Below are 57,450 nucleotides of genomic sequence, written 5' to 3'. Positions count from 1 at the left end.
CCAGCACCGAAGTCTTCTTGAAGGCCGGCAGGCCGCGGAAATCCTCGATCACCCGGTGCAGGTCCACCGCGGCGGGGCAGTGGCTGCACTGCCTGGTGCTCAGCGGACAGTTGCTGCACTGGTTGTAGTCCAGCCGCGTCCAGCGGGGCGCCTGGGCGGCGGCATCGGGGTCGTAGTGGCGTTCCAGTTCGATGTGGTAGCTGAATTCGTGTTCATCATCCAGGGTGATGCGGTATTCGATTGCCATTCGGCCATCCCTAACAGTCTTTGATCAGCGATACGCACAGGCACATCGCCGGACCGAACGGATCACTCCTCCAGTTCGGCCCAGCGCTCGATCAGCCGGTCCAGCTCTTCCTGCAGGGAACTCAGGCGCGCCAGGGCAACCTGGGTTTCGCCCTGCGGACGCAGGTAGAAGTCCGGCGACGCAGTTTCTTCCTGCAGCGCGGCCAGTTCCGCCTCCAGGGCGTCGATCTGCCCGGGGATGGCTTCCAGCTCGCGTTGCAGCTTATAGCTGAGTTTCTTCTTCGGCGCGGCGGCTTCCGCCGGTGCGCCGGGTGCCGCCGCCGGCTGCGCGGGGGCTGGCTCGGCGGCGGGCTTGTCGGCCTTCTCCTCGCCCACGCCCAGCAGCTTGGGCGAGCCGCCCTGGCGCAGCCAGTCCTGGTAGCCGCCGACGAATTCGCGCACGCGCCCTTCGCCTTCGAACACCAGGGTGCTGGTCACCACGTTGTCGAGGAAGGCGCGGTCGTGGCTGACCATCAGCACGGTGCCGTCGAAGCTCAGCAGCACTTCTTCGAGCAGCTCCAGGGTTTCCACGTCCAGGTCGTTGGTCGGTTCGTCCAGCACCAGCAGGTTGGCGGGCTTGCTGAACAGCTTCGCCAGCAACAGGCGTGCCCGTTCGCCGCCGGAGAGCGCCTTCACCGGGGTGCGGGCGCGCTGCGGGGAGAACAGGAAGTCGCCCAGGTAGCTGAGCACGTGGCGGTTCTGGCCGTTGATGGTGATGAATTCGCGACCTTCGGAAATATTGTCGATGACGGTCTTTTCCGGCTCCAGCTGGTGACGCAACTGGTCGAAATAGGCCACTTCCAGTCGGGTGCCTTCCTTGATCGAGCCGGAAGTCGGCTGCAGGTCGCCCAGCAGCAGCTTGAGCAGGGTGGTCTTGCCGGTGCCGTTGGCGCCCAGCAGGCCGATGCGGTCGCCGCGCTGCAGCACCACGGAGAAATCGCGGATCAGCGCCGGGCCGCCCGGATGGGCGAAGCCGACCTTTTCGGCGACGATCACCTGCTTGCCGGACTTCTCCGCCGTTTCCAGCTGGAAGCTGGCCTTGCCCTGGCGCTCGCGGCGCTCGGCGCGCTCGTTGCGCATCGCCTTGAGGGCGCGTACCCGGCCTTCGTTGCGGGTGCGGCGGGCCTTGATGCCCTGGCGGATCCACACTTCTTCCTGGGCCAGGCGCTTGTCGAACAGCGCGTTGGCCGCCTCTTCCGCCGCCAGTTCCTGCTCTTTGTGCACCAGGAAGCTGGCGTAGTCGCCGTTCCAGTCGATCAGGTGGCCGCGGTCCAGTTCGAGGATGCGGGTGGCCACGGCCTGCAGGAAGGCGCGGTCGTGGGTGATGAACAGCACAGCGCCGGGGTAGTCGGCCAGGGCCGCTTCCAGCCAGGCGATGGCGCCGATGTCCAGGTGGTTGGTCGGCTCGTCCAGCAGCAGCAGGTCGGGCTCGGCGACCAGCGCCTGGGCCAGCAGCACGCGGCGGCGCCAGCCCCCGGAGAGCTCGGCGAGGGTCTTGTCGGCCGGCAGTTGCAGGCGGCTCAGGGTGGTGTCCACCAGTTGCCCCAGGCGCCAGCCGTCACGGGCTTCCAGATCCTGCTGGACGCGCGCCAGCTGGGTCAGGTCGTCCTCGTTCTCGATGTGCTGGCTCAGGTGGTGGTAACGCGCCAGCAGCTCGCCGACTTCGGCCAGGCCTTCGGCGACCACGTCATACACGGTGCGCTCGTCGGCGCGCGGCAGTTCCTGGGGCAGTTCGCCGATCTTCAGCGCCGGGGCGCGCCAGATGTCGCCGTCGTCGGGCTTCTGCTCGCCCTTGACCAGCTTGAGCATGCTCGACTTGCCGGTGCCGTTGCGGCCGATGACGCAGACCCGCTCGCCCCGGGCGATCTGCCAGGACACCTTGTCCAGCAGCGGCGTGGTGCCAAAGGCAAGGGACACATCGGTGAACTTCAGCAGGGTCATGGGGCATCTCCACAAGCAGGGCGCGCAGTTTACGGGAAAGCGCGGAAAAGTCAGAGGGTTGCAGACAATCGTCGACTGCCGCGCAGCCGCCACGGGCGGCGCTTTCACCACCCTGCCGCAACGGCTAAGCTACCGACAGCGGCGCGAGCCATCGCCCGTCCTCGATCATCATCCCGGAAGTGCCATGCGCGGTCGCCTTTTCACACTGTTTTCCTGCCTGTTCCTCAGCCTGTCCGCCCAGACGGCCAGCGCAGCATCCTTGCCCCAGCAACGCCAGATGTACGACGAGGCGCAGAAAGCCCTCGCCCGCAACGACAGCGGCCCCTATTTCCGCTACCAGTCGGCGCTCGCCGACTATCCGCTGGAGCCCTACCTGGCCTATGACGAGCTGACCAATCGTCTGAAAAGCGCCGGCAACGACGAGATCGAACGCTTCATCACCGAGCACGGCGACCTGCCGCAGATCAACTGGCTGAAGCTGCGCTGGCTGCGCCAGCTGGCCGACGCCGGCGACTGGAATACCTTCGTCAACTATTACGACCCGAAGATGAACTTCACCGAGCTGGACTGCCTCTACGGCCAGTACCAGCTCGGCCACGGCAAGAAGGCCGAGGGTTACGCCACCACCGAGAAGCTCTGGCTGGTAGGCAAGTCCCAGCCGGACGCCTGCGACACCCTGTTCTCGATCTGGCAGGCCGACGGCCAGCTCACCGAGGAAAAGGTCTGGAAGCGCCTGAAGCTGGCCGCCGAGGCCCGCAACTACGGCCTGGCCACCACCTTGTCGAAACGCCTGCCGACCCTCGGCAACCAGGGCGCGCTGATGGTCAACGTGGCGCAGAACCCCGCGCAGCTGAGCCAGACCGGCCGTTTCGGCGCCCGCGACCATGCCACCGCCGACGTGGTCGGCCTGGGCCTGCGCCGCCTGGCCAGACAGGACCCGGAGAAAGCCATCGGCCTGCTCGACTATTACCAGTCGGTGCTGCCCTTCTCCAGCGACGAGAAGGTCTCCATCGCCCGCGAGATCGGCCTGAGCCTGGCGCGCCGCTACGATCCGCGCGCCCTGCCGATGATGGAGAAGTACGACCCGCAACTGCGCGACAACACCGTCACCGAATGGCGCCTGCGCCTGCTGCTGCGCCTGGGCCGCTGGCAGGAGGCCTACCAGCTGACCCGCGCCCTGCCCCCGGAGCTGGCGGAAACCAGCCGCTGGAAATACTGGCAGGCGCGCGCCCTGCAACTGGCCGAGCCGCAGAGCCAGCAGGCGATCAGCCTGTACCAGCCGGTCGCCCGCGAGCGTGACTTCTACGGCTTCCTCGCCGCCGACCGGATCAACGCTCCCTATCAGCTGAACAACCGCCCGGTGGCCCCGGACGCGCGCACCCTGCAGCGCGTGCGCAACGCCGCCAGCACCCGCCGCGCCCTGGAGTTCTACGCCCGTGGCGAGATCATCAACGCCCGCCGCGAGTGGTACCACGCCGCCCGCCTGCTCAGCCACGACGAGCTGCTGGCCCAGGCGAAGATCGCCTACGACATGCAGTGGTACTTCCCGGCCATCCGCGCGATCAGCCAGGCCAAGTACTGGGACGACCTGGACATCCGCTTCCCCATGGCACACCGCAACACCCTGGTGCGCGAGGCGCGCAATCGCGGCCTGCACTCCAGCTGGGTGTTCGCCATCACCCGCCAGGAGAGCGCCTTCATGTCCGATGCGCGCTCGGGCGTCGGCGCCGCCGGCCTGATGCAGCTGATGCCGGGCACCGCCAAGGAAACCGCGAAGAAGTTCGGCATCCCGCTGGCCTCGCCGCAGCAGCTGATCGTGCCGGACCTGAACATCCAGCTCGGCGCCGCCTACCTCAGCCAGGTGCACGCCCAGTTCAACGGCAACCGCGTGCTCGCCACCGCCGCCTACAACGCCGGCCCGGGGCGCGTGCGCCAGTGGCTGAAGGATGCGCGCCACCTGGCCTTCGACGTCTGGGTGGAGACCATCCCGTTCGACGAGACCCGCACCTACGTGCAGAACGTGCTGTCCTACGCGGTGATCTACGGGCAGAAGCTCAACGCCCCGCAACCCATCGTCGACTGGCACGAACGCTTCTTCGACGAACTCTGATCCACTCCCCGCCCGGCACCCGCCGGGCGGTTTTCATCCCCTCAAGGAAACGGAAATTCCCATGCGCAAGACCCTGTTCTGCCTCACCGCCCTGACCGCCGGCCTGCTCAGCACCGACCTGGCCCTGGCCGCCTGCGAGAAGCCACGCAACGCCTTCGACAGCGTGTACTGCCTGAGCACCGAATACGCCCAGGTCGACCGCGAGCTGAACCAGGCCTTCGGCACCCTGCGCAAGCAGCTCAACGACGGCCAGAAGGCCGCGCTGAAGAAGAGCCAGCTCGCCTGGATCAAGGACCGCGACACCCAGTGCAGCTACGAGCGCGACGACGGCTACTTCGTCAACCTGCAGTGCGCGGTGGACAAGACCCAGGAGCGCCTGGGCGTGCTGCGCGAACGGGAGCGCGAGTGCCAGAGCACCGGCTGCGTCGACGCCAAGCTGTAAGACGGGAACCGCCGGCCACGCCTGACCATGGCGTTGGCGACGGCATCGGCGTAACGGCGTGCAACCGCGAGCGGTTGCACGCCCTGCGCCAGGGCTGACCTCCGCGTGATACGCCGGTCAGCCGTGGTCGCGCCCTACTCCAGCACTTCCACGTCCATCCCCAGGCGCAGCTCGCCGCCGCCAAGGGCGATCAGGTTCTGCCCGAACTGCGCCTCGCCGTTGACGTTGCGGTACTGCAGCAGGGTCGCCAGCGGCTGGCGCTCCGGGTCGCGCTCGCCGGTGTGCGGGTCGATGGTGGTGAGGATGCAGCGCGAACAGGGCTTGGCCACCTTGAAGGTGACGTCGCCGATGCGGATGCGCTTCCAGCCGTCCTCGGCGAAGGGCTCGGCGCCCGCCACCACCAGGTTCGGACGAAAGCGCAGCATCTCCAGCGGGCGGCCGACCTTCGCGCAAAGATCGTCCAGGGAGCCCTGGCCGATCAGCAGCAGCGGGAAGCCATCGGCGAAATGCACCCGCTCGCCCGGTTCGGCGTAGGCGGTATCCACCTGCCGCGCGCGCTGCTCGGGCATCTGCACCAGGCGCACGTCGCGGTCGAGGAAGGTGCTCAGCCACAGCGCGGCGGCGTCGCCGGCATCCGGCACCTGCAGCATGTCGCGCCAGATGAGCACGCCACGCAGGCTGTCGTCGCGGCCCGGCACCTTCACCAGCAGATCGTCCATGCCCGGCGCGCGCAGGCGCAGGGTCTGGAAACCGTCCTGCCAGCGCGCCTCGATGCGGCCCAACTGCGGCAGCAGGCGCTGGGTCAGGAAGCGGCCATTGGCGGCTTCGACCACCATCCAGCGGCGATCGCCCTCCAGGCCCAGGGCGTCCAGGCGGATCGACTGCAGGGGCTCGCCGGCGGTGGACTTGACCGGGTAGCGGTAGAGCTCGCTGAGGCTGTACATCGGAGGCTTCCTTTCATGCGGCGAAAGCGACCTTATACGGGGTGGGACGGGCGCCTCGCAATCCGTAGGAGCGCGCTTGCCCGCGAAACGCGGCGATCAGGTGCGTAGCTGAGGCGATGGAGGCCTCTGTGAGGGATTTCGCGGAGAAGCTCCGCTCCTACGAAAGCAGCGTGGAGCAGGAACCGAACGCTCTTGATCCTGTAGGAGCGGAGCTTCTCCGCGAGCCGGCGGCAAGACAGGTTCGCGAGCAAGCTCGCTCCTACGAAAAGCCCTTAGGCGGGGACTTTCTGCAGGCGCCGGCGAATCACTTCCACCAGTTGGTCGGGCTGGAACTTGGAAAGGAAATCGTCGCAACCGACCTTCTTCACCATCGCATCGTTGAAGCTGCCCGACAGCGAGGTGTGCAGCACCACGTAGAGGTCGCGCAGGCGCGGGTCGCTGCGGATCTCGGTGGTCAGCCGGTAGCCGTCCATCTCCGGCATCTCGGCGTCGGTGAAGATCATCAGCAGCTTCTCGTCCAGGTCGAGCCCCTGGTCCGCCCAGCGCTGGAGCTGCTGCAACGCGCGCAGGCCGTCGGTGGCCACGTGCATCTTCAGGCCGAGCTGGGTCAGGGTGTCGCGCAGTTGCGCGATGGCCACGCTGGAGTCGTCCACCACCAGCACTTCGCGGCCACGGGTGCGCGCGAGCAGCTCGTCGTCCAGCCGATCGGCCGAGACGCGGGTGTTCATCGGCACGATCTCGGCCAGCACCTTCTCCACGTCGATGATTTCCACCAGGCGGTCGTCCACCCGGGTGATGGCGGTCAGGTAGTGCTGGCGACCGGCGCCGCCGGGCGGCGGCTGCACGGCTTCCCAGTTGAGGTTGAGGATGCGCTCCACCCCGCCGACCAAGAAGGCCTGCACCGAGCGGTTGTATTCGGTGACGATGATGGTGCTGTTCTCGTCCGGCGTCAGCGCGCGCATGCCGATGGCGCGCGACAGGTCGATCACCGGCAGGGTCTGGCCGCGCAGGTTGATCACCCCGCAGATCATCGGGTGGCGCTGCGGGATCAGGGTCAGGCGCGGCAGTTGCACGACTTCCTGCACCTTGAACACGTTGATCGCGAACTGCTGCCGTCCGGCCAGGCGGAAGACGAGGATCTCCAGGCGGTTCTGTCCCACCAGTTGGGTGCGTGAGTCGACGCTGTCGAGAATACCGGCCATGCCTGCTCCAGGTGCGAAATGAGTCGTGCGGGAATGCTATCGGCCGGTTGTCCCGATTCAGGATAATGGCCTCGCGCCATCATGCCCGACTCTCCGGCGGGCCACCAGTGCGCCTCAGCGGCTCGGGGCCGCCGCCAGTAGCGGCGAATCCTCCGGCAGGTGCATGGACAGCGCCGCCGGCCGCACCGCGAAACGCAGGTGCCGCCCTGCCAGGGGCTCGCCGTCGAGGTTCACGTCCAGCCCTTCGGCCGCGTCCACCTCCAGCCAGGGCAGGCGTGCGCGGACGAACACTTCCTGGCCGCCCAGCCCGCTGCCGAGCAGGGCGCCCAGCGCGTCGACCATGTCCTGCGGCGCGGGCAGGATGCCCACGTCCAGCAGGCCGTCGTCCACCCGCGCGTCCGGGCAGAGCGCATGGCCGCCGCCGGCCTGCCGGCCATTGCCGATGCCCACGGCGAGAAACTCGCCCTCCCAGTGGAAGCCCGGTCCGCGGAAGCGCCCACGGGCGCTGTGCACCTCGGAGAAGCGTGTCAGGCCGGTCAGCAGGTAGGCGGCGCCGCCCAGCAGTTTCTTCAGCTCCTCGGGGGTGTTGGCGGTGACTTTCGAGCCGAAGCCGCCGGTGGCCATGTTGAGGAACAGCTGACCAGCCACCTCGCCGATATCCACCGGGCGCGGCGGAGTCTCCAGCAGCGCCAGGGCGGCCATCGGCTCCAGCGGCACGCCGGCGGCGCGGGCGAAGTCGTTCGCGGTGCCCAGCGGCAGGACCGCCAGGCTGGCCGTCCCGCCGCACTGGACCAGCGCTTCGGCCACGTCGCGCACGGTGCCGTCGCCACCGCCGGCGACGAGGGTCGTGTATCCGGCCGCCAGCGCTTCCTCGACCAGCCGCCGGGCGTCCCCGCCTTCCCAGGTCACCCGCACGTCCAGCACCCGGCCGGCCTGGCGCACGGCCAGCACCGCCTCGCGCACCGCGTCGTTGGCGGCCTGCTTGCCGTGCAGAATCAACATGGCCCTGTATTGCCTCATGGCCGGCCTCCTCCCGCTCGATCCATTGGCTATGGCTTCAGATTAACGGACAGGAATTGCGCCAGACACAATCCGCCGGCTCATGCCGGATAACCGGTGATCTCGCGGATGCTCCGGTACAACGGTTTCAGTTGCCGGTACATGCGCTGGTAGACCTCGCGGTACAGCCGCTCGTAGGTGCGCTGCGCCTCCGGACGCGGCTGGAAGACCTCGCCGACGCGGGTCATGGCGGCGATGGCGCTGGCGAAGTCCGGGTAGAGCTTCAGGCCCACCGCGCAGTCGATGGCCGCGCCCAGGCCGGACGCCTCGTAGACGTGCGGGCGCTCCGCCGGCAGGCCGAAGATGTCGGCGGTGAGCTGCATCGCCGCGTCGCTCTGCGAGCCGCCGCCGGCCACGCGCAGGCGCTCGATGCGCGTGCCGGAGCGCTTCTCGATGCGCTCCTTGCCCTGCCGCAGCGCATAGGCCAGGCCCTCGAGGATGGCGCGGTAGAGGTGCGCGCGGGTGTGCACGTCGCCGAAGCCGATGATCGAGCCCTTGGCCTCCAGCCCCGGCTCGCGGATGCCGGGCGTCCAGTAGGGTTGCAGCATCAGGCCCATGGAGCCGGCGGGCACGCTGTTGACCAGTTCGTCGAAGAGCTTTTCCGGCTCGATGCCCAGCTCGGCGGCGCGCTGCATCTCGCGCAGGCCGAACTCGCGCTTGAACCAGCTGACCATCCAGAAGCCGCGGTAGATCATCACCTCGGTGTTGAAGTGATCGGGGATCGCCGCCGGGTACGGCGGGATCAGCGGGATGGTTTCCAGGTAGCGCGCGCGGGTGGTGTTGATGGTCGCGGTGGTGCCGTAGGACAGGCAGGCCACGCGCGGGTCGATGGCGCCCGCGCCGAGCACCTCGCAGGCCTTGTCGGCGCCGGCGGCGATCAGCGGCAGGCCCTCGGGAATGCCGGTGTGGCGGCTGGCCTCGGCAGTGATCCCACCCAGCCGCGCGCCGGGCTTGAACAGTTCCGGCAGCTGCTCGCGGCGCACGTTCACGGCCTGCCATTTCCAGTCGCGCGGCGCGGCCCATTGCAGTTTCCTGTAGTCGAACGGCAGGTAGGCGACGCTGCAGGCCACCGAGTCGACGAAGCGGCCGCACAGGCGCTGGGTGAGGAAGCCCGAGAGCAGCAGCACCTTGTGCGTGCGCCGGTGGATGTCCGGCTGCTGCTGGGCGACCCAGTTCACTTCGGCCTGGGTGCGGAAGTAGTCCACCGCGCCCTGCGCGCCCACCAGTTTGAACAGCCAGCCCCAGGGGCCCTTGATCGGCTCGCCCGGCGCGGCGCGGCGCTGGTCCAGCCAGATGATCGCCGGGCGCAGGGCCTGGCCGGCTTCGTCGACGTGGATGACCGTGCCGCGCTGGGTCGTCAGCGATACGCCACGGATGCGGCTGCGGTCGATCTCGACGCTCGCCCACAGGCGCTTGCAGGCCTCGCCCAGCTGTTCCCAGTAATACTCCGGGTGCTGCTCCGCCCAGCCGGGGTTGTCGGAGAAATAGGCTTCCAGCTCCACCTTGCCCTTGCCGACCAGGTTGCCCTGCAGGTCGAAAAGCAGCGCGCGCACGCTCTGGGTGCCGTTGTCGATGGCCAGCAGATAGTTGTTGTCATCCATTGCGCATTCTCGTCTTTTGCAGCTTGCGGCTTGTCGCTTCTGGCTTCCCGCTTACGCGGGCAGGCTGTAGCTGCGCCGCCAGAGCGCCAGGTAATCCTGTTCTTCACGCTTCCAGCGCGCATCGTTCCAGCCCAGGCGTAGCTGGCACAGCGCGCGGATCCTCGGCAGTTCGGCGGCGGCGCCGGCCTCCAGCAGCAGGCCGATGCGGGTGCGGCGCAGCAGCAGGTCGTCCAGGTGCAGCACCAGCTCGCCCTCCGCCGCCCAGGCCAGTTCGGCCCAGAGGCAATCGGTGTCGCCGATGCGGCCCGCGCCCACGCTTTTCAGCAGACGCGCAAGCTCCGGCAGCGCGCGTCCGTGGCGGCCGCCCAGGCGGCGCTGCTGGGTCGGTGTGAGGCCCGGCAGGGCGACGTCTTCGCAGGAGCTGAAGACGCGCTCCCCCGTGGTTTCCAGCGGCCGTTCCAGCATCGGCGCGCAGGCCGCCAGCACTTCAAGCGCCAACAGGCGGAAGGTGGTGAGCTTGCCGCCGGCCAGGGTCACGCAGCCGGGCTCGACCCACAGCGCGTGCTCGCGCTTCTCGTCCGAGGGCTTGAGCATCGGAGCGCCGTCGCTGACCACCGGGCGCACGCCGGCCCAGGTGGAACGCACGTCGGCGGCGCCGATCCGCGCGGAGGGAAACTGCTGCGCACAGGCGCCCAGCAGGTAGTCCAGTTCCTCGCGGCTGATGGCGGCGTCATCGTCCAGCGTCTCGCGGTGATCCAGGTCGGTGGTGCCGACCACGGTCGCGCCTTCCCAGGGGAAGACGAACACCGGGCGCTGGTCCTCGCCATGCATGAAGCTGAAGGCGTGGGCCACCGGCAGGCGCCAGGCCGGCAGCAGCAAATGGCTGCCGCGCAACGGGCGGATGTGTTCGCTGCCGTGCTTCTGCCGCAGCGCATCGGCCCAGGCGCCGGTGGCCAGCGCCACGGCGCGGCTGCGGAAGGTGAAGCGCCCGCCGCTTTCGCGGTCCTCGGCGACCAGCCCGCGCACGCAGCCGTCGCGGCGATCCAGTTCGATCACCTTCAGACCGTTCAGCGCCTCGCCGCCGTCGGCCCGCGCTTCGCCGAGCACGCGCATCACCAGCCGTGCGTCGTCGGTCACCGCGTCCTGGAAGCGGGTGCCGCCCAGCAGGCGCGCTTCCTGCAGGCCCGGCGCCAGGTAGCGCAGTTCTTCCAGGCGGTAGAACAGGTGGTTGCGCCGTCCGGCGAGGGCGTCGTACAGCGACAGCAGCGTGCCGAACACCCGCGGGCCGGGGAAGCCGCCCTGGTAGTGCGGCATGATGAAGCTCAGCGGATCGACCAGCCCCGGCGCCTCGCCGAGCAGGCGCTGGCGTTCGCGCACCGAGTCGCGGGTCAGGCCGAACTGGCCCTTGGCGATGTAGCGCAGGCCGCCGTGGACCATCTTCGACGAGCGGCTGGAGGTGCCCCAGGCGAAGTCGCGCTGCTCGATCAGCAGGCAGCGCCAGCCGCGCCGCGCGGCCTCGCGGAGGATGCCGGCGCCGCTGATGCCGCCGCCGACCACGATCAGGTCCCAGTCCTGCGCGGCCAGCTCCGGCAGCGCCGTGGCGCGCCATGCTGCGTTCCAGGCGGGCATCGGGTCAGTCCTGCAGCAGGGTGCCGGGGTTCAGCCGGCCGGCCGGATCGAAATGCCCGGCCAGCGCCCTGATCGCTGCGATGCCCAGCGGACCTTTCTCCACCGGCAGGTAGGGCGCGTGGTCCTTGCCCACGCCGTGCTGGTGGCTGATGGTGCCGCGGTTGTGGGCGATGACCCGGCTGGCCGCGTGCTTGAGCGTGCGCCAGCGTTCGTGGGTCTGCGCATAGCTGGCCGCCGGGCGGAACACGTAGGTGGTGTAGATGCTCGACCCTTCGCCATAGACGTGGGACAGGTGGGTGAACACGTGCACCCGCTCGCCCTCCGCGGCCAGGCCGTCGCGCAGGCTGGCTTCGATGCGGCCCAGCAGGTTGTCGACATTGGACCAGTCGGTGGCGGTTTCCAGGGTGTCGACCACGTAGCCGCTCTGCCACAGCGCCTCGCGCAGGTAGGGGAAGCGGAAGCGGTTCTGCGCCCACTTCCTGCCCAAAAGGGTGCCGGTGAAGACGCCGCCGAAACCCTTGAGCAGACGCCGCGCGGCGCGCAGCGAGGTGGCGTTCTGCGCGCGGTCGCCGGTGACGCCGAAGGTCAGCATGCACTTGCCCTCGCCCGCGCCACGCAGCTTCAGGTAGCGCTCCAGCCAGGCGATCTGCCCCGGGTGGCCGGCCAGGGCCAACTGGGTCCGGGTCTCGATGGCGTTGGACAGGCGCAGCATGGACAGCGGCACGCGCGCCTGCGCCAGGGTGCGGATGCCGTCCAGCGCCTGCTCCCAGGACGGCAGGAACACCGCGTAGAAGCGTTCGTCCTCGGCGATGCGCGTCACCCGCACCTTCACCGAGGAGAGGATGCCGAAGCGGCCTTCGGAACCCATCACCACTTCGCGCAGGTCGGGGCCGGCGGAGGATGCCGGGAAGGTCGGGATGTCCAGGCTGCCGGCGAAGGTTTCCAGGGTGCCGCCGGCGAACAGCTGCTCGATGCGCCCGTAGCGCAGCGACTGCTGGCCGCTGGAACGGCTGGCGACCCAGCCGCCGAGGGTGGACAGCTCCCAGGACTGCGGGAAGTGGCCGAGGGTGTAGCCGCGGGCGCGCAGCTGGCTCTCCACCTGCGGGCCGTTGGCGCCGGGGCCGAAGGTGGCGACCAGGCTCTGCTCGTCCAGCTCCAGCAGGCGGTTCATGTGCTCCAGGGACACGGTGAGCACCGCCTTGTCGGAGGCCGGCGGATTGATGTGCCCGGCCACCGAGGTGCCGCCGCCGTAGGGGATCACCAGGCAGTCCCAGAGCTCGGCGAAGCGCAGCAGCTCGCGGATCTGCTCGGCGGTCTGCGGGTAGGCGACGCCATCGGGGAACACGCCGAACTCACCTTCGCGCATCGCCAGCCAGTCCGGCAGGCTCTGGCCACGGGCGTGCAGCAGGCGGTCGCGGGCTTCGCGCACCACCAGCGGGTGCTCGGGCAGGCGCGAGGCCGGCACCTTGGCCAGCACCTGCTCCAGCGTGGCATCCGGCAACGGCTGGCCGGCGCCGACCAGCTCGGCAAGAAAACCACCGCCGCTCTCGGGCAGCTCCACTGTCGTCGTTTCCTCACCCCAGCCGTTCCAGCGTCGCATGCCCACTCCTTTCAATTTGGATCTGTACGAAAAGTCGTCGAGCGAAGGTCAACCGACTTCCAACGAAGCATCACCGAAGCGCAGACACTTTTCGCACAGAACCAGGCTATTTCGATGCAATGTGATGGCTGCCTATACTAGCCAGTCGCCCCACGCTGTCACTGTCGGATCAAGACAGGCGCAGTTGCCGATCGAGACACCAGAACAAGAACAAACGCCATGCATCCTCTCGGCTATACCTCCGTCCCCGCACTGCTGAAATACCTGCGCCACGCCGAGGCCCTCGGCATGGACCTGGACGCCGCCCTGCAGGCCGCCGGGCTCGAACGCTCGCAGCTCAGCGACAACAGCCAGCGCCTGCCCAGCGAGACCCACGAGCGGCTGCTGCAGCACCTCTGCGCGCACTCGGGCGACCCGCTGTTCGGCCTGCGCTCGGCACGTTTCGTCCAGCCCGGCTCCTGGAGCGTGCTCGGCTACATCACCATGAACTGCGCCAACCTCGGCGAAGCCATGGGCCGGATCATTCCGTACGAAAAGCTGGTGGGCGACATGGGCACCAGCCAGCTGGAGCCGGGCGACGACCATGTGAAGCTGATCTGGAACTGCCGCCACGACGCCGCGCCGATCCGCCGGCACATGGTGGAGAACGTGCTGGCTTCCTGGCTGCTCTATGCGCGCTGGATCGCCGACACCGATGGCTCGCCGAAGGAAGTCTGGTTCGAACACGCGCAGCCCGAGGGCACCGATATCGCCGAGTACGAGCAACTGTTCGGCTGCCCGGTGCGCTTCGAGAAGAGCTGCAGCGCGCTGCTGGTGCCGCTGCACCTACTGGCCTATCCGCTGCGCCAGGCCGACGCCAACCTGCTGCGCGCGCTGGAGGAACACGCCCTGGCGCTGATGGCCGGACTGGACGACGACGAGCCGCTGCCGCTGCGGGTGAAGAACGCGCTGCGCCTGCTGCTCAAGGACGGCCTGCCGCGCAAGGAGCGCGTCGCCGAACGCTTCGAGATGACCGTGCGCACCCTGCAGCGCCACCTGCAGCAGGCCGGCACCAGCTACCAACTGATCCTCGACGAGCTGCGCCAGGAACTGGCCGAACACTACCTGGTGCACAGCGACCTGCCGATCCAGGACATCGCGCAGTACCTGGGCTTCACCGAGTCGCGCTCCTTCCACCGCAGCTTCAAGGGCTGGACCGCGCAGACACCCGGCGAGTACCGCCAGCGGCATAAAAAAACGCCGGTCTGAAGCCTGCGCTACACAGGCCGGCACAGCACGCAGATCGAGCACATGCCCGGGGACCATCGCGGGCATGCCAAGAGGACGCCGCAGTAACAGAGCATCACGCAGGTGCGTCCCCGCAGCCGCCGCCAGTTGGCCCATCAGCAGGCATTAGAATCTGCGATGGCGGAGTTCGTGGTACTGAAAGGCCTCCCTTACCTGCTCCAGCAGCGCATCGCCATCCCAGGGTTTGAACAGGAACTTGAACAACGTTCCCTGGTTCACTGCCTCGACTACCGTCTCCAACTCCGCATACCCGGAAAGAATGATGCGGACAGTCTCCGGGTAGAGCTCCCGCACCCGGCCCAGGAATTCCGTTCCACTCATCCGCGGCATGCGCTGGTCCGACAGAATGACCTGCACCTCGTTGCGGGCGAGGAGTTCAAGCGCATCAAGGGCGCTGCTGGCGGTGAGAATATGAAAGTCCTCACCATGGAACAGACGCTGCAGCGCCGCCAGCACATGGACCTCGTCGTCGACGAGCAGTAACGTCCGGCTGCCGCCCGGAGCAGGGCCTGGAAGCGGCAGGGAGACCTTGCGTTCGAGCATGTCGGCCAATGCCGAAGCGGGCACGGGCTGGCTGAAGTAATAGCCCTGAATGTCGTCGCAATGATGCCGGCGCAGGTAACTCATCTGCCCTTCGGTCTCCACCCCCTCGGCAATGACCCGCAGCTTCAGGGCCCGGGCGAGGCCGATCACGGAAAGGCAGATCGCGGCATCCTGGGGATTGACCGTGATGTCATGGACGAAGGATTTATCGATCTTGACGTGATCGAAGGGAAAACGCTGCAAGTAGCTCAGAGAGGAATAACCGGTACCGAAATCATCCAGCGTCAGCTTCACGCCGCGGCCGTGGAGTTCGTCCAGGATCCGCGCTGCCGCGGGGATATCTTCCATCAGCGTGTTTTCGGTGACTTCAAGCTCCAGGGCCTTCGCCTCCAATCGGCTCTCGGTCAAGGCATTCCACACCACCTGGGCCAGGTTTTCCTGGTGGAACTGGCGCACCGAGAGGTTCACCGCCACCGGCGGCACATGCAGGCCGCTGTCCATCCAGGCGCGGATCTGGCGGCAGACCGCTATGATCGCCCATTCGCCCATGGGCAATATCAGGCCGGATTCCTCCGCCTCGGTGACGAAGTCCGACGGCATGACGAGGCCGCGCTGCGGATGCTGCCAGCGGATCAAGGCTTCGGCCCCCGTCAGGTTGCCACTGCGCAGACTCACCTTCGGCTGGTAGTGCATCACGAACTCGCCCTGGACCAGGGCCTTGTGTAGATCGGCCTCCAGCGCGAGGCGCGAAGCGGCACGCACTTCCATTCCCCCGGCGTAGAAACAGAACGTGTCGCGTCCATTGGACTGGGCGTGCCGCGTTGCCAGTTCGGCATTGCGGAGCAGGCGTTCGGCGGCCTCCCCGTCCCGCGGATAGAGGCTGATGCCGATGCAGGCGCGGGGATAGATGTCCTGCCCGGCCAGCCGCAGCGGTGCGCCCATTTCCTGCAGCAGCTTGCATGCGATGGGGCCTGCGTCTTCCCCCCGCGCCATATCCGCCATCACCACGGCGAACTCGCCATCCGCCAGGCGCGCTACCGTGTCGCTCTGCCGCAGACAGGCGGACAGCCGGCCGGCGATCGAGCGAACCAGCTCGTTGGCGGCCTCATAGGGAAGTGCATCTCTGACGGCCTTGAACCGGCGAAGGCTGACCATCAGTACCGCGACTTCGCGTTTCACCCGGGCCGCGTGGATGACCACCTGCTGCAGCCGATCCAGGAGCAGGCTGCGATTGGGCAGCCCCGTGAGGGTGTCGTGGTTCGCCAGATAGGCCAGCTCCTGCTCCGCCAGCCTGCGACTGGCCGTTTCCCGCAGGCTGCCAATGCCATAGGCGAGACCGTCCGCCAGCCCCTGCAGCAGTTTGGTTTCAGCCTCGTCGAAGGCTCCGGGCCTGTCCGAGTATATGCACAGGCAGCCCATGCTCTGCGCCCTGGTGCGGAGCGGCAGCGCCAGGGTCGAAGCGAAGCCGAAGCGCAACAGCCCGTCGCGGCAGCGGGCGCAGGCCTGCTCAGTATCGATGTAGCGCGAGACAAGCGGCTCTGCCTCGCTCACGGCATCCAGCGCCGGGCAATGGTTGTGCATGGCCTCGGCCCAGGACGCTTCGAAAGAGTCGGGACATCGGCCGTCTTTCCCCGCAAAGGCAGCCAGTTCCATCGGCTGGTTATCGCCCTGCGTGGCAAAACCGACCCAGGCCAAGGCATAGCCGCCTTCGTCAACGAAACAACGGCATATCATGTCCAGCAGTTCCCGCTCGCTGTCCATCCGCATCAGCAGGTCGTTGCAGTGGGAGATCATCTGGAGGGTGCGGTCTGCGCGGTGCAGTTCGGCGCCCTGCGCTTCCACCTGCTGCTCCAGTGCCCGGACACGGAGCGCCTGCTCCCGCTGCAGCCGTCCCTTCTCCGCAAGGGACCAGGCCAGTTGGAGGACCTGCGCCGCCTCGAAAGGCGTCTGCAGGATCAACCAACGATCCGGGTTTCCCAGGCGGTTGGCGACCGCCTCCCAGGCGTAATCGCCCGAGGGCGTGCAGATGACGACCTGGATGTCGGGATCAACCTGCCACAGGGCCTCAACCGTAGCCAGGCCATCCCAATGCGGCATACGCGCGCCGACGAAGGCGACGGCACAGGGGTATCCCTCTGCACGAGTGGCGGCCGCGCGATCACGTCCCGCCTCCCCGTCCGAGACCAGTTCCACCAGGAATTCAGGGCGCCGTAGATTTCGGGCGGGCCGGCCCGGAAAGGAGCCCCCGGGATCGGCCAGTTCAGCGGCCAAGTCCGTGTCCCGGGCGCAGAGCATCGGCTGAAGGCTGTCCAGTACCGATCGGTCATCGTCGATGACGAGAAGTCGCGGGACCCGATCGACTGCCTTGAGCGCCTCGCTGCGAATGGCATCGGAAGGGGATGTACTCATGACGGCACCCTTTTTACATCCTGCCCTGCACCGATGTCGGTGACAGGACCATCGCATGGTTCAGAGGCGGACAAAGCCATTCAAGGGGTGAATCCCCGTCGCTATTGCAATCGGGGGCTCCCGAGCTCTCGGCTCCAGATGGCACACATGTGTAGACCGCGCCTCCAGCACATCCCGGACATTGGCAGCAGCGCCACCGTCTCGCCCAGGCCCAGCGGAAGTGCTTCCGGGGAGAACTGGAGCATACCCTCCTCGGGCATCTCATCATTCCCTCGCATCGCCATCTTCCCATCTCGGGCATTCGAGCATTGCCGGCATGTCCGGACCTGCATGCCTTACCGGTATAGAGCAATAGATAGCATTAGGCCAGCCGCCTGGCCTTCCAGCACGCACGGTTCCATCAAGTCGCTCGAAGTCAGCGGAGCCACCTGACTCGATCCGCGTCTGGGCATCCGGCAACGGCTGCACGCCAGCCAGCGTCGGCCACACCGCAGAACGCTCTGCGGCTCGATGCGTTGCAGCAAGTAATGTATCGGGCCGGAGCGTAGGCAGTGCCCGATGCCGGCGAAGCACACATGGAAAACTAAAACGCCGGTCTGGGACCGGCGTTTTTCATGGAGGGACGTCCTGTCCCTGGATTTCACCGCAAGCGATCAGCCGAAGCGGCCGGTGATGTAGTCCTCGGTCTGCTCCTTGGCCGGCTTGGTGAACAGGGTGTCGGTGTCGCCGAACTCGATCAGGTCGCCGAGGAACATGAAGGCGGTGTAGTCCGAGCAGCGCGCCGCCTGCTGCATGTTGTGGGTCACGATGACCACGGTGAATTCCTGCTTCAGCTCGGTGATCAGCTGCTCGATGCGCCCGGTGGAGATCGGGTCCAGCGCCGAGGTCGGCTCGTCGAGCAGCAGCACCTGGGGCTTCAGCGCGATGGTGCGGGCGATGCACAGGCGCTGCTGCTGGCCGCCGGAGAGGCCCTGGGCGTTGTTGTTCAGCTTGTCCTTCACCTCGTCCCACAGGGCGGCGCCGCGCAGGGCCTGCTCGACGCGGTCGTCCATCTCGCGACGGTTGACCTTCTCGTGGTGGCGGATGGCGTAGGCGATGTTCTCGTAGATGGTCATCGGGAACGGCACCGGCTTCTGGAACACCATGCCGACCTGGCTGCGCAGGCGGTTCATGGAGTAGCCGGGAGCCAGGATGTTCTCGCCGTTGAGCATCACCTCACCGCGCGCTTCCTGCTTCGGGTAGAGCGAGTAGATGCGGTTGAAGATGCGCAGCAGGGTCGACTTGCCGCAGCCGGACGGGCCGATGATCGCGGTGATGCACTTCTCCGGGATGTCCATGTTGATGGAGTTCAGGGAGCGGTGGTCGCCGTAGAAGAACTCCAGGTCACGCACGCGGATCTTGGTGCGTTCGGCGGTGATCGGGGTGGTCATGGCAGTCATCAGGATGCCCTATTGCGCATAAGTATGAGACGGGAGGTCAGGCTGAGCACCAGTACGAACAGCGTCAGTACCAGGGCGCCGGCCCAGGCCAGGGCGTTCCAGTCGCTGAACGGGCTCATGGCGTACTGGAAGACCACGACGGGTACGCTGGCCATGGGCTTGAGCAGGTCGCTGCTCCAGAACTGGTTGCCGAAAGCGGTGAACAACAGCGGCGCGGTTTCACCGGTGATGCGTGCCAGCGCCAGCAGGATGCCGGTGATCACCCCGGCGCGAGCCGCGCGCAGGATGATCTGCAGGGTCAGCTTCCACTGCGGCACGCCCAGCGCCAGCGCGGCTTCGCGCATGGTGGTCGGCTGCAGCTGGAGCATCTCGTCGGTGGTCCGCACCACCACCGGGATCACCAGCAGGGCCAGGGCCAGGGCGCCGGCGATGGCGGAGAAGCCCACGCGGTGGTCGGTGAAGTAGTTCAGCGGGAGGATCACGCTGGTGTAGATGAACAGGCCGAGGACGATCGACGGCGCCGACAGCAGGATGTCGTTGATGAAGCGCACCGTGGTGCCCATGCGGGTGTGGCGGGCGTACTCGGCCAGCCAGATGCCCGCCATCAGGCCGATCGGGGTGCCGATCAGCAGCGCCAGCGCGCTCATCAGCACGCTGCCGTAGAAGGCGTTGGCCAGGCCGCCCTCGGCCCCCGGCGGCGGCGTCATCTTGATGAACAGGTCGAGGTTCAGCGCCTCGATGCCGTGGCTGATGGTGGTCATCAGGATCCACGCCAGCCACATCAGGCCGAACAGGGTGGCGCCGCAGCTGAGCAGCATGGCGGCGCGGTTCTTCAGTGCGCGGGCGCGATACAGGCTTTCGTTGCCGGCCATATCACTTGCCCTCCTTCTTGGCGAGGCGCAGCAGCATCAGGCGTGCCGCGGCGAGGACGACGAAGGTGACCACGAAGAGCAGGAAGCCCAGGGCGATCAGCGAGGAACGGTGCAGATCGGTGTAGGCCTCGTTGAACTCGTTGGCGATCACCGAGGCGATCGACGAGCTGGGCATCATCAGCGAGAGGGAGAACTGCTGCGAGTTGCCGAGCACGAAGGTCACCGCCATGGTCTCGCCAAGGGCACGGCCCAGGCCGAGGAAGATGCCGCCGACCACCGCCGAGCGGGTGTACGGCAGGACGATGTCCCAGACCACTTCCCAGGTGGTGTTGCCCAGGGCGTAGGCCGACTCCTTCAGGGTGGTCGGCACGCTGTGGAACACCTCGTTCATCACCGAGGTGATGAAGGGGATGATCATGATCGCCAGGACGATGCCGGCGCTGAGCATGCCGATACCCAGTGGCGCGCCCTGGAACAGGACGCCCACCAGCGGCACCGCGCCGAGGTAATCGGTGAGCCAGGGGGCGATGTGCTGGGCCATGAACGGACCGAAGACGAACAGGCCCCACATGCCGTAGATGATCGACGGGATGCCGGCCAGCAGCTCGACGGCCGCGGCCACCGGCATGCGCAGCCACGGCGGCGCCAGCTCGGTGAGGAAAATGGCGATGCCGAAGCTGACCGGTACGGCGATCAGCAGCGCCAGGAAGGAGGTGACCAGGGTTCCGTATATCGGCACCAGGGCGCCGAACTGGTTGTTCACCGCATCCCACTTGGTACTGGTGAGGAAATCCAGGCCGAAGGTGGAGAAGGCCAGGCTTCCGCCGTACAGGGTGGAGCCGGCGACGCCGGCGAGCAGCAGCAGCACCAGGATCGCGGAGCCGAACATGGCGTTACGGAACCAGCGGTCATGGCGCTGGTCGCGCAGTGCGCGGTCTTCCGCTTCGGTGGCCTTCACGTTGGACACGGCGATGGCCGGGGAGGATTCGGTAGACATTGGTTCATTCCAAGCAAGCAAACCGCCGCCCAGGAAACGATTCCCGGGCGGCGGTCCTGGTCCTTTTTACGCGATCAGCGTGCGAAGTCCGACTTCCAGTAGCCTTCGATACGCTTGACCAGCGAGTCCGGCAGCGCCACGTAGTCCAGGGAGGCAGCCTGCGGCTGACCGTTCGCCAGGGACCACTTGAAGAAGTCGAAGGCGGCCTTGGCCTGCTCGGCGTTCTTCGGCTGCTTGTACATGATGATCCAGGTGGTGGCGGTGATCGGCCACGCGCTGTCGCCCGGGGCGTTGGTCATCAGCAGGTTGAAGTCCTTGGCGTTGGCCCAGTCGGCGGTGTCAGCCGCGGCCTGGAAGCTCTTGGTGTTCGGCTGAACGAACTTGCCGGCGGCGTTCTTCAGCGAGGCGTAGGACATCTTGTTCTGCAGGGCGTAGGCGTATTCGACGTAGCCGATGGAGTTCTTGATCTGCTTGACGTAGGCGGAGACGCCTTCGTTGCCCTTGCCGCCCATGCCGACCGGCCACGGTACGGTGGTGCCGAAGCCGACCTTGTCCTTCCACTCGGCGCTGGCCTTGGACAGGAAGTTGGTGAAGTTGTAGGAGGTGCCCGAGCCATCGGAACGGCGGACCACGGTGATCTTGGTGGCCGGCAGCTTTAGGTCGGGGTTCAGGGCGGCGATGGCCGGGTCGTTCCAGTCGGAGATGGTGCCCATGAAGATCTTGGCCAGGACTTCACCGTCCAGGCGCAGTTGGCCCGGCTCCACGCCTTCCAGGTTGACCACCGGCACGATGCCGCCGATGACGCTGGGGAACTGGCCCAGGCCGGCAGCTTTCAGGTCGTCGGCCGACAGCGGGGCGTCGGAGGCGCCGAAGTCCACGGTAGCGGCCTTGATCTGGGCAATGCCGCCGCCGGAGCCGATCGACTGGTAGTTGATGCGATTGCTGGACGACTTGCTGTATTCCTGGGACCACTTGGACAGGACCGGATATACGAAGCTGGAGCCGGCGCCGGTGACATCAGTGGCATGAGCCAGGCCGGTCAGGACCATGGAAGCCAGCAGGACGGACAAGCGGGTTTTGCTGAGCAGCATCACGTCAATACCTCAATATGGGAGGAAGACCGGGAACGCCCCGGAGTTGGAAGACGTGCTGATTTAATGCCGCAAATGTGGAGGTTTTATGACAGCGAGATTAAATACTCGATATTCGGACCGTCTGTCGGGTGGCCCCGAGCTGATCACGACCCTGTCCGCAGCCGGGAAACAGGCACCACCGGAGCCTCCGGCGGCGGCTGCCGAAGCCCCCGAAATGACACATGAAAACCATATTTTTCAATTCGTTAGAAAATAAAAACGCCGGTCGAAGACCGGCGTTCCAGATCATCGGCGAGCCCGCTCCAGAAGGAAAGGCCCGCCCGGCTCCCGTAGGAGCGAGCTTGCTCGCGAACCACCCCCAGACCGCTGCATCAGATCGCCAGCAAGCCTCAGCCCCCACGAAGTCGAGTGTCACAATCGCGATCCGGCAGGGTCGTCAATCGAGCAATTCGCTGAACGGGATGAAGGCCAGCCAGTCACCCTCGGCCAGCGTCGTCCCCTCACGCACCTCCGCCAGCCCTTCGGCCCAGGCCGCGCTGCGCAGCACGCCGGAACTCTGGTTGGCGCTGGGCACCACGCGGCCGCTCTCCAGGCGCGCGCGCAGGTATTCGCGGCGGTTGCCGGGCTTGCTCCAGGTAAAGCCGGCCGGCACCTGCAGGCGCAGCGGCTCGACCTTCTGCATGCCCAGGCGGCGCATCAGGTAGGGCCGCGCCAGCAGCGCGAAGGTCACCAGGGTGGACGCCGGATTGCCCGGCAGGCCGATCACCGGCACCTGCTGGTAATGGCCGACGGTCAGCGGCTTGCCCGGCTTGATCGCCAGCTTCCACAGCGCCAGCTCGCCCGCTTCGCGCAGGGCCGCGCCGAGGAAGTCCGCCTCGCCGACCGACACGCCGCCGGTGGAGAGGATCAGGTCCACCTTCGACAGCCCGGCCAGCGCCTGGCGGGTCAGCTCGAGATCGTCCGGCAGGATGCCGGCATCCACCACCTCGCAACCGAAGCGTTGCAGCCAGATGCGCAGCAGGTGGCGGTTGCTGTTGTAGATCTGCCCCAGCGCCAGCGGCGCGCCCGGCTCGACCAGCTCATCGCCGGTGGACAGCAGCGCCACGCGCGGGCGGCGGCGCACGTTCAGCCCGGCAAGGCCAAGCGACGCGGCCAGGCCGATTTCGATCGGCCCCAGGCGCGTGCCGGCGGGCAGCACGCAGTCGCCCTTGCGGGTTTCCTGGCCCTGCGGGCGCACGTGCTGGCCGGCCTTGAGCGCCTGGAGGAAGCGCACGCGGCCATCGGCGAGCACTTCGGCGTTTTCCTGCATTTCCACGCAGTCGGCGCCTTCGGGCATCGGCGCGCCGGTGAAGATGCGGGCGCAGGTGCCCGGCTGCAGCGGCTCACCGGCCTGGCCGGCGAAGATATTCTGGCTCACCGGCAGCGCCTCGCCCTGCCAGTCGGCCTGGCGCAGCGCGTAGCCGTCCATGGCGCTGTTGGGCCACGGCGGCAGGTCCAGCCCGGCCAGCAGCGGCTCGGCCAGAACGCGGCCGTCCACCTCGGCCAGCGGCAGGGTTTCGCTCTCGGTGATCGGGGACTGCCCGGCCAGGGTCAGCAGACGCGCCAGGGCGTCCTCGACCGGCAGCAGGCCGGGCTTGTCGCAGCAGCTCATCCGCGGCTCTCGCAGGGCGCCGCCTTCTTCAGGTGCGGGACGAAGTTGCACGGACGGTGGCTGGCATCCAGCTGCTCGGCGAGGATGCCCTCCCAGGCGGTGCGGCAGGCGTTGGTGGAACCCGGCAGGCAGCAGACCAGGGTGCCGTTGGAGAGGCCGGCCAGCGCGCGGGACTGCACGGTGGAGGTGCCGATGTCGGCCACGGAAATCTGCCGGAACAGCTCGCCGAAGCCATCCACTACCTTATCCAGCAGGCAGGTCACGGCTTCCGGGGTGCTGTCGCGGCCGGTGAAGCCGGTGCCGCCGGTGACCAGCACGACCTGCACTTCATCCTCGGCGATCCAGGTCGCGACCTGGGCGCGGATGCGGTAGAGGTCGTCCTTGAGCAGGACGCGGGCGGCGAGGTTGTGCCCGGCGGCCTTCAGGCGGTCGACGAACAGCTGGCCGGAGGTGTCGGTTTCCAGGGTGCGGGTATCGCTGACGGTGAGGACGGCGATGTTCAGCGGGACGAATGGCTGCTCGGCCTTGTGGCTCATGATGAGGGCCCTTGCTTGTGAGGTAGGAATGCGCGGTGTTATATCACAGGCCCGCCCTGGAGACCCTGACATGCCACAAGCCCCGCTGCCGCCCTGTTCCGTGCTGATCCTCGCTGGAGGGCGCGGGCAACGCATGGGCGGACGGGACAAGGGCCTGTTGCCCTGGCGCGGCCGGCCGCTGGTGAGCTACGCCGCTGCCCTCACCCGCCCGCTGAGCGACGACCTGATCATTTCCTGCAATCGCCACCCGGAGGACTACGCGCCCTACGCGGACCGCCTGGTGCACGACGACAGCCCCGACTACCCCGGCCCCCTGGCCGGCATCCGCGCCGGCCTCGCCGTGGCGCGGCATGCCCACCTGCTGGTGCTGCCCTGCGACGCCCCGCTGCTCGACGCCGAACTGCTGGAGCGGCTGCTGCGCGCAGTCGCCGCATCGCCGGACGACGTACAGATGCTGCGCTGCGGCGCTCAGTGGGAGCCGCTGTTCTGTGTGATCCCCGTCGCCCTGCGGCCACAGATAGAAGCCGCCTGGCAACACGGCGACCGCAGCCCGCGCCATGTCTTCTCGCACCTGGGGCTGCAGGCCGTGGACTGCCCCGCCGATGATCCACGCCTGGCCAACCTCAATACGCCCGAGCTGCTCTACGACGCCCGATAGCGAGGCGTTCGAAAAGATTTCCGGAACTTTGACAGGAAAAAACCTGTCCGAATCGACGTACATTTTTGTTTGCTCACCAGGAGATTCACCCATGACCAACCGGATGCTTCCCGCCTTCCTGCTCGCCCTGGGCATTGGCGTGCTTGCAGGTTGCTCCACACCGTCCGTCATCACGCTGAACGACGGCCGCGAGATTCAATCCGTCGACTCGCCCAAGTACGACTCCGAATCCGGCTTCTATGAGTTCGAACAGCTGGATGGCAAGACCGCTCGCGTGAACAAGGATCAGGTTCGGACCGTCAAGGACCTCTAAGCTCCCCGCGCATGAAAACGCCCCGCAGGCCCTGGCCGGCCTGCGGGGCGTTCGCTTTTTTATGGGGTGTGGAAAAAGGATTTTGATTTTTTTTCGCTAACCCCTTGTGTATCAAAAGTTTTTCGGTAGAATTGCGCGCCATCAAACGGAGCGTAGCGCAGCTTGGTAGCGCGTCTCGTTCGGGACGAGAAGGTCGCTGGTTCGAATCCAGTCGCTCCGACCAAATTCCCGAAAAACCCGCCTCACGGCGGGTTTTTTATTGCCTGCGGTTTTTATACAAACTCGCTAACCCCTTGTGCATCAAAAGTTTTCCGGTACAATGCGCGCCATCAAACGGAGCGTAGCGCAGCTTGGTAGCGCGTCTCGTTCGGGACGAGAAGGTCGCTGGTTCGAATCCAGTCGCTCCGACCAAATTCCCGAAAACCCGCCTCACGGCGGGTTTTTTATTGCCTGCGGTTTTATACGAACCCGCGCTTCCTTCGCGCAAAGAAAAAGCCCGTCTTCGCAGACGGGCTTTTTTCATGGCCTGATCAGAGCTGCCCGGACTTGCGCATCGACACCTGCGACAGCGCGCTCCAGTCCAGTTCGCCGTCCCCCTGGGCGATGGCCTCCAGCAGGTTGTCGCGCAGCACGCTGGCGAACGGCAGCGGCACCCGCTGCGCCTGCCCGGCGGACAACGCCAGGCCAACGTCCTTCAGCCCCAGCACCAGGCGGAACGCCGCCGGGTCGAAACGCCGCTCGGCGATCAGCGCGCCATAGTTGCGGTACACCGGCGCGTTGAACAGGGTGTTGCCCATGATCTCCAGCAGATCGGCCGGTTCGACGCCGAAGCTCTTCACCAGTGCGGCGCTCTCCCCCATCGCCTCGATGGCGCTGGCGATCATGAAGTTGCCGGCGATCTTCACCACGGCGGCGCGCAGCGGGTCGTCGCCCAGCGGCCAGGTCTTCTGCCCCAGCACATCGAGCACCGGCTGCACCCTGGCGATGGCGGCCCCGGGGCCGGCCACCAGGATGTTGAGCTTGCCCGCGGCGGCCACATCGGTGCGGCCGAAGACCGGCGCGGCGATGAACTCGACGCCCTGCCGGCGATGCAGCTCGACCAGCTCGCCGACGAAGGCGGTGGACAGTGTCGCCATGCTCAGGTGGATCAGCCCGGCCTTCGCCGAGGCCAGCGCTCCGCTGTCGATCAACACGGCGCGGCTGGCATCGTCGTCGGCCAGCATCGAGATCACCAGCTCGACATCGAACGCCTCCACGGGATCGCGGGCGGCCTGCGCGCCGAGCGCCAGCAGGGGCTCCAGCGGCCCCGGCGAACGGTTCCAGGCGATGACCTGGTGGCCGGCCCGGATCAGGTTGGTGGCCATGGCGGCGCCCATGCCGCCGAGTCCGAGAAATCCGATCTTCATGAAAAGCGCCTCGCTGCGGTTGAGTCGGGAAAGGGCCGCCGAAGCGTTCAGCGGCTGAGGAAGCTGGCGACCTGTTCGGCGTCGAACGGCCAGTTGAGTTCCGCGCCGCTGTCGCAACGGCGCAGCACGGGAATGCTCAGGCCGTAGCGCTCGACCCACTCTTCACGGTCGGCGATGTCCACCAGCTCGACCAGCAGGCCGTGCTCGACGAAGGGCATCAGCACCGCTTCCGCCACTTCGCACAGATGACAACCCAGGGTGCCGAAGAGCTGGCATTCGGGGGGCATGTTCGGCTCCATCGTTCAGACTCCGGCGTGTTGCAGCAGCACATCGGCCGCGGCGCGGGCTTCCAGGGCCTGGCTCGCCGGCCCCTGCATGTGCGCCATCACCAGCACGCCTTCCAGCAGGTATTGCAGTTGACGCGCCAGGCTTTCCGGCTGGGCGATGCCCAGGCGCGCCAGCAGGGCACGGTAATAGCGCTCGATGAAGGATTTGTGCTCGGCGGCCTGGCGGTGGATCGGGTGATCGCGGTCGTGGAACTCGCCGGCGGCATGGATGAACGCACAACCGCAGAAATCCTCGGCGGTGAGGAAATCCTGCAAGGCATCGAAGGTCACCAGGATCGCCGCGCGGGGCTCCATGTTCTGCTCGGCGGCGTTCATGCGCTCGACCATCCGGGCATGGCGCTCTTCCAGCGCCGCCATGATCAGCTCGTCCTTCGACTTGAAATGCTTGTACAGGGTCATCTTCGCCACGCCCGACTCGGCGAGGATGCGGTCGATGCCGGTGGCGTGGTAACCCTCGCGGTAGAACAGGTCCTGGGCGGTGCTGAGCAGCAGTTCGCGTTTGCTGGATGCCATGGAATTACCTCCTGACCCGACATTATGCGCGAGCCGCAGGCCCGTGGCTCGACCGGCGGGCAATCTTTCCGCTTGAACTATACAGACCTGTCTGTCTAATATCTATTCCGCTATCCCATGACAACGCCCCTCAAATAACAACGCCAAGGAATTCGCCATGAAACTGCATGACTTCCCGCTCTCCGGTAACTGCTACAAGGTGCGCCTGTTCCTCGGCCTGATCGGCCAGAGCGCCGAACTGGTCCCGGTCGACCTGGTCGGTGGCGCGCACAAGCGCCCGGCCTTCCTGGCGATCAACCCGCGCGGCCAGGTGCCGGCGCTGGAGGATGGCGAGCTGCGCCTGGGCGACTCCCAGGCCATCCTCACCTACCTCGCCCGGCAATATGCCGAACCCCGCTGGAACCCGCAGGACGCCGTGACCCAGGGCCGCATCGCCAGCTGGCTGAGCTTTTCCGCCAATGAAGTCCAGCACGGCCTGGCCACGGCGCGGGTGATCCTGCTGTTCAAGCGCCCCGGCGACCTCCCGGCCGCCCAGGCCAAGGGCCGCCATGCCCTGGAACTGCTCGACGCCACCCTCGCCGAACACCGCTGGCTGGCGCAGACCGGCGAACCGACCATCGCCGACGTTGCGGTCTATCCCTATGTGGTGCTCGCGGAGGAAGGCGGCCTGGAGCTTTCCGGCTATCCCCACGTGCAGGACTGGCTCGCGCGCATCCGCGCCCTGCCCGGCTACGTACCGCAACCTCGGCTGTAAGCGCCTTTTTCAACGCAGTTGTGCCGACGCGCAGCGATCGTGAGCAGGCGCGTCGGCACGGAGGTGATCGATGGACACACCCTTCCACCCCGGTGAACTGGCGGTTCAGGAGCAGGCCGGCGTACGCGAGCAGGTCGCCGGCTTCGGCAGCCGGGCGATCCGCAGCTTCATGCCGGACCAGCACCGCGAGTTCTTCGCCCTGCTGCCGTGGCTGCTGGTCGGCAGCGTCGACCCCGACGGGCAGCCCCAGGCCTCGGTGCTCTGGGGCCCGCCGGGGTTCGCCCACTCCCCGGAGCCGGAGCGCCTGCGCATCGACGCGCTGGCCGATGCGGACGACCCGCTGCACGCCAACCTGCACGACGGCGCCCTGCTGGGCCTGCTCGGGCTCGAACTGCCGACCCGGCGGCGCAATCGCCTCAATGGCCGGGTGGAGGACATGGACGGCGGGGGCTTCAGCGTCCGCGCGCTGCAGTCCTTCGGCAATTGCCCGAAGTACATCCAGTCGCGCCACTGGCAGGCCCTGCCACGCACGCCGGGGCCGAGCCTGAACGGCATCGGCCTCGACCCGCGCTGGGTGGAACTGGCGACGCGCAGCGACACCCTGTTCATCGCCAGCCGCCATGCCGGCGAGAATGGCGGCGTCGATATCTCCCACCGCGGCGGCCCGCCGGGCTTCCTGCGGCTCGGCGAGGACGGGCTGCTCTGGCTGCCGGACTACGCCGGCAACAACCTGTTCAACACCCTCGGCAACCTGTCGCTGGAGCCGCGCTGCGCGCTGCTGCTGGTCGACTTCGACAGCGGCGACCTGCTGCACCTGCAGGCGACCGCGCGCATCCACTGGCCGCAGGACGGCGCCCCCGTCTGGGCGCCCGGCGCGCAACGCATGCTCAGCCTGCGCCCCGGCGCCTGGCGGCTGCGCCGCGGACGTTTGCCGCTGGGCTTCACCGAGCTGCAGTACTCGCCGTTCCTACCAAGCGCTGACTAAAAAGGAATTCATCCATGCGCCTGTCTTCCCTGTTGCTGGCCGGGGCGCTTGCCTTCGCCTGCCTGAACGCCCCCGCCGCCGACCTGCGCTTCGCGCTGGTGCGCACCTCCGGCATCACCACCCTGGACGCCTTCACCGTCGCCGGCGGCGACTGGACTCGCCAGGTGCCGCTCAACCACACCGCCGTGCTGATCCAGCACCACGCCGCCACCCTGCTGTTCGACACTGGGCTGGGCAGCCAGGCGGACGCGCAGTTCAAGCAGGACATGCCCTGGTGGGACAAGCCGCTGTTCCGCTATGACGGCCTGAATCCGGTACGCGATCAGCTTCGAGGCAGCGACATCCGCATCGACCGCATCCTGCTGTCCCACGCGCACTGGGACCATGCCTCCGGGCTGTCGGACTTTCCCGACGTGCCGGTCTGGGCGCCCTATGAGGAGATCAACTACGCCCATATCGCGCAGCCGCCGGCGGTATTCCCCAGCCAGTTCCGCCATCCGGTGAAGTGGCGGCCCTTCCAGTTCGAGCCGACGCCCTTCATGGGCTTCGACGAGAGCCTCGACCTGTTCGGCGACGGCAGCCTGGTGCTGGTGCCGATGCGCGGCCACACACCCGGCGCGGTCGGCCTGTTCATCACCCTGGACGACGGCCGCCGCTTCCTCTTCAGCGGCGATACCACCTGGCGCCTGTCCGGCTTCAGCGGCCCGCACGAGAAGTTCTGGATCAGCCGCAAACTGGTGGACAACGACCGCGACCGCACCCTGGCCGAAGTAACGCGCGTGCGCCTGCTGATGCGCGCGCACCCGGAGCTGACCGTGGTTCCCGCCCATGACGCCCAGGTGCAGGACCGTCTCGGCTACTACCCCCGCTGGATCCAGGCGGCTCCCAAGCACGTACCGTCCGGCGCTTCAATAGCCAGCTCACTAATCAACGACTAAGGTCTAAGAGTCGTAAACATCCGGTAATGATTAAGTAGGTAGGCTGTAACAGTTCGTCATGCCGACCCCATCCGGCATCACCGACCTGACCCAAGCGCTCGAGGAGACAATAACAATGAGCAACCCGATCGCCCGTGCCGTGGCTTTGGCCGCACTGGGCACCAGCGTTACCACCATTCCGACCATTGCCCACGCTGACTTCATCAAGGACAGTAAAGCCAGCGTCGAGATGCGCAATTTCTACTTCAACCGCGACTTCCGTCAGGACAGTCCGACCCCGGCGCAAAACAAGGCCGAGGAATGGGCACAAGGCTTCATCCTCAAGTACGAATCCGGATTCACCGAAGGCACCATCGGCGTCGGCGTCGATGCCCTGGGCACCCTCGGCCTGAAACTCGACTCGTCGCCGGACCGCAGCGGTTCCGGTCTGCTGCAGCGCTCCAGTAGCGATAAACGCGCCGAAGACAGCTATGGCGACCTCGGCGTTACCGCCAAGCTACGCGCATCCAAGAGCACCCTGAAGGCCGGCACCCTGCTGCCGAAGCTGCCGGTGGTGCAGTACAACGATTCCCGCCTGCTGCCGCAGACCTTCAGTGGCGCCGCGCTGAACTCGATGGAAATCGATGGTCTGACCGTCGACGCCGGCCGCCTGTACCAGGTGAACCAGCGCGACTCCTCCGATTACGAGGACATGACCATCACCGGTGGCGGCAAGCGCAACATCGTGCTGGGCGATACCACCAAGACCAACGAGTTCCTGTTCGGCGGTCTGACCTACAAGTGGACCGACAGCCTCAGCACCAGCTACCACTACGGCGGCCTGGACAACATCTACAAGCAGCACTACCTGGGCCTGGTCCACGTGCTGCCGATCGCCGACAAGCAATCGCTGAAGTCCGATATCCGCTGGGCACGCTCCACCGATGACGGCGGCAGCAACATCGACAACAACGCGTTCAACGCCATGTTCACCTACGCGCTGGGCTACCACGCCTTCGGCCTGGGTTACCAGAAGATGAGCGGCGACACCGGCTTCGCCTACATCAACGGTACCGACCCCTACCTGGTGAACTACGTCCAGATCGGCGACTTCGCCATGAAGGACGAGAAATCCTGGCAAGCACGCTACGACTACAACTTCGCCGGCATCGGCATTCCCGGCCTGACCTTCATGACCCGCTATGTGAACGGCGACAACATCGACCTGATCACCAGCGACGGCGAAGGCAAGGAATGGGAACGCGACACCGATATCGCTTATGTCTTCCAGGACGGCCCGCTGAAAAACCTCGGCGTGAAGTGGCGCAATGCAACCATGCGCACCAACTACACCAACGATTATGACGAAAACCGTCTGATCGTCAGCTACACCATGCCGCTCTGGTAACCCCGGAAGCGCAAAGAAGAAAGCCCGGCACATGCCGGGCTTTCTTCTTTGTGGCGCCAGTTACTCCTGGTTGATCGCACCGATCTTGTGGATCGACAGGTCGGCACCGTAGTACTCCTGCTCCTGGGTCAGGCGGATGCCCACCAGGCGCCGGATCAGGCCGTAGACCAGCAGGCCGCCAACGAACGCCAGCGCCACCCCGGCCAGCGTCCCGAGCACCTGGCTGGACAGGCTCACGCCGCCGATGCCACCCAGCGCCGACTGACCGAAGATCCCACAGGCAATGCCGCCCCAGGCGCCACACAGGCCGTGCAGGGGCCAGACACCGAGGACGTCGTCGATCTTCCAGCGCACCTGGGTCGCGGTGAAGGCCCAGACGAACAGCGCCCCCGCCAGCATGCCGGTAACCAGCGCACCGATCGGGTGCATCAGGTCGGAACCGGCGCAGACCGCCACCAAGCCGGCCAGCGGGCCGTTATGCAGGAAGCCCGGGTCGTTGCGCCCCACCAGCAGCGCCGCCACGGTGCCACCGACCATCGCCAGCAGCGAGTTGACCGCCACCAGCCCGCTGGCGCCGGCCAGGGCCTGCGCGCTCATCACGTTGAAACCGAACCAGCCGACGATCAGCACCCAGGAGCCCGCCGCCAGGAACGGGATGCTCGACGGCGCAAAGGCCACCAGCCGCCCTTCGCGGTAGCGGCCATTGCGCCGCCCCAGCAGCAGCACCGCCGCCAGCGCCAGCCAGCCACCGAAGGCGTGCACCACCACGGAACCGGCGAAATCGTGGAAAGGCGCGCCGAATCCGGCCTTCAGCCAGTCCTGGAAGCCGAAGTTGGCGTTCCACACCAGTCCCTCGAAGAACGGATAGAGGAAGGCCACGATCAGCGCCGTGGCGCACAGCTGCGGGCCGAACCTCGCGCGCTCGGCGATGCCGCCGGAAATGATCGCGGGAATCGCCGCGGCGAAGGTCAGCAGGAAGAAGAACTTCACCAGGGCATAACCGTTCTCCGCCGCCAGGCTCGCGGCCGGGTGCAGGAAGTTCACGCCATAGGCGATCCAGTAACCGATGAAGAAGTAGGCCAGGGTCGAGATGGCGAAGTCCGAGAGAATCTTCGACAGCGCATTGACCTGGTTCTTCTGGCGCACCGTACCGACTTCGAGGAACGCGAAGCCGGCGTGCATGGCCAGGACCATGACCGCGCCCATCAGGATGAACAGCGTGTTGGAACCGTGGACGAGGGTCTCCACGGCGCTATTGAGGTTTTCCATCGATACAGGCAGCCCCGAGGGTCAAGGGAAAAGCACCAAAACAGCCCACAGCCACCGCAACACGCACCACCCTGACGCAGTGACGCACCCAGCGGAGGCCAACTGCTGCCCCGGATTCGCCCACAGGCGGTTTGGACAGCACGGCGGTTTTCTGTACTTCCTTTTGTTTTTCAGTGTGTTGAGCGGATTTTCCCGGTGTTTCACGGCACTGGGCGCGCCCCGCAACGGGGCAATCCGCTCTCCTTGCGCACCAGCGAAATGCAAGCGACATACCACCCGCCCGGAAAATCAGCGACTAGGCTTTACCACGCGCCATCGGCATCGTCGCCGGCGCAACTTATGAGAAACTTCCCCCAGTCCATGGGGCTCGAAAACTAGGAACCTCAACCAATCAAGGAGCAGCACATGCCTCGCAAGACCGCAGTGAACGCCGCCAGGGAAGAACTTCTGGCCGAATTCCAGGCACTCGTCAGCGATACCGAGAAACTCCTGCAGAGCTCGGCCGGCCTGGCTGGCGCCGAAGCCGACCAGATGCGCGAGCAGATCAACTCCAGCCTCAAGCGCGCCCGCGAAGCCATCTACTCCACCAAGGACACCCTGCGCGACCAGAGCAAGGCCGCGGTGGACGCCACCGAGGAGTACGTCAACGACCACCCCTGGCAAGCCGTGGGCATCGCCGCGGGCGTCGGCTTCCTGCTCGGCCTGCTGGTGAGCCGGCGCTGATCCATGAGCGACGGAATGGATGCCGACAAGGCCAACTCCCCTTCCCTGCGACGCCTGGGTGCGGCATTCCTGGGACTGCTGCACGGGCACGTCGAGCTGCTGGGCATCGAGTTGCAGGAGCAGAAGGCACGCACCGTGCAGATCCTGCTGCTGGCAGGTCTCGCTCTGGTGTTCGCGCTGCTCCTGCTGATCGGCCTGTCGACGCTGATCCTGCTGCTGTTCTGGGACAGCTATCGGCTGCAGGCGGCCATCGGCCTGTGCCTCTTCTATATCGCCGGCAGCGCCCTGTGCGCCTGGCGCCTGTACCAGCTGCTCAGCGACGAGAGCTCACCGTTCAGCGCGACGCTCGACGAACTGGCCCGTGACCGGGAGCGCCTGCTGCCATGAATGAATTGCCGGAGTCCGCACGCCACCTGTCGCGCAACGAGTTGCGCAAGGCCATCGTCCGGCTGCGTCTGGAAATGCAGCGCCAGCAGATCAAGCGCGAGGGCGACCTGTTGCTGCAACCCCTGAAGCAGGCCCGCCACCTGGGCCAGAGCCTGCGCGGCAGCACGCCGCTGTGGGCCGGCGCCGGCGGCGCGGCGGCGCTGGTTCTGCTGTTCGGCAGGCGCCGCTGGATTCGCCTGCTGCGTATCGGCATCACCCTTGCGCCACTCTTGCTGCAACTGTGCAAACCGCGGAGCGAGACACCACCGCCGCCCTGATTGGCCACATTCTTGCTACACACAGCTGCCAGCCACCCTGCCTGCTGGCACACCACAAAGGATGTGTTCCGTGATCGAAGGACAACCGACCGCCTGCTTCCAACCCTTCATCGACACCGCGACCGGCCTGGTCGCCGGGGTCGAGGCCCTGGGACGCCTGCGCCAGGACAATGGAGAACTGCTCTCGGTCGGGCCGCTGTTCTTCAACCCGCGGACGAACCTGACCGAACTGCGCCGGCTCGACCGGCAGATCCGCGATGCGGCCCTGGCACGGATCCACGAGGCACCACCGGGCTGGTTCCTCAGCCTGAACATCTCGCCACGCTGGATCGGCCGCCTGCGCCCTGACCAGCCGCTGCCCAGCCTCAAGCAATTGCAGCAGAATGGCGTACCGCCCGAGCGCGTAGTCTTCGAAATCACCGAACTGGGCGGCGGCGGCCCGCGCCTGCTGGACGTGGTGGCGCGCTACCGCGAAGCCGGCGCACGCATTGCCATCGACGACTTCGGCGCCGGCTACTCGCAGCTCGACCGCGTACTGACGCTGCAGCCGGACATCCTCAAGCTCGACATGCGCCTGTTCCAGGCGGCCGCCCGCGGCGGGCCCAGTGGCGACGTGGTCAAGGCCCTGGCACAGATGGCCGAGAAGACCGGCTGCTGGATCATCGCCGAAGGCGTGGAAACCGAGGAGGAAATGGACTTCGCCCTGGAGTGCGGCGCGCGCTACGTGCAGGGCTATCTGTTCGCCAAGCCGGCACTGGAATTCCCGGCCAGCGACGCCTTCCGCGAAGCCTTCGCCCAGCGCCGCGATCGCTATGTGAAACACAAGCTGCAGGAACGCGCCAGCCTCATCCAGCTGCGCCAGCAACTCGCCGAACTGATGGGCATGCTGCGCCCCTGGGCCGAAAGCGGCGCCATCCTCAGCAGCCTGCCGGCGGCGCCGGAGTCCTTCCCCCGCCTGCTGCGCATCTACCAGTGCGACCGCCACGGCACCCAGACCTCGCCGAACCTGGAGTGGAACGGCCTGTTCTGGAAGGAAGACCGGCGCTACATCGGCCACAACTGGTCCTGGCGCCCGTACTTCTACCAGTTGCTGGCCGAGGGCTGGGAAGAGCGCCGCCTGACGCTGTCCAACACCTACCGCGACGCCACCACCAACCAATACTGCATGACCGCGGGGCAGTTCATCGACCAGGGCCGGCGCCTTCTCCTGATCGACATCGACGCCGAGGGCCTGTAGCCCCGCGATTGAGATTGCCGGCGCGAACGGCTAGCGTTGCCGGTAACTCTCCAAGATTGCGGAACCCCGAATGGACTGGCACACCCTGCTCCCCCGAGAACGCCTCGGCAAACCGGTACACAGCAGCGCCGAACTCGGTCGCAGCGCCTTCCACAAGGACCACGACCGCATCATCTTTTCCGGCGCCTTCCGCCGCCTGGGCCGCAAGACCCAGGTGCACCCGGTATCGAGCAACGACCACATCCACACACGCCTGACCCACTCGCTGGAAGTCGGCTGCGTCGGCCGTTCGCTGGGCATGCGCGTCGGCGAAATCCTGCGCGACCGCCTGCCGGAATGGTGCGATCCGGCCGACATGGGGGTGATCGTGCAATCCGCCTGCCTGGCCCATGACATCGGCAACCCGCCTTTCGGGCACTCCGGCGAGGACGCCATCCGTCACTGGTTCCAGCAGGCCGCCGGACGTGGCTGGCTGGACAACATGCATGAGGAGGAACGCTCCGACTTCCTCCACTTCGAAGGCAATGCCCAGGGCTTCCGCGTCCTGACCCAGTTGGAATACCACCAGTTCGACGGCGGCACGCGCCTGACCTACGCGACCCTCGGCACCTACCTGAAATACCCCTGGACCGCCCGCCACGCAGACTCCCTGGGCTACAAGAAGCACAAGTTCGGCTGCTACCGCAGCGAGCTGCCGCTGCTTGAGCAGATCACCCAGAAACTGGGCATGCCCCAACTGGAGAACGAGCGCTGGGCCCGCCACCCGCTGGTCTACCTGATGGAGGCGGCGGACGACATCTGCTACGGCCTGATCGATCTGGAGGACGGCCTGGAAATGGAGCTGCTCGACTACGCCGAAGTCGAAGCGCTGCTCCTCGACCTGGTCGACGACGATCTCCCGGAAACCTACCGCCAGCTGGGCCCCAATGACTCCCGCCGGCGCAAGCTGGCGATCCTCCGCGGCAAGGCCATCGAGCACCTGACCAATGCCGCGGCACGCGCCTTCGTCGAGCAGGAGCCAGCGCTGCTGGCGGGGCAACTGGGTGGAGACCTGGTGGAGCACATGCATGGGCCGGCCAAGCGCTGTGTGCAAAGGGCCAAGGCCATGGCGCGGGAAAAGATCTTCCAGGACAAGCGCAAGACGCTGCATGAAATCGGCGCCTACACCACGCTGGAAATCCTGCTCAACTCCTTCTGCGGCGCGGCCCTGGAGCAGCACGGCGGGCGAACTCCGTCGTTCAAGCACCGGCGCATCCTCGACCTGCTCGGGCATAACGCACCGGACCCGGACTGGCCGCTGTATCGCTCCTTCCTGCGGGTCATCGACTTCATCGCCGGCATGACGGACAGCTACGCCACGGAACTGGCCCGGGAGATGACGGGGCGCTCCAGCCCGAGCTGAGCCTCAGGCCACCCGTCCGGACTTGGCCAACTGCTCGCTGAGCCCCCGCTGCAGGTCGGCCATCGCCAAGACGACGGCCAGCGCCTTCACGCGGATTTCCGCTGCTCCCTGGTGATCCTGGCAGGCGGCCTCAAGTTCGGCACAGCCGTCCTGCAGGGCTCGCGCATTGGCCAGGCGGGCGGCGCCTTTCATGCGATGCGCCAGTTCCTCCACACCTTTCCAGTCCTGCGCTTCCAGCAAAGGCCCCAGCCGCCGGATATCGGCATCGTTGCTGTGGTACAGCTCTTCGAGCAGCCGCCGGATCAGCACGGGGTCGCTCGCCGTCATGTCTTCCAGCAACTGGATATCGATACCTTGCCCTTCGCCATGCGCTGTATCGGCCACGATGCAGCGCACGGATTCCAGGCGCCGACGCAGATTCTCCAGGCCGATGGGCTTGAACAGGCAGTCGTTCATGCCGGCGAGGCGACAGTTTTCCACTTCGTCCGGCTGGGCATTGGCGGTGAAGCCGAATATCACACAGGGCTCCACGTCCATTTCCGCTTCCAGCTCGCGAATACGGCGTGCCAGTTCATACCCGCTGAGCACCGGCATGTTGCAATCGGTAATCACCAGGTCGAAATCACCGGGGTGCCAGATCTGCAACGCCTGCGCGCCGTCGCACGCTACCTCCACGCGGTGCCCGAGGTGTTCGAGCTGCTGGGTCAGCAGCAGCCGGTTGGCTGCATGGTCATCGACCACCAGCCCCCGGAGCGACCGGTCACGGGCCAGGAGCTCCGTCCTGGGTACGGTCTTCTCCTCGGGCAACGGCTCCAGCACTTCCAGCAGCAGGCTCACGCTGACCCGCGTGCCCTGCCCTGGCTGGCTTTCCAGCCGGACACTCCCGCCCATCATCTCAGCCAGCTTGCGGCAGATGATGAGCCCCAGCCCCGTGCCGCCGCTGGATGCCGGAGTGGAGACTTGACTGAACGGTTCGAATAGCAGGGCCTGATCGTCGGCGGATATCCCGATGCCACTGTCTTCAACCGCGACATCCAGAGCCATGCGGCCCTCCGCGAGCCGCTCCCCGTATACCTGAATCCGTACCCGGCCCGTATCGGTGAACTTGATGGCATTGCTGACCAGGTTCGACAGTATCTGCTTGAAACGCAGCGGGTCGATCAGGACATCGCAGGCGGCATCGGACTCCAGCTCCACCTTGAGCTCCAGCCCCTTCTGCCGCGCCAGGCCATCGAACACCCGTGCGATGGACTCGACCAGCTCGCGCAAGCGGGCCCGCTCCGGCATCAGGGTCAGACGTCCCGACTCGATCTTGGCGACATCGAGGATATCGCCAATCAGCGTCAGCAGAGACTTGGCCGAGTCATAGGCAACCGCGACCGGCTCACGCTCCCAATACCCCTGATCGGCGCGGGTCAGGGCCAGTTCGAGCATGCCGATCACCGCATTCATCGGCGTACGGATTTCATGGCTCATGGTGGCCAGGAAGGCACTCTTGGCGCGGTTGGCTTCTTCGGCGAGATCCTTGGCAGTCTGCAGTTGATGATGCAGACGTTCACGTTCAGTGACGTCGACCCAGCCACACACCAGCCCCAATACCTCATTGTTCGCGCCCCGATATGGCGTCGCCCAGTGATACACCTCCATCCTGCTCCCACACAGCTGGAGAGTCAGGTCCGACGCCAAGGCCCGCCCCTGCGCCATGGCCCGAAGGTACTCATCATGCAGCGCCTGGGCATCGGCGGCGGGCAACCAGTCGCAATCGATGAGGCGACTACCTTGGGCGACCTCGCCAGTCATGCCCGTGACGTCGAGGAAGCTGCGATTGCAGTTGAGCAGCCTGCCCTCCCTGTCCCGCACCGCGACGGGTTGGGGAATTCCATCGATCATCACGCTCTTGAATTCGAGCCGGTGGCTGAGCGCCATCTCCGACAATTGGCGGCGACGCACCTTCAGCTGCAATCGCCAGTTCCACAGCAGTACCGCGCAGAGCAATGCCACAGCGCCCCAGACCAGTTGCAGTATCTGCGCCCGATAACCATCCCAGATGCTGTCGGGGTCCTCGGCACTCGCCGACCAGCGACCGATGATGCTGGCCATGTCATGCGGGGAAATCGCCAGTATCGCCTTGTTCAGGATGCTCAGGAGTTCCGGATCGGTCCGCGCCACGGCAATCGAGAACTGGCCGGGCTCCCGGTCCAGGGAAGCGGCCACACGCAGGTCCCGGTAGTAGCGTGAAATCAGGTAACTCGCCGAAGTCGACAGATGGATACCGGCGTCCACCTTGCCCTCGATGATCATCGGCAGGTCATCGACGTTATTTTCCACTGGCACGAGCTGCATCTCCGGATGCTGCTCGCGCAGGTCGTTCTCCAGGACAGACCCCTTGGGCACGGCCACGCGTCGACCACGAAGATCGGCCAGCGAATGGAACCAGCCGGCGTTCTTCGCCACCACGACCACGAAGGATTCCGTCATGTAGGGGCGAGTGAACGTCAGCCATCCCTCCCGCTCCACGGTCGGGGTCAGCGCCGCGATGGCCTTCACCTTGCCATTCCTGGCATCCGCCAGCATCGCGGCAACGCTCGGCGCGGGCTGCACATCGAAGCTGAGCCCCGTCCGCGCGTGAATGAGCTCCAGCAGGTCCGCCGCGATACCCCGGAAGTTCCGCTGCGAATCGAAGAAGGATATCGGTGCCAGTGCGCGATCGACCACCAGCCGCGGGTGAGGGTTGCGCTCCAGCCAGCGCTGCTCCTGGGGCGTGAGGATCAGGCGCTGGTTGGCGATGGCATAGGCCCCGCCCGGACTCCAGCGCCGCTGGATGGCACTGTCGAGCTGCTGCGGAATGGCTGCCAGCGCATGATCGAGCACTGTCAGCAAGGTATCGTTGGAGCTTCTGATGGCGAAACTGAAGCCCGTGCCGTTGAAGCCGACGAAGTTGAGCGGTTTCAGGTTGCCGAGGTATCCCTGGCTGATCAGGTACTGCGCACTGAACGCATCGCCCACATACAGGTCCACCTGCCCGAATGCCACGGCCTCGAGCGCTTGCCGAACGGACTGGAAGGAGATGAGCGTCGCCCTGGGAAAGTACCCGGTGATTTCCTCGCTGGAGAAATAGCCGCCGACCACCGAAATCCGCTTGCCGACCAACTGTTCCCCACTGTCCAGGCGCATCCCCGGGGGACCGACGACGACTGGCTGATTGGCGAAGTAGGGTTGGGAAAGAGTGATCCCGGGAGAGCTCGACTCATAGCGGGTCGCGCGACTCAACAGGTCGATCTCACCGTTCTGGAGCGCCTCGATGGCGGAGTGCCTGTCGGCATACCGACGCACTTCGACGCGGACATTGAGCGCCTCGGCGACCTCCCCCATGTAATCGGCGGTGACCCCCTCCAGATCCGTACCGCTGGCGGTGATGTCGAAAGGCGCGTAGTCCGGCGCGGCCACGCCCAGCACGAGGGTGCGCTTGCTTCGCAGCCATTGCCAGTCCACCTCGTCCAACTGGACCTTGACCGGTATGTCCGACGACCGCGCCAGCAGCTTCATGGGAGACCAGACGAGGGACTCCGCCCCCGGAGCCCCCTGGCAGCCCACCAGCAATATTGCGCCAAGCACAATGCGAAGGTGCGCGTACCAACTGGACATCACGCACCTCAAACCAAGGCGTTACGCTTGGCGAACTCGATCAGATCGACCAGGGAACGGGCGTTCAGCTTCAACAACAGTCGAGCCTTGTAGGTGCTGACCGTCTTGTTGCTGATGAACATCTGCTCGGAGATCTCCTTGTTCGAGAAGCCGTTCGCCAGGTACTGGAGCACCGCCATCTCGCGATCGGAAAGGCGCTGGATGAGTTCCTGGTCATCCATCTGCCCGCCGTTCCTGCGCGCCTGCCGGACGGCCGCGCTGGGGAAATAGTTGTATCCCGCCACCACCGCGCTGACCGCGCTGTTCAACTCGGCCAGCCCACCTTGCTTGCAAACGAACCCCGAGGCTCCGGCCTGCATGCAGCGCAGCGCGAACAGGGAGGCGCTCTGCCCGGTCAGGACCAGGATCTTCAGCGGAAGATCGAACGCGGTGATCCGGGTGATGACCTCCAGGCCATCCAGGCGTGGGATTCCGATATCCAGAACGACCAGGCCCGGAACCAGGTCCTTGACCATGGACAGCGCATCCACGCCGTTGTCCGTCTCCCCCACGACGACGTGGCCTTCCTTTTCCAGCAACAGACGCATGGCCATACGAATGACCGGATGATCATCAACAATAAGTACCTTGCTCACGGAGTCCCCCGAAAGTTCCATTTTTCCTTCCTTGGTAAGATAACTTTCAAGCCTGTCCTGTCGAGACGAAATCGCCTCGATACTCGGCAAAAAGGAACATTCTCGCGTAACATCGGATATATCTTACAAATCACATAGAAATTCCATTTTGTGTTCTCAAAAGAGCACACTTCCAGGCTCCCGCATCTGATTTCTTAATAAGAATCTTCTGATATCAGGTAGAAGAAAAACCCAAGTCGAGTCCTGAACGGATCCAGCCTCGTGGCTCCTGTAAACCCTGCGACAAGTCCGCCAAAAGAAGAAAGCCTGATCAGGGCCGGGCCACCGGTCATCAAAGTCTGACCAGAACTGCGCCGGACCACGCTGCGTCCGGCCAACTTGCACAGACCTCAAATACCAGGTGAGGCAGGAAGGCCGGTCCGCACATCGGCGCCGGCAGAACAGAGCGTTGGTTATGAATGCCCGAATGAGCCGCCAACGGTTTTATATGCCCCGTATATTTCCATCGAGGCCATTCAGCAGGATTTTACAAACCAGAGTTTCGCACAGGCGCAGATAGATTCAGCCACGGTCCGGCGTGCGATTACGAGGCACCGACATGTGGAGACCCTGCCAAACCTGAAGCACTTTCCCCACAAATTTACCAAGCTGCAAAAGAGTCACAACATGTAACTCCAATCAGGCAAGGCAACTCTGAAAGTATCACTCGCCTGCATTGCAAAAATCTAACCCGCCAGTTCGGCCGATGACCTTGTCATCGCCGATGAAATAGCCGGCCTGTAATTCTCCGACACATCGAAAACAGGATCGGAGCCAGCACGGGCGAACCAGACCATGCGCCCACCACCCGCCTGGAGAACCTGGCCCCTCTTCTGACCCGCTCGACAACCGGTACAGCCTGGATGCACCGCCGCCATCAGCAGCGAGCGCATCCCACGCACGCCATCACTCTGCCCTGGCGTTGACGGGCTGGTCCGGGTACCACGCATCCATCAACGGCCCCGCCGTGAAACCAGCCAGTTCAGGCTGCTGCCTGAGCCAGCCATCGACCGCGGTACGTTGCTCTTCGCTGACCGAGCCACGGTGAGCCAGGCAGATGAAGCCGTATTCGTCACAGCCGCCATACACCATGTCGTTGGGCTCCACCGCGTCGGATGCGAAACGCTGCATGAAGGCGGCGATCGCTGCCGCATCCAGGCCGTCCCGGTACTGGAAGCTCAATTCGAATCCCAATTCCTGAAACTCATCGACACACAACTTCTTGCGCAAACGACGGGAGCGATTGCTGGCCATCTGACGATCTCCTGCAGGTAAGGCAACTCATCCGGAGGATTCCAGCCGTCCGGCTCGATCCGGACAGGCCACTCGCCACTCTAACAGCTCCACCAGGCATCCCGTGACAACCGGCACCCGTTGTTCAGCGCAACGCGCGCCGGCTTGCGGCATAATGGCGGCAGCTCCGGGGGAACAAGGAGCTTTCATTCGTATTGTTGCGTTTCATCTTTTCATTTTTTCAAGTCAATGCCCGACCACTGGGATATCGCCCTTCCTATGTTCAAATCGCTGCGTGTTCTCGCTTTCGCCACATTGCTACCTTTCACCCTGCCGGCACTGGCCCAGATCAACACCACCCTGCCCGACCGCGTCGAAAAGGCCCTCAAGGCCAGCAAGCTGACCAACGATGCCCTGTCGCTGGTGATGATTCCCCTCGACGGCCCCGGCAACCCGACCTATTTCAACGCCGATGTCTCGGTGAACCCGGCCTCGACCATGAAGCTGTTCACCACTTACGCCGCCCTGGAAATGCTCGGCCCGACCTACCAGTGGCAGACCGAGTTCTACACCGACGGCCAGCTCAAGGATGGCGTGCTCAACGGCAACCTCTACCTCAAGGGCGGCGGCGATCCCAAGCTGAACATGGAGAAGCTCTGGCTGCTGATGCGCGACCTGCGCGCCAACGGCGTGAACAAGGTCACCGGTGACCTGGTGCTGGACCGCAGCTACTTCAACGTCCCGCAGCTGCCGGTGTTCAACGACGACGGCGGCGACGACAACAAGCCCTTCCTGGTCGGCCCCGATGCCCTGATGGTCAACCTCAAGAGCGTGCGTCTGGTAATACGTTCCGAAGGCGGGAAGGCGACCGTGATGATGGACCCGCCGCTGGCCAACGTACGCATCGACAACCAGGTCCAGGTCAGCAAGGCGGCGCCCTGCCCGGCCTGGCCGAAACTGCGCTTCAGCCCCGTCACCCAGTACGATGGCACCTCGCTGGTGGCGACCGGACAGATTCCCCTGGGCTGCAGCGCGCAGACCTACATGTCGCTGCTCGACCATCCGGGCTACAGCGCCGGCGCCGTGCGCGGCATCTGGCAGGAACTGGGCGGCTCCATCCTCGGCAAGGACCGCGAAGGCAGCGTGCCGAAGAGCGCCACCCTCGTCGCCCGCGCCAACTCGCCGGACGTGGTGGAAGTCATCCGCGACATCAACAAGTTCAGCAACAACACCATGGCGCGCCAGCTGTTCCTCTCCCTCGGCGCGCATTTCCGCAACAGCGCCGACGCCGATGACGCCCAGGCCGCACAACGGGTGGTTCGCCAATGGCTGGCCCGCAAGGGCATCACCGCCACGCACCTGGTGATGGAGAACGGCTCCGGCCTGTCCCGCGACGAGCGCGTCAGCGCCCGCGAGATGGCCGCCATGCTGCAAGCCGCGTGGCACAGCCCCTACGCCGCCGAGTACATCTCCTCGCTGCCGATCGTGGCGAAGGACGGCACCATGCGCAAACGCCTGCGCAGCACCCCGATGGCCGGCGAGGCGCACGTCAAGACCGGCACCCTGAACACGGTGCGCGCCCTGGCGGGCTTCAGCCGCGACGCCAACGGGCACAGCTGGGTAGTGGTGGCGATCCTCAACAGCAACCGGCCGTGGGGCGCTTCATCGATCCTCGACCAGGTACTGCTGGACCTCTACAGCAGCACCAAGCGCACGGGCGGCTGATACGCAAGGGCCCCGGCCAATGCCGGGGCCCTCATTCGTCATCGCGCGCCAGGCGGTCCCGCCCCAGCCGCTTCGCCCGGTAGACCGCCCGGTCCACCTTGCGCATCAGATCATCGGCCGTTTCGCCGGCACGCCAACCGGCGACCCCGAAGCTGGCGGTCACCACGCCGATCCCCTCCACGGGCTGGCTGCGCAACGCCTGCCACAGCGCTTCGGCCAGTTGCTCGGCCTGCGCCACCGAACTGCCCGGACACAGCACCACCAGCTCCTCTCCGCCCAGCCGGCAGAACACATCCACCTTGCGCAGACGCTGGGAGACCCTCTGGCACAGCGTCACCAGCACGGTATCGCCGGACTCATGGCCGAAGCGATCGTTGATGTTCTTGAAATGGTCGACATCGAACATCACCAGCGACAACGGCTCGCCGCTGCGTGAACAGCGCGCCATGCTCAGCTCCAGCTGCTCCTTGAAGTAGCGCCGGTTGTGCACGCCCGTCAGCGCGTCGGTCACCGAGAGCCGCAGCAACTCCAGCTCCGCCTCCTTGCGCCGGGTGATGTCGGTGGCGATGCCCAGGTAACCGGTCATCACCCCCGCCGCCCCTCGCACCCCGGTGATGATCAGGTTGACCTTCAACTGCCGGCCATCCCGGCGGATGCAGGTCCACTCGTGCTCCTCGTGCCCTTCGCCGACCAGCGCGCCGACCACCTCGAAGCCGCGGATCTCACGCCCCAGCGCAACCGACAGATCATGCGCCCGGCGGCGAATCTCCTCCTTGACGAAGATGTTCTCCGGCACCGGCCGGCCGAGGACCTCCCGCGCGCTGTAGCCGAACATGCGCTCGGCGCCGACGTTGAAGCTGCGCACGAAACCGCGCAGGTCGGTGGACACAATGGCCACCTGGGTCGCCGCATCGAGCAGCCCGTGCAGGCGGTTGTTGACCTCGCCCAGTTCCAGCTCCACCGCCTTGCGCGAGCTGATGTCGGTCTGCGTACCGATCATGCGCCGTGGCGAACCGTCGCCGTCGCGCTCCACCACCTGGCCGCGATCGAGCACCCACAGCCAACGGCCGTTCTTGCAGCGCAGGCGATGCTCGCTCTGGTACAGCGGCGTCTCGCCGCGCAGGTGGCGCTGCAACGCCTCGCTGCGCGCCGCCTGATCGTCCGGATGGATCCGCCGCGCGCACTCGTCGGGGCTGGAGCCGATCTGCGTCTCGCCGAAGCCCAGCATGGTCTTCCAGGCGTGGGAGTAGAACACCTTGCCCAGGTCGAGATTCCAGTCCCACACGCCGTGGCCGGCGCTGTCCATGGCGAAGTGCAGGCGCGCCTGGTTCTCCTGCAGCTCCAGCTGGTTGGCGCGCAGTTCGGCGGTGCGCTCCTCCACCAGTTGCAGCGCCCGCTGGCGCTGCCCCAGCAGCGCCAGCACGTAGCCGGCCAGCAGCAGCGAGGTCAGCAGCCCGCCCAGCAGCACCCAGAGCTGCGGATGCCCTTCGTTGCGTTGCAGAAAATCACGGGAAGGCTCGATACGGACGAGATAGTCCCGCCCGGCGAAATCCAGATGCCACTCCGCCACCAGGCCGGAATCCTGCGCGGCCGCCACCACGCTGCGGTACATCGGCAGGTCCGCGCGCTCCTCGGTGCCATCGCGCAGTGTCAGCGCCAGTTGCGCCAGGCTGGCGGCATCCATGCCCTGCTCGATCAGCAGGCGGTAGCTGATCGCCGCAACGAGAATGCCTTGCAGGCCGCCGGGGTCCTCCTCGGTGGAACCGGCCGTCACGCCGCCCCGGTAGAACGGCGTCGCCAGCAGGGCGCCGGCCGCGTTCTCCGCGGGCGCGGCAGGCAGGATCACCGGCATCGACGCCGCCAGCTGCCGTCCGGCCAGAACCCGCCGGATCAGCTCGCGCCCCGGCACGGTGGAGTTCAGATCGAGTCCGAGCGGTAGCTCCTCCAGATACTCGGAGGCCCCATAGAGGACGGGAAAGTAGCGTTCGCGGACCTGCGCGGGAACCGGGTTGCCCTGCGGGTCGAGTTCATGGATCAGGTAGTCGAGCATCCCCGTGGCCCGGACCTGCTCCTCGAACGCCGCACGCGCACCGTGCTCGACCCGCGGCAGCCAGGCATAGCCCAGGGTATCCCCCAGCAAGGGGCCGACGAAGCGCTCGAACTCCTCGCGCGATACCTCGTTGGAATTCTCGAAGAAGCGCTGGATGGACTCCAGCTCGCTGCGCTGCTGCGCCAGCCGCTCGCGCACGCGATCGGCCCGCTCGTTGGCCGCCAGGGCGAACTGCTGTTCCAGCGCCATGCGCGCGTTGCGCCAGACATTCCAGCCCAGCAACCCAGTCAGCAACACCCCCGCGGCCAGCACCAGGCCCGCCGCGCGCAACGCCTTCTTTTGCCGGGCGAGTCCCTGAGCAGCGGGCAATTGCTCACAGGCCGGCAATTGAGTCATGGGGACTCCCGCGTTCAGGGCTGCGGAAAGGGTTCCCAGTTCTTATAGCAGATGGTGGCAGATTGCCCGGAGGCCAGTCGACGCACGGCCTCCGCGGACTGTGCGCCAGTTGGCATCAGCGCACAGCGATGCGCCAGGCCCGGTGGATCTTGCCGTTGCGGGCGAAATCCTGGTCCAGCGTCTGGGCGCTGATTTCCTCGACCTGATAGCGCGCCGCCACCCCCTCGTCCAGTTCGAACTTGCGGAAGTTGTTGGAGAAATACAGCACCCCGCCCCTGGCCAGGCGCGCCATGGCCAGGTCGATCAGCTCGACATGGTCGCGCTGCACATCGAACACGCCTTCCATGCGCTTGGAGTTGGAGAAGGTCGGCGGATCGATGAAGATCAGCTCATATTCGCCGCGATCTTCCCGCAGCCACTCCATCACGTCGCTCTGCACCAGGCGCTGCTTGTCGGAGAAGCCGTTCAGCGACAGGTTGCGCCGCGCCCAGTCCAGGTAGGTCTTGGACAGGTCGACGCTGGTGGTGCTGCGCGCACCGCCCTTCGCCGCGTGCACGGTGGCGGTGGCGGTGTAGCAGAACAGGTTGAGGAAGCGCTTGCCCTGGACCTCGCGCTGGATGCGCAGGCGCATCGGGCGGTGGTCGAGGAACAGGCCGGTATCCAGGTAGTCGGTCAGGTTGACCAGCAGCTTGACGCCGCCCTCCTCCACTTCCATGAAGCGGCCTTCGGCGTTCTGCCGCTCGTACTGCTTCTTGCCGGCCTGGCGCTCGCGGCGCTTGATGACGATGCGCTCGGTGGGAATGCCCAGCGCCTGCGGCAGCGCCGCCAGCGCATCGAGCAGACGGGCCTGGGCCTTGGCCGGGTCGATCGACTTGGGCGCGGCGTATTCCTGCACGTGGGCCCAGTCGCGGTACAGGTCCACCGCCAGGGCGTACTCGGGCATGTCGGCGTCATACAGGCGGTAGCACTCGATCTTTTCCTTGCGCGCCCACTTGCCCAGTTGCTTGAGGTTCTTCTGCAGGCGGTTGGCGAACATCTGCCCGCCTTCGCTCAGGCGCGCCGGCTCGATCACCGCGGCGCCCTGGGCCGGGGTGGATTCGCTGCGCTCACCGCGCTCGCCGGTGACGAACTGGCGCGGCTCCACATCCAGCATGATCAGCTTGCACGGCAGCGCACCGTTCCAGAACGCGTACTGCTTGTGGCTGCGGATGCCCATGCGCTTGCCCAGCTCCGGCGCGCCGGTGAAGACCCCGGCGCTCCAGCCCAGGCAGCTCTGGCGCAGGCGTTCGCCCAGGTGCTGGTAGAGGTAGAGCAGGCTGGCTTCATCGCCCAGGCGCTCGCCATAGGGCGGGTTGCAGATGATCAGGCCTTTCTGGCCCTTGTCCGGGCGCGGTTCGAAGGTCGCCAGTTCGCCCTGGTAGATCTTCACCCACTCGGCCAGGCCGGCGCGCTCGATGTTGTTGCGCGCGGGCTGGATCAGGCGCGGGTCGGCCTCGTAGCCGCGAATCCACAGCGGGGTCTTCGCAAGACCGATCTCGGCGCGGTGCTGGGCTTCCTCGGTCAGCTTCTTCCAGATCGCCGGCACGTGGCCCAGCCAGTTGCTGAAGCCCCAGCGCTCGCGCTTGAGGTTCGGCGCCACGTCGGCGGCCATCAGGCCGGCCTCGATGAGGAAGGTGCCGACGCCGCACATGGGGTCGGACAACGCGCCGCCTTCAGCGGCGATCTTCGGCCAGCCGGCGCGGATCAGCACGGCGGCGGCGAGGTTTTCCTTCAGCGGCGCGGCGCCCTGCTGCAGGCGGTAGCCACGCTGGTGCAGGCTGTGCCCGGAGAGGTCCAGCGACAGCACCGCCTGGCCGCGGTCCAGGTGCAGGTGCACGCGGATGTCCGGGTTGACCTTGTCCACCGTCGGCCGCTTGCCGAACTCGGCGCGCAGGTTGTCGACGATGGCGTCCTTCACCTTCAGCGCGCCGAAATGGGTGTTGTCGATGCCCGAGCCCTTGCCGCTGAACTCCACGGCGAGGCTGCCGCCGGCGTCCACGTGGTCGCTCCAGGGCACGGCGCGCACGCCCATGTACAGCTCTTCGGCGTTGTTCACCGGGAAACGCGACAGCACCAGCAACACCCGATTCGCCAGGCGCGACCACAGGCACAGGCGATAGGCCGTCTCCAGGTCGCCCTGCCCGCGCACCGCCGACACCTGCGCGCGCGCATCCGCCAGGCCCAACGCCTGGGCTTCGTCCAGCAACAGGCCATCGAGCCCCTTGGGGCAGGTCAGGAAAAGTTCGTAGTGTTCCGCCATGTCAATCTTCCCGGGCCGCAGCCCTGTCTTTTTTAATGAGGCTCCGCCAGGGAGCCTCGTCGGCCATCCGCGCGGTGGATTCCCGCGAACAGCAATGGATATTCATTTTCCGGGACGCTGGTTCAACCTGTCTGCGGCCCCGGGTCGCAGGTTACCGGCCCGCTCGTCGGAATGAGAGAAAGTCGCAAATAGACACACTTTCCCCTTGACCTTCCACAACCCCGCGCCCCTAGGGGGCTATGCCATGGTGGCAGTTCTGAACCGGGCAAAACCTTATGGCTCGATTCCATAAGAGTTAAGTCTTTATGACAAATTGGTTGTTCACAGCCCCAGGGGCATTGGTTAGAACTCAGCTTAACCCGTCACCGCAATGGTGACGGCGGGGCGCGTCACGCCGGCAATGCGCCCCATTGGCGGACGATCCGCCGGGCCTCCCAGGGGGGGCCAACGGGACATAACAGTCAACAAGTGAGGGCAATACCCTATGAGAAGACTTAAGCGTGATCCGTTGGAAAGAGCCTTTTTGCGCGGTTATCAGCACGGCATTACTGGAAAATCTCGCGACCTCTGTCCGTTTACCCATCCCACCACTCGGCAATCCTGGCTCAATGGCTGGCGTGAGGGCCGTGGCGACAACTGGGATGGTTTGACCGGCGCCGCCGGTATTCAACGAGTGAACCAATTGCAGCACGCAACAGGCTGAATCCAGGGTCACCCCCGACTTCCCCAAGCCGCCCCATCCGGGCGGAAAAGGGCGCAAGCCCAAGGGCTCCGAAAGGAGCCCTACTTATTTCTGCAGTCCTCAGCCCCGCTGAGCCGCCGCGATGGCGTCCACCGCCTCGCGGATCAGCGCCGGCCCCTTGTAGATGAAGCCCGAATAGATCTGCACCAGGCTGGCCCCGGCGGCGATCTTCTCCGCCGCATGGATGCCCTCGGTGATGCCACCGGCGGCGATGATCGGCAGCCGCCCGCCCAGCTCGCCCGCCAGCACCTTGACGATGTGGGTGCTCTTCTCGCGCACCGGCGCACCGGACAGCCCGCCCGCCTCGTTGCCGAACGGCAGGTGCTCGACGCCCTCGCGGCCCAGCGTGGTGTTGGTGGCGATCACCGCATCCATGCCCGCCTCCACCAACGCGCTGGCGACCAGCGCAGTTTCCTCGTCGCTCATGTCCGGGGCGATCTTGATCGCCAGCGGCACGCGGCGGCCGTGCTGCACGGCCAGGTCCTCCTGGCGCTGGCGCAGGGCCTCGAGCAGTTGCTTGAGCGAATCGCCGAACTGCAGGCTGCGCAGGCCGGGGGTGTTGGGCGAGCTGACGTTGACCGTCACATAGCTGGCGTGGGCGTAGACCTTGTCCAGGCAGATCAGGTAGTCATCCACCGCGCGCTCCACCGGCGTATCGAAGTTCTTGCCGATGTTGATGCCCAGCACGCCCTTGTATTTCGCCGCCTTGACCCGCTCGACCAGGTGATCGACGCCGTGGTTGTTGAAGCCCATGCGGTTGATGATCGCGGTGGCCTGCGGCAGGCGGAAGATGCGCGGCTTGGGGTTGCCCGGCTGCGGACGCGGGGTGACGGTGCCGATCTCGACGAAACCGAAGCCCAGCTGCGCGAAGCCGTCGATGGCGTCGCCGTTCTTGTCCAGGCCGGCCGCCAGCCCCACCGGGTTGGCGAACTCCAGCCCCATCACCGTCACCGGCAGGCTCGCCGGCGCCTTGGTGAGCAGGCCATTGAGGCCCAGGCGGCCGCCGGCGCCGATCAGGTCGATGGACAATTCGTGGGAGGTTTCCGGGGATAGCTTGAACAGGAGCTCGCGGGCCAGGCTGTACATGGTCGGGCATCGGTCGGCAAAATGGGGCGCTATTATAGCCGGCAGCGCCCCGCTCAGGCGAGGCGACGCAGCGCCAGCAGCCGTCCCGAATCGTCGAACTCCAGTTCGAAGCTGCCCCGCACGCCCGAGTGCGAGATGAAGGGGCGCAGAGGGTGGACCGGCAGGTTGATCCGGCGGCCATCGCGGCTGACCACCAATACCCGATTGGCATCCCCGCGATAGACGGCCTGCAGCCGGTCAGCCGGCAGACAGATGTCCAACACCACACAAGCCATGGAGGCCTCCCCCGAGTGAAGGGAAGAATTTTGCCACACTGCATGCGCCAAACGGCGCCAGGGTTTTCTATGCTTAGGGCAATTCGCCGCGCATCCGCTCCGGCGCTTCCTGCACTGACCATCCGGCGACCGGGAGTCTTGTGTCGAACATGAGCCAGCCCCCTCGCCACCGCAGCATGACCAGCCGCCTGGCCGCCCTCGCCCAGCGCCTGGGCCTTGGCGGTGCCGATGCGCACAATGTCGCGCAGCGCAGCCGCGCCCTGTCCCTGCCGTTCGAAGCCCTCGACGCCCGCGCCGGCGGCATCGGCTGGCAATCCGGCGCGCCGCTCCACCGCCTGATCGATCTGCCGCGCGGCGCGCTGTCCGGCCCGGTGCAGGAGGACAAGGCGCGCATCCACGCGGTACTCAAGCGCCTGGTCGACAGCCGCCGCGAGGAACACCCGTCCCTCGACCTGCGCACACTCGACGGCCTGTGCCACCGGGCGCTGCAGGACAGCCCCCTGGCAACCCTGGAAGAGCTGGCGCAGAGCGACAACTGCCGCAAGGTGCGGATCATCAGCTACAACGACTTCGCCAAGGTGCTCGGCCGGGCGCTGCCGGGCTTCGAGCGCGATGCCGCCCTGCAGTTGCGGCGCGCCAGCTGGCATGGCGAACGGCTGTTCTGGGACGACGACAACCACGCCTGCGAAATGGCCTGCGCCGTGGTCTATGCGCGGCGGCGCGGGCTGGAGATCACCCTGCCGGCGGTCATTGAGTGCTTCGAGCTGCGCTCGGCGGCGCTGGATGAGCTGGAGCGCGACTTCCACATGCTGGCGATGCCGACGCGGGCCTGGAGCGACCCGGCGTTCATGGACCTGCTGCTGGATACCGCGATGCCCTACGCGCGCTTCGGCCTGTTCAACACCGAAACCCCGGAAAGCCTGCTGCTGCCCAAGGACCATCCGCAGTCGGACGCCTTCGGCCTGGGCCTGCGGGAAGCCGGCGCTCCGGACGTCATCGACTACCTGCGGCGCGCCGGCAAGCCGGACTGAAGCCGGCGGGCGACGTTCTGTACCCGCCGGCATACCCGGCGTTCACCTTCCACTTTTATTACCGCTGGCTGCCGACCCGCATCGGCAGCCTTCGTCCGTCACACGATCATTCCTCAGCGGCTTCCTGCGCGGCCTCCAGCGCCGGCGCGGCGGGGATGCCGATCTCCACGCAGAGCGCCATGGCGCGCTCCAGGTCGTTGCGGTAGACCAGCACGCACTGCAGCGCGTCATCCAGCGGCTCGCTGAAGTCCACCAGCACATAGCCGCCCTTCTCCGGGTAGAGCGCGCACAGCTGGGTCTGGATGCGGTTCAGCGCGGCGAGCGGCTCGGCCTTGCGCAGCTGCTTGGCCTGCAGGACGAAGTTGACGCTCGGGTCGAAGGAGGCGCGAATCTCCCCGAACAGCTCTTCGTAGCTGTCGCCCTGGAACAGCACGATTTCCGGCAGGCTGCCCACCACCACCCATTCCCCCAGGGGAATCGGGAAGCTGTCGTCGTAGTTGATTTCCGGGTTGGCCGCGTGGAAGGCCTGCGGATCGGCGTAGGCCTGGGCGGCCTCGTCGGCGATCTGGCCGATCTCCTCCTCGCCCAGGCAGCCCGAGCTGATCAGTGTGAGGAGTTCGACGAGTTGCGCTTTCATGGGGAAATCCTGAGAAGAGATGAACAGCCGCGAAGGATATCCGCAATCGGCGAAAAACGCCGCAGGCGGGGAACCTTCCGGCAGCGCCACGGGTCGGAAGCCGCCATGACGATACCCACTATCGAACGGGATGATTTCTGCTCGATCCGCGCGATTGATAGCCTGACGTCCATTCCGCCACCTCCACGGGTAAAACCGATGAACCGTGCCCTTGCCCTACTGACCCTGAGCATCCCGCTGTGGCTGGCGGGCTGCAGCAGCCAGCCCGCAGCCCAGCCGCAGCCCTACAGCGACGACGAGGTGAAGTCCTTCGCGCTGAAGATCCTGGGTGCCAGCGACATGTCCGACGATCTCTACGCCAAGTACCGCCGCGCGCTGACCGAGCCGCGAGAGGATGGGCACAGCGGAAGCTGAATGCTCTGGCGTACGCCCGTGACGCCGCGGTAACAGCCTTTCCCTTCCCGATTTTTCCCCACCCCACGCGATACTTTTCGCAGGACCTTGTTCGCCGAGCGTGAACCGAGGCCACGGCAGGGTGCGGTTCGCGAGCAAGCTCGCTCCTACGCGTGTGACGTCGCGCCCGAAAAAAAGCCCCGCACTAGGCGGGGCTTAAGCATCAAACGATCAATCGAGAGCGTGCATCAGGGGATGCACACACCGTGCTGGTTGCTCTGCGCGAGGTCGAGCAGTTCCCGGTTGGCGACGGCATACATCGCGTAGTCGGTGCTGTTGGACGCACGCAGCTCGGTGAGCATGCTGCGCCAGCGCTCGACCATCGGCGCGTGCTGGGCCAGCCAGAGGACCACGCGCTGGTCGATCTCCGCCGGGCCGTCCTGCATCTGCAGCACGGAGACGGTGATCGCCCGCTGCTGCCAGTCCAGGTCGTCGCGGAAGGCCTCGCGGGCCAGCGCCTGCCAATTGTTCTCCACCGGCAGGGAGCTGATCTGCTGCAGGTACCAGGTCAGTTCCAGTTCGCTGCCCAGGGCGAAGTAGGCGCGCGCCACGTCGGCCGGGTCGCGGCCGGTGACGTCCGCCGCCTCGACGATCGGCAGCAGGGTGTAGAGGTGGCTGGTACCGGCGACCATGCGCGCCAGCAGTTCCGGCACGCCGGCGTCGACGTAGCCCTGGTAGCGCGCCTGCCACAGCTCGCGGGTCGGGCCTTCGAGCAGCTCGTTGAGCTTCAGGCCGAGGGCCGCGATGCGCGGGCCGAAGTGCGCCACGTCGCGGGCAGCGTCCTGCTCGTTGCGGCGGCTGCGCAGGAACCAGCGGGTCGCGCGGCGGCCCAGGCGCATCAGTTCGTCCATCAGGGTCAGTTGCACGTCCGCCGACACCTGGTAGTCCAGCGCCTCGATCTGCCGGAACCAGTGCGGCAGGTGGAACACATCGCGCACGATCACGTAGGCGCCCGCCACGTTCGCCGGCGTCATGCCGGTGGACTCCTTCAGGCGTTGCACGAAGGTGATGCCCATGTGGTTGATCAGGTCGTTGGCGATCTGCGTGCTGACGATCTCGCGCTTCAGGCGGTGCTTGCGCATGGCCGGGCCGAAGGCCTCGACCAGGGTCTGCGGGAAGGCCGTCTCCATGTCGCGGGTCAGGTAATCGTCGTCCGGCACCAGCGAGCCCAGCAGCTGTTCCTTCAGATCGATCTTGCTCCAGGAGATCAGCACCGACAGTTCCGCGCGGGTCAGGCCCTGGCTGGCGGCGATGCGCTCGGCGAGGACTTCGTCGGTGGGCAGGAACTCCAGCGCGCGATCCAGCTTGCCGCGGCCTTCCAGGTCGGTCATCAGCCGCTTGTACTCGGCGATGCGCTCGCGGGCGCGGCGCTCGGCCAGGGACAGCGCCTGGGTCTGCTTGTAGTTGTTGCCCAGCACCAGGCCGGAGACCTGCTCGGTCATTTCCGCCAGCAGCTTGTTGCGCTGCTTGCTGGTCATGTCACCGGCGGCCACCACCTCGTTGAGCAGGATCTTGATGTTCACCTCGTGGTCGGAGCAGTCCACACCACCGGCGTTGTCGATGAAGTCGGTGTTGCAGGCGCCGCCGTTGAGGCCGAACTCGACCCGCGCCAGCTGCGTCATGCCCAGGTTGCCGCCCTCGCCCACCACTTTCACCCGCAGGTCGCGGCCGTCCACGCGCAGGCCGTCGTTGGCCTTGTCGCCGACGTCGGCGTGGGTTTCATCGCTGGACTTCACATAGGTGCCGATGCCGCCGTTCCACAGCAGGTCCACCGGCGCCTTGAGCAGCGCGTGGATCAGCTCGGTCGGGGTCAGGCGCTCGGCATCGATGTCGAAGCGCGCGCGTACTTCCGGGGTCAGGGTGATGCTCTTGGCGCTGCGCAGGAAGATGCCGCCGCCGGCGGAGATCAGCGAGGCGTCGTAATCGGCCCAGCTGGAGCGCGGCAGGTTGAACAGGCGCTGGCGCTCGGCGAAGCTCGCCGCCGGGTCCGGATTGGGGTCGAGGACGATGTGCATGTGGTTGAAGGCCGCGACCATCTGCAGCTTGTCCGACATCAGCAGGCCGTTGCCGAACACGTCGCCGGCCATGTCGCCGATGCCGATGACGGTGACGCTGTCCTTCTGCACGTCGATGCCGCGCTCGCGGAAGTGGCGCTGCACGGAGACCCAGCCACCGCGCGCGGTGATGCCCATGCCCTTGTGGTCGTAGCCGGCGGAGCCGCCGGAGGCGAAGGCGTCGCCCAGCCAGAAGCCGTACTCGGCGGAAATGCCGTTGGCGATGTCGGAGAAGGTCGCGGTGCCCTTGTCCGCCGCCACCACCAGGTAGGGGTCGTCGGCATCGTGGCGCACCACGTTGGCCGGCGGCACGACCTGGCCTTCCTTGAGGTTGTCGGTGATGTCCAGCAGGCCGGAGATGAAGATGCGGTAGCAGGCGATGGCCTCGGCCTGGATTTCATCGCGGCCGCCGCCGACCGGCAGGCGGCGCGGGATGAAGCCGCCCTTGGCGCCGGTGGGCACGATCACCGCGTTCTTCACCTGCTGCGCCTTCACCAGGCCCAGCACTTCGGTGCGGAAGTCTTCCTCGCGGTCGGACCAGCGCAGGCCGCCACGGGCCACGTCGCCGAAGCGCAGGTGCACGCCTTCCACGCGCGGGCAGTAGACGAAGATTTCGAACTTGGGCGTCGGACGCGGGATTTCCGGAATCGCCTTGGGGTTGAACTTGAAGCTGAAGTAGCCCTTGTTCTGCCCGGCCGCGTCCGGCTGGTAGAAGTTGGTGCGCAGGGTCGCCTTGATCAGGTCGAGGTAGCGCCGCAGGATGCGGTCCTCGTTGAGCACCTGGACCTCGTCCAGCGCCGCGAGGATCGCCTGCTCCAGCTTCTGCTGCTTGTCGCCCAGGTCCTCGGCGGTGAGCTTGCGCGCGAGGTAGAAGCGGGTCTTGAACAGCCGCACCAGTTCGCGGGCGATGTCCACGTGGGCGTTCAGCGCGCTGGCGATGTAGCCCAGGTCGAAGCCCAGGCGGATCTGCTTGAGGTAGCGCGCGTAGGCGCGCAGCAGCGCCACGTCGCGCCACGGCAGGCCGGCGGTCAGCACCAGGCGGTTGAAGGCGTCGTTCTCGGCGTCGCCGTTGACGATGTGGACGAAGGCGTCCTGCAGGGTCTCGTTGAGCTCCTGGATGTTCACGTCCAGGCCTTCGGCGTAGGTGAAGGCGAAGTCGTGGATCCAGTATTCGCGGCCGTTGGTGTGGCGCAGGCGGTAGGGGAACTCGCCGAGCACGCGCAGGCCGAGGTTCTCCAGGATCGGCAGGACGTCCGACAGCGCCAGCGGCGAGTCGGCGTGGTACAGCTTGCAGTGCAGCTGCTGCTCACCCTGGGCCAGCGGCTGGTAGAAGCTCATCACCAGCGGGCGAGTGTCCGACAGGCTGGACAGGTGCTGCAGGTCCACCACCGCGAAGTGCGGGGCGAAGCGTTCGCGGTAGCCGGCCGGGAAGCCCTTGGGGAAGTCTTCGAGCAGGTTGTTGCCCTGGCCTTCGCCGAAGTTCTCCAGCACCAGCGCGGCGTAGTCGTCCTGCCAGGAGCGGCAGGCCTGGATGGCTTCCTGCTCCAGTTGCGCGGCGTCGACGTCGATGCGGTTCTTCGGATCGACGCGCAGGATGAACTGCACGCGCGCCAGGGTGGATTCGGAGAAGAAGGTCCAGAACTCGCAGTCGCTGGCCTTCAGGCGCTCACGCAGGACCTGCTCGATCTTGATCCGCGTCTCGGTGGAATAGATGTCGCGCGGCACGTAGGCCAGGCAGTAGGCGAAGCGGCCGTAGGGGTCCTTGCGCAGGAACAGGCGGATCTTGTTGCGTTCCTGGATCTGCACGATGGACATGGCGGTGCTGAACAGCTCATCCACCGAGGTCTGGAACAGGTCGTCGCGCGGCAGCACTTCCAGCACCTGGGCCAGTTCCTTGCCCAGGTGGGCGTTGGCGTCGAAGCCGGAGCGCCGCTCCACTTCGAGCACCTTGCCGCGGATCGACGGGATCTGGGTCACGCTGTCGTTGTACACCGAGGAGGTGAACAGGCCCATGAAGCGGAACTCGCGCAGCACCTTGCCCTTGGCGTCGATCTCGCGGATCGACACGTAATCCGGGTAGGCCGGGCGATGCACGCGGCTGGGGTGCGAGGCCTTGGCGAAGGACAGCAGCAGCGGCTCGCGCAGGTAGGCCACCGCGTAGTCCTCGATGTGCAGCTCCTGCTGGCTGAGGCCGGTGCGCAGCAGCTTGGTCAGGCCGAGGAAGGCCTTCTCGTCGTAGACCATGCGCCCGCCGTCGGTCTCGTCGACGACGGTGAATTCCTCGAAGCCGAGGAAGGTGAAATGGTTGTCCAGCAGCCATTCGAGGAAGGCGCGCACCTCGGCGGTCTCCTCCGCGCGGGCCTTGGCCTTGGACTTGCCCAGCCAGGCCAGCAGCTCTTCGGCCTTGGCCCGCATGGCCGGGAAATCGGCCACCGCCAGGCGGACCTCGCCGAGCACTTCGAGCAGGGTCTTCTCCAGGGTCCGCAGTTCACCGACGTGGGAGCAGCGGTCGATCTCCAGGTACATCAGCGATTCCTGATGCACGTCCTTGCCGTGGTTGCCCTTGGGCAGGATCTCCAGCAGCTCGCCCTTGGCGTTGCGGCGCACGCTCAGCACGTTGGTCTGCAGGGTGTGGATGCTGTAACCGCGGCGGTTCAGTTCCATGCGCACCGAGTCGACCAGGAACGGCTGGTCCGGGTGCAGCACCTGCACGGCGGTGTGGGTGGACTGCCAGCCGTGCTTCTCGTAGTCGGGGTTGTACACCTGCACCTCGGGCTGGGCGGGATCGAACCGCTCCAGCAGACGCCAGGACGACAGGGTGCAGCCGACCAGGTCGGACAGCCTGCGCTGGGTCAATTCGTCGAGGGAGATGA

Annotated in this window: 46 protein-coding genes and 2 tRNA genes (2 of these 48 only partly in view); 20 read left to right on the top strand and 28 right to left on the bottom strand. The window is 66.3% G+C overall.

Going from position 1 to position 57,450, the window contains the following annotated elements:
* Together AC3B6A_RS09230 and AC3B6A_RS09225 are read right to left on the bottom strand one after the other, a co-directional pair.
* Positions 1-247, bottom strand: partial view of a DUF6901 family protein gene (locus AC3B6A_RS09230; protein ID WP_488402194.1) — the 5' end (the start) only. 434 nt of this gene lie to the left of the window's left edge; 247 of the gene's 681 nt are visible here — the first part of the coding sequence; the start codon lies at positions 245-247; the stop codon falls past the left edge of the window.
* Between the two features lie 62 nt (positions 248-309).
* Positions 310-2,226, bottom strand: a complete 1,917-nt coding sequence (locus tag AC3B6A_RS09225; protein ID WP_488402193.1) for an ATP-binding cassette domain-containing protein — start codon at positions 2,224-2,226, stop codon at positions 310-312.
* Between the two features lie 184 nt (positions 2,227-2,410).
* Here AC3B6A_RS09225 and AC3B6A_RS09220 point away from each other — a divergent pair, with 184 nt between their 5' ends.
* Both AC3B6A_RS09220 and AC3B6A_RS09215 read left to right on the top strand, forming a co-directional pair.
* Positions 2,411-4,336: a transglycosylase SLT domain-containing protein gene (locus AC3B6A_RS09220; protein WP_488402191.1), complete on the top strand. Its 1,926-nt coding sequence runs from the start codon at positions 2,411-2,413 to the stop codon at positions 4,334-4,336.
* Positions 4,337-4,397: 61 nt separating this feature from the next.
* Positions 4,398-4,778, top strand: a complete 381-nt coding sequence (locus tag AC3B6A_RS09215; protein ID WP_488402189.1) for a lysozyme inhibitor LprI family protein — start codon at positions 4,398-4,400, stop codon at positions 4,776-4,778.
* 134 nt (positions 4,779-4,912) lie between these two features.
* Here the strand turns inward: AC3B6A_RS09215 and AC3B6A_RS09210 are convergent, their stop codons facing one another.
* From AC3B6A_RS09210 to AC3B6A_RS09185, 6 genes are all read right to left on the bottom strand, one after another.
* On the bottom strand, positions 4,913-5,722 hold the full coding sequence (locus AC3B6A_RS09210) for an MOSC domain-containing protein (RefSeq protein ID WP_488402188.1): 810 nt from the start codon (positions 5,720-5,722) through the stop codon (positions 4,913-4,915).
* Between the two features lie 272 nt (positions 5,723-5,994).
* Positions 5,995-6,924, bottom strand: a complete 930-nt coding sequence (locus tag AC3B6A_RS09205; RefSeq protein ID WP_488402186.1) for a chemotaxis protein CheV — start codon at positions 6,922-6,924, stop codon at positions 5,995-5,997.
* A gap of 114 nt (positions 6,925-7,038) precedes the next feature.
* Entirely contained in the window at positions 7,039-7,944 is a 906-nt protein-coding gene (yegS, locus tag AC3B6A_RS09200) for a lipid kinase YegS (protein WP_488402184.1), read from the bottom strand.
* 80 nt (positions 7,945-8,024) lie between these two features.
* Positions 8,025-9,584 carry an FGGY-family carbohydrate kinase gene (locus AC3B6A_RS09195; protein WP_488402183.1) on the bottom strand — a complete coding sequence of 520 codons (1,560 nt, stop codon included), beginning with the start codon at positions 9,582-9,584 and terminating at the stop codon, positions 8,025-8,027.
* A gap of 51 nt (positions 9,585-9,635) precedes the next feature.
* Complete coding sequence (locus tag AC3B6A_RS09190) at positions 9,636-11,213, bottom strand: glycerol-3-phosphate dehydrogenase/oxidase (protein WP_488402181.1); 1,578 nt, start codon at positions 11,211-11,213, stop codon at positions 9,636-9,638.
* A gap of 4 nt (positions 11,214-11,217) precedes the next feature.
* Entirely contained in the window at positions 11,218-12,813 is a 1,596-nt protein-coding gene (locus tag AC3B6A_RS09185; protein WP_488402180.1) for an FAD-binding oxidoreductase, read from the bottom strand.
* Between the two features lie 219 nt (positions 12,814-13,032).
* On the opposite strand from AC3B6A_RS09185, the gene gliR reads away from it, so the two are divergent.
* A complete protein-coding gene (gliR, locus tag AC3B6A_RS09180; RefSeq protein WP_488402179.1) occupies positions 13,033-14,061 on the top strand; it encodes an AraC family transcriptional regulator GliR in 1,029 nt (342 codons plus the stop codon).
* A gap of 144 nt (positions 14,062-14,205) precedes the next feature.
* Here the strand turns inward: gliR and AC3B6A_RS09175 are convergent, their stop codons facing one another.
* The 7 genes from AC3B6A_RS09175 to moaB all read right to left on the bottom strand — a co-directional run bounded on the left by AC3B6A_RS09175 (position 14,206) and on the right by moaB (position 23,641).
* Positions 14,206-17,052 carry an EAL domain-containing protein gene (locus AC3B6A_RS09175; RefSeq protein ID WP_488402178.1) on the bottom strand — a complete coding sequence of 949 codons (2,847 nt, stop codon included), beginning with the start codon at positions 17,050-17,052 and terminating at the stop codon, positions 14,206-14,208.
* 653 nt (positions 17,053-17,705) lie between these two features.
* Positions 17,706-18,482, bottom strand: a complete 777-nt coding sequence (pstB, locus tag AC3B6A_RS09170) for a phosphate ABC transporter ATP-binding protein PstB (RefSeq protein WP_488403550.1) — start codon at positions 18,480-18,482, stop codon at positions 17,706-17,708.
* Between the two features lie 8 nt (positions 18,483-18,490).
* A complete protein-coding gene (gene pstA, locus AC3B6A_RS09165; RefSeq protein ID WP_488402176.1) occupies positions 18,491-19,363 on the bottom strand; it encodes a phosphate ABC transporter permease PstA in 873 nt (290 codons plus the stop codon).
* Between the two features lies 1 nt (position 19,364).
* Positions 19,365-20,360 carry a phosphate ABC transporter permease subunit PstC gene (gene pstC / locus AC3B6A_RS09160; RefSeq protein ID WP_488402175.1) on the bottom strand — a complete coding sequence of 332 codons (996 nt, stop codon included), beginning with the start codon at positions 20,358-20,360 and terminating at the stop codon, positions 19,365-19,367.
* Between the two features lie 74 nt (positions 20,361-20,434).
* Positions 20,435-21,451 carry a phosphate ABC transporter substrate-binding protein PstS gene (gene pstS, locus AC3B6A_RS09155; RefSeq protein WP_488402174.1) on the bottom strand — a complete coding sequence of 339 codons (1,017 nt, stop codon included), beginning with the start codon at positions 21,449-21,451 and terminating at the stop codon, positions 20,435-20,437.
* A 439-nt stretch (positions 21,452-21,890) separates the two neighbouring features.
* Positions 21,891-23,105 carry a molybdopterin molybdotransferase MoeA gene (locus AC3B6A_RS09150; RefSeq protein WP_488402172.1) on the bottom strand — a complete coding sequence of 405 codons (1,215 nt, stop codon included), beginning with the start codon at positions 23,103-23,105 and terminating at the stop codon, positions 21,891-21,893.
* A complete protein-coding gene (gene moaB / locus AC3B6A_RS09145) occupies positions 23,102-23,641 on the bottom strand; it encodes a molybdenum cofactor biosynthesis protein B (RefSeq protein ID WP_488402171.1) in 540 nt (179 codons plus the stop codon). Before moaB ends, AC3B6A_RS09150 begins: the two co-directional genes overlap by 4 nt.
* 70 nt (positions 23,642-23,711) lie before the next feature.
* On the opposite strand from moaB, the gene mobA reads away from it, so the two are divergent.
* The 4 genes from mobA to AC3B6A_RS09125 all read left to right on the top strand — a co-directional run bounded on the left by mobA (position 23,712) and on the right by AC3B6A_RS09125 (position 25,023).
* Positions 23,712-24,299, top strand: a complete 588-nt coding sequence (gene mobA / locus AC3B6A_RS09140; RefSeq protein ID WP_488402169.1) for a molybdenum cofactor guanylyltransferase MobA — start codon at positions 23,712-23,714, stop codon at positions 24,297-24,299.
* Between the two features lie 91 nt (positions 24,300-24,390).
* The gene (locus tag AC3B6A_RS09135) at positions 24,391-24,612 is read left to right on the top strand and encodes a YgdI/YgdR family lipoprotein (RefSeq protein WP_488402168.1); all 222 of its coding nucleotides are present in this window, start codon (positions 24,391-24,393) and stop codon (positions 24,610-24,612) included.
* A gap of 146 nt (positions 24,613-24,758) precedes the next feature.
* A tRNA-Pro gene (locus tag AC3B6A_RS09130) sits at positions 24,759-24,835 on the top strand.
* Positions 24,836-24,946: 111 nt separating this feature from the next.
* A tRNA-Pro gene (locus tag AC3B6A_RS09125) sits at positions 24,947-25,023 on the top strand.
* A 119-nt stretch (positions 25,024-25,142) separates the two neighbouring features.
* On the opposite strand, the gene AC3B6A_RS09120 is transcribed toward AC3B6A_RS09125, so the two are convergent.
* The 3 genes from AC3B6A_RS09120 to AC3B6A_RS09110 are packed head-to-tail and all read right to left on the bottom strand — an operon-like array spanning position 25,143 to position 26,878.
* Entirely contained in the window at positions 25,143-26,018 is an 876-nt protein-coding gene (locus AC3B6A_RS09120) for an NAD(P)-dependent oxidoreductase (protein ID WP_488402166.1), read from the bottom strand.
* Between the two features lie 47 nt (positions 26,019-26,065).
* Complete coding sequence (locus tag AC3B6A_RS09115; protein WP_488402164.1) at positions 26,066-26,305, bottom strand: glutaredoxin family protein; 240 nt, start codon at positions 26,303-26,305, stop codon at positions 26,066-26,068.
* Between the two features lie 15 nt (positions 26,306-26,320).
* Positions 26,321-26,878, bottom strand: a complete 558-nt coding sequence (locus AC3B6A_RS09110; RefSeq protein WP_488402162.1) for a TetR/AcrR family transcriptional regulator — start codon at positions 26,876-26,878, stop codon at positions 26,321-26,323.
* A gap of 157 nt (positions 26,879-27,035) precedes the next feature.
* Between AC3B6A_RS09110 and AC3B6A_RS09105 the strand changes: the two genes are divergently transcribed.
* From AC3B6A_RS09105 to AC3B6A_RS09090, 4 genes are all read left to right on the top strand, one after another.
* Positions 27,036-27,632, top strand: coding sequence for a glutathione S-transferase family protein (locus AC3B6A_RS09105; RefSeq protein ID WP_488402161.1), 597 nt, complete (start codon positions 27,036-27,038; stop codon positions 27,630-27,632).
* Between the two features lie 70 nt (positions 27,633-27,702).
* The gene (locus AC3B6A_RS09100) at positions 27,703-28,617 is read left to right on the top strand and encodes a flavin-nucleotide-binding protein (protein ID WP_488402160.1); all 915 of its coding nucleotides are present in this window, start codon (positions 27,703-27,705) and stop codon (positions 28,615-28,617) included.
* A 14-nt stretch (positions 28,618-28,631) separates the two neighbouring features.
* On the top strand, positions 28,632-29,555 hold the full coding sequence (locus AC3B6A_RS09095; protein WP_488402158.1) for an MBL fold metallo-hydrolase: 924 nt from the start codon (positions 28,632-28,634) through the stop codon (positions 29,553-29,555).
* Between the two features lie 115 nt (positions 29,556-29,670).
* On the top strand, positions 29,671-30,942 hold the full coding sequence (locus AC3B6A_RS09090; protein WP_488402156.1) for an OprD family porin: 1,272 nt from the start codon (positions 29,671-29,673) through the stop codon (positions 30,940-30,942).
* 60 nt (positions 30,943-31,002) lie between these two features.
* Here AC3B6A_RS09090 and AC3B6A_RS09085 read toward each other — a convergent pair whose 3' ends face one another.
* Positions 31,003-32,211, bottom strand: a complete 1,209-nt coding sequence (locus AC3B6A_RS09085) for an ammonium transporter (protein WP_488402154.1) — start codon at positions 32,209-32,211, stop codon at positions 31,003-31,005.
* 405 nt (positions 32,212-32,616) lie between these two features.
* Between AC3B6A_RS09085 and AC3B6A_RS09080 the strand changes: the two genes are divergently transcribed.
* The 5 genes from AC3B6A_RS09080 to AC3B6A_RS09060 all read left to right on the top strand — a co-directional run bounded on the left by AC3B6A_RS09080 (position 32,617) and on the right by AC3B6A_RS09060 (position 36,277).
* Complete coding sequence (locus tag AC3B6A_RS09080) at positions 32,617-32,934, top strand: ElaB/YgaM/YqjD family protein (protein WP_488402152.1); 318 nt, start codon at positions 32,617-32,619, stop codon at positions 32,932-32,934.
* A gap of 3 nt (positions 32,935-32,937) precedes the next feature.
* On the top strand, positions 32,938-33,321 hold the full coding sequence (locus AC3B6A_RS09075; protein ID WP_488402151.1) for a phage holin family protein: 384 nt from the start codon (positions 32,938-32,940) through the stop codon (positions 33,319-33,321).
* Entirely contained in the window at positions 33,318-33,638 is a 321-nt protein-coding gene (locus tag AC3B6A_RS09070; RefSeq protein ID WP_488402149.1) for a hypothetical protein, read from the top strand. Before AC3B6A_RS09075 ends, AC3B6A_RS09070 begins: the two co-directional genes overlap by 4 nt.
* 70 nt (positions 33,639-33,708) lie before the next feature.
* Entirely contained in the window at positions 33,709-34,875 is a 1,167-nt protein-coding gene (locus AC3B6A_RS09065) for an EAL domain-containing protein (protein WP_488402147.1), read from the top strand.
* Positions 34,876-34,945: 70 nt separating this feature from the next.
* On the top strand, positions 34,946-36,277 hold the full coding sequence (locus tag AC3B6A_RS09060) for a deoxyguanosinetriphosphate triphosphohydrolase (RefSeq protein WP_488402145.1): 1,332 nt from the start codon (positions 34,946-34,948) through the stop codon (positions 36,275-36,277).
* Between the two features lie 3 nt (positions 36,278-36,280).
* Here AC3B6A_RS09060 and AC3B6A_RS09055 read toward each other — a convergent pair whose 3' ends face one another.
* The 3 genes from AC3B6A_RS09055 to AC3B6A_RS09045 form a co-directional block, all read right to left on the bottom strand.
* Positions 36,281-39,823, bottom strand: a complete 3,543-nt coding sequence (locus AC3B6A_RS09055) for a transporter substrate-binding domain-containing protein (protein WP_488402143.1) — start codon at positions 39,821-39,823, stop codon at positions 36,281-36,283.
* 107 nt (positions 39,824-39,930) lie between these two features.
* Complete coding sequence (locus AC3B6A_RS09050) at positions 39,931-40,557, bottom strand: response regulator (protein ID WP_488402141.1); 627 nt, start codon at positions 40,555-40,557, stop codon at positions 39,931-39,933.
* 945 nt (positions 40,558-41,502) lie between these two features.
* On the bottom strand, positions 41,503-41,850 hold the full coding sequence (locus AC3B6A_RS09045) for a YggL 50S ribosome-binding family protein (RefSeq protein WP_488402140.1): 348 nt from the start codon (positions 41,848-41,850) through the stop codon (positions 41,503-41,505).
* A 258-nt stretch (positions 41,851-42,108) separates the two neighbouring features.
* On the opposite strand from AC3B6A_RS09045, the gene dacB reads away from it, so the two are divergent.
* Entirely contained in the window at positions 42,109-43,554 is a 1,446-nt protein-coding gene (gene dacB / locus AC3B6A_RS09040) for a D-alanyl-D-alanine carboxypeptidase/D-alanyl-D-alanine endopeptidase (RefSeq protein ID WP_488402138.1), read from the top strand.
* Positions 43,555-43,585: 31 nt separating this feature from the next.
* Here the strand turns inward: dacB and AC3B6A_RS09035 are convergent, their stop codons facing one another.
* Together AC3B6A_RS09035 and rlmKL are read right to left on the bottom strand one after the other, a co-directional pair.
* Positions 43,586-46,000 (bottom strand): sensor domain-containing diguanylate cyclase, encoded by a 2,415-nt coding sequence (locus tag AC3B6A_RS09035; protein ID WP_488402136.1) that lies wholly within the window; start codon positions 45,998-46,000, stop codon positions 43,586-43,588.
* Between the two features lie 115 nt (positions 46,001-46,115).
* Positions 46,116-48,299, bottom strand: a complete 2,184-nt coding sequence (gene rlmKL / locus AC3B6A_RS09030) for a bifunctional 23S rRNA (guanine(2069)-N(7))-methyltransferase RlmK/23S rRNA (guanine(2445)-N(2))-methyltransferase RlmL (RefSeq protein ID WP_488402134.1) — start codon at positions 48,297-48,299, stop codon at positions 46,116-46,118.
* A 484-nt stretch (positions 48,300-48,783) separates the two neighbouring features.
* Here rlmKL and batR point away from each other — a divergent pair, with 484 nt between their 5' ends.
* Positions 48,784-49,002: an RMF-related biofilm architecture regulator BatR gene (batR, locus tag AC3B6A_RS09025; RefSeq protein WP_081519407.1), complete on the top strand. Its 219-nt coding sequence runs from the start codon at positions 48,784-48,786 to the stop codon at positions 49,000-49,002.
* A gap of 99 nt (positions 49,003-49,101) precedes the next feature.
* Here the strand turns inward: batR and AC3B6A_RS09020 are convergent, their stop codons facing one another.
* Both AC3B6A_RS09020 and AC3B6A_RS09015 read right to left on the bottom strand, forming a co-directional pair.
* The gene (locus AC3B6A_RS09020) at positions 49,102-50,127 is read right to left on the bottom strand and encodes a quinone-dependent dihydroorotate dehydrogenase (RefSeq protein ID WP_488402132.1); all 1,026 of its coding nucleotides are present in this window, start codon (positions 50,125-50,127) and stop codon (positions 49,102-49,104) included.
* Positions 50,128-50,180: 53 nt separating this feature from the next.
* The gene (locus AC3B6A_RS09015; protein WP_488402130.1) at positions 50,181-50,402 is read right to left on the bottom strand and encodes a DUF2835 domain-containing protein; all 222 of its coding nucleotides are present in this window, start codon (positions 50,400-50,402) and stop codon (positions 50,181-50,183) included.
* Between the two features lie 149 nt (positions 50,403-50,551).
* Here AC3B6A_RS09015 and AC3B6A_RS09010 point away from each other — a divergent pair, with 149 nt between their 5' ends.
* Positions 50,552-51,433 (top strand): DUF6685 family protein, encoded by an 882-nt coding sequence (locus tag AC3B6A_RS09010; protein ID WP_488402129.1) that lies wholly within the window; start codon positions 50,552-50,554, stop codon positions 51,431-51,433.
* Between the two features lie 106 nt (positions 51,434-51,539).
* Here the strand turns inward: AC3B6A_RS09010 and AC3B6A_RS09005 are convergent, their stop codons facing one another.
* Positions 51,540-52,070: a hypothetical protein gene (locus AC3B6A_RS09005; protein ID WP_488402127.1), complete on the bottom strand. Its 531-nt coding sequence runs from the start codon at positions 52,068-52,070 to the stop codon at positions 51,540-51,542.
* Between the two features lie 198 nt (positions 52,071-52,268).
* Here AC3B6A_RS09005 and AC3B6A_RS09000 point away from each other — a divergent pair, with 198 nt between their 5' ends.
* Positions 52,269-52,484: a hypothetical protein gene (locus AC3B6A_RS09000; protein ID WP_488402125.1), complete on the top strand. Its 216-nt coding sequence runs from the start codon at positions 52,269-52,271 to the stop codon at positions 52,482-52,484.
* A 227-nt stretch (positions 52,485-52,711) separates the two neighbouring features.
* On the opposite strand, the gene AC3B6A_RS08995 is transcribed toward AC3B6A_RS09000, so the two are convergent.
* Positions 52,712-57,450 carry the 3' portion of an NAD-glutamate dehydrogenase gene (locus tag AC3B6A_RS08995; RefSeq protein ID WP_488402123.1) on the bottom strand. The gene runs 124 nt beyond the window's last position, so the window shows 4,739 of its 4,863 coding nt (coding positions 125-4,863); its start codon lies off the right edge, out of view; it ends in the stop codon at positions 52,712-52,714.

The organism is Pseudomonas sp. B12(2026), assembly GCF_057767015.1.
Note: the sequence above shows the minus strand (reverse complement) of the source record. Positions and strands in the feature narration are given on the sequence as shown.

Coding starts and splice junctions, on each gene's coding strand:
- AC3B6A_RS09085 (WP_488402154.1), bottom strand. CDS start 32,211: ATGGAAAACCTCAATAGCGCCGTGGAGACCCTCGTCCACGGTTCCAAC.
- AC3B6A_RS09045 (WP_488402140.1), bottom strand. CDS start 41,850: ATGGCCAGCAATCGCTCCCGTCGTTTGCGCAAGAAGTTGTGTGTCGAT.
- AC3B6A_RS09005 (WP_488402127.1), bottom strand. CDS start 52,070: ATGAAAGCGCAACTCGTCGAACTCCTCACACTGATCAGCTCGGGCTGC.
- AC3B6A_RS09015 (WP_488402130.1), bottom strand. CDS start 50,402: ATGGCTTGTGTGGTGTTGGACATCTGTCTGCCGGCTGACCGGCTGCAG.
- yegS (WP_488402184.1), bottom strand. CDS start 7,944: ATGAGGCAATACAGGGCCATGTTGATTCTGCACGGCAAGCAGGCCGCC.
- rlmKL (WP_488402134.1), bottom strand. CDS start 48,299: ATGGCGGAACACTACGAACTTTTCCTGACCTGCCCCAAGGGGCTCGAT.
- AC3B6A_RS09000 (WP_488402125.1), top strand. CDS start 52,269: ATGAACCGTGCCCTTGCCCTACTGACCCTGAGCATCCCGCTGTGGCTG.
- dacB (WP_488402138.1), top strand. CDS start 42,109: ATGTTCAAATCGCTGCGTGTTCTCGCTTTCGCCACATTGCTACCTTTC.
- AC3B6A_RS09105 (WP_488402161.1), top strand. CDS start 27,036: ATGAAACTGCATGACTTCCCGCTCTCCGGTAACTGCTACAAGGTGCGC.
- AC3B6A_RS09100 (WP_488402160.1), top strand. CDS start 27,703: ATGGACACACCCTTCCACCCCGGTGAACTGGCGGTTCAGGAGCAGGCC.
- mobA (WP_488402169.1), top strand. CDS start 23,712: ATGCCACAAGCCCCGCTGCCGCCCTGTTCCGTGCTGATCCTCGCTGGA.
- AC3B6A_RS09070 (WP_488402149.1), top strand. CDS start 33,318: ATGAATGAATTGCCGGAGTCCGCACGCCACCTGTCGCGCAACGAGTTG.
- AC3B6A_RS09055 (WP_488402143.1), bottom strand. CDS start 39,823: ATGAAGCTGCTGGCGCGGTCGTCGGACATACCGGTCAAGGTCCAGTTG.
- AC3B6A_RS09150 (WP_488402172.1), bottom strand. CDS start 23,105: ATGAGCTGCTGCGACAAGCCCGGCCTGCTGCCGGTCGAGGACGCCCTG.
- batR (WP_081519407.1), top strand. CDS start 48,784: ATGAGAAGACTTAAGCGTGATCCGTTGGAAAGAGCCTTTTTGCGCGGT.
- pstC (WP_488402175.1), bottom strand. CDS start 20,360: ATGTCTACCGAATCCTCCCCGGCCATCGCCGTGTCCAACGTGAAGGCC.
- moaB (WP_488402171.1), bottom strand. CDS start 23,641: ATGAGCCACAAGGCCGAGCAGCCATTCGTCCCGCTGAACATCGCCGTC.
- AC3B6A_RS09215 (WP_488402189.1), top strand. CDS start 4,398: ATGCGCAAGACCCTGTTCTGCCTCACCGCCCTGACCGCCGGCCTGCTC.
- AC3B6A_RS09060 (WP_488402145.1), top strand. CDS start 34,946: ATGGACTGGCACACCCTGCTCCCCCGAGAACGCCTCGGCAAACCGGTA.
- AC3B6A_RS09075 (WP_488402151.1), top strand. CDS start 32,938: ATGAGCGACGGAATGGATGCCGACAAGGCCAACTCCCCTTCCCTGCGA.
- AC3B6A_RS09185 (WP_488402180.1), bottom strand. CDS start 12,813: ATGCGACGCTGGAACGGCTGGGGTGAGGAAACGACGACAGTGGAGCTG.
- AC3B6A_RS09175 (WP_488402178.1), bottom strand. CDS start 17,052: ATGAGTACATCCCCTTCCGATGCCATTCGCAGCGAGGCGCTCAAGGCA.
- AC3B6A_RS09020 (WP_488402132.1), bottom strand. CDS start 50,127: ATGTACAGCCTGGCCCGCGAGCTCCTGTTCAAGCTATCCCCGGAAACC.
- AC3B6A_RS09220 (WP_488402191.1), top strand. CDS start 2,411: ATGCGCGGTCGCCTTTTCACACTGTTTTCCTGCCTGTTCCTCAGCCTG.
- AC3B6A_RS09135 (WP_488402168.1), top strand. CDS start 24,391: ATGACCAACCGGATGCTTCCCGCCTTCCTGCTCGCCCTGGGCATTGGC.
- AC3B6A_RS09090 (WP_488402156.1), top strand. CDS start 29,671: ATGAGCAACCCGATCGCCCGTGCCGTGGCTTTGGCCGCACTGGGCACC.
- AC3B6A_RS09035 (WP_488402136.1), bottom strand. CDS start 46,000: ATGACTCAATTGCCGGCCTGTGAGCAATTGCCCGCTGCTCAGGGACTC.
- AC3B6A_RS09190 (WP_488402181.1), bottom strand. CDS start 11,213: ATGCCCGCCTGGAACGCAGCATGGCGCGCCACGGCGCTGCCGGAGCTG.
- AC3B6A_RS09095 (WP_488402158.1), top strand. CDS start 28,632: ATGCGCCTGTCTTCCCTGTTGCTGGCCGGGGCGCTTGCCTTCGCCTGC.
- AC3B6A_RS09225 (WP_488402193.1), bottom strand. CDS start 2,226: ATGACCCTGCTGAAGTTCACCGATGTGTCCCTTGCCTTTGGCACCACG.
- gliR (WP_488402179.1), top strand. CDS start 13,033: ATGCATCCTCTCGGCTATACCTCCGTCCCCGCACTGCTGAAATACCTG.
- AC3B6A_RS09080 (WP_488402152.1), top strand. CDS start 32,617: ATGCCTCGCAAGACCGCAGTGAACGCCGCCAGGGAAGAACTTCTGGCC.
- pstB (WP_488403550.1), bottom strand. CDS start 18,482: ATGACCACCCCGATCACCGCCGAACGCACCAAGATCCGCGTGCGTGAC.
- AC3B6A_RS09195 (WP_488402183.1), bottom strand. CDS start 9,584: ATGGATGACAACAACTATCTGCTGGCCATCGACAACGGCACCCAGAGC.
- pstA (WP_488402176.1), bottom strand. CDS start 19,363: ATGGCCGGCAACGAAAGCCTGTATCGCGCCCGCGCACTGAAGAACCGC.
- AC3B6A_RS09205 (WP_488402186.1), bottom strand. CDS start 6,924: ATGGCCGGTATTCTCGACAGCGTCGACTCACGCACCCAACTGGTGGGA.
- pstS (WP_488402174.1), bottom strand. CDS start 21,451: ATGCTGCTCAGCAAAACCCGCTTGTCCGTCCTGCTGGCTTCCATGGTC.
- AC3B6A_RS09210 (WP_488402188.1), bottom strand. CDS start 5,722: ATGTACAGCCTCAGCGAGCTCTACCGCTACCCGGTCAAGTCCACCGCC.
- AC3B6A_RS09115 (WP_488402164.1), bottom strand. CDS start 26,305: ATGCCCCCCGAATGCCAGCTCTTCGGCACCCTGGGTTGTCATCTGTGC.
- AC3B6A_RS09120 (WP_488402166.1), bottom strand. CDS start 26,018: ATGAAGATCGGATTTCTCGGACTCGGCGGCATGGGCGCCGCCATGGCC.
- AC3B6A_RS09110 (WP_488402162.1), bottom strand. CDS start 26,878: ATGGCATCCAGCAAACGCGAACTGCTGCTCAGCACCGCCCAGGACCTG.
- AC3B6A_RS09010 (WP_488402129.1), top strand. CDS start 50,552: ATGAGCCAGCCCCCTCGCCACCGCAGCATGACCAGCCGCCTGGCCGCC.